The organism is Alicycliphilus denitrificans K601 (assembly GCF_000204645.1).
In the GTDB taxonomy this organism is placed as follows: domain Bacteria; phylum Pseudomonadota; class Gammaproteobacteria; order Burkholderiales; family Burkholderiaceae_C; genus Alicycliphilus; species Alicycliphilus denitrificans.
Genome location: NC_015422.1, coordinates 3,395,676 through 3,450,573, shown reverse-complemented (window position 1 = coordinate 3,450,573; position 54,898 = coordinate 3,395,676). Strand labels below are relative to the sequence as shown.

General features: G+C 66.6%; 56 protein-coding genes and 3 tRNA genes (2 of these 59 only partly in view). 33 read left to right on the top strand and 26 right to left on the bottom strand.

The genetic code is table 11. The features are described 5' to 3' along the window. Positions 1-2,373, bottom strand: partial view of a DEAD/DEAH box helicase gene (locus ALIDE2_RS16415; RefSeq protein WP_013722628.1) — the start only. 2,670 nt of this gene lie to the left of the window's left edge; only the first 2,373 of its 5,043 coding nucleotides appear in the window; it begins with the start codon at positions 2,371-2,373; its stop codon lies beyond the left edge, outside the window. Positions 2,374-2,824: 451 nt separating this feature from the next. On the opposite strand from ALIDE2_RS16415, the gene ALIDE2_RS16410 reads away from it, so the two are divergent. Together ALIDE2_RS16410 and ALIDE2_RS16405 are read left to right on the top strand one after the other, a co-directional pair. After that, on the top strand, positions 2,825-3,736 hold the full coding sequence (locus ALIDE2_RS16410) for an AbiJ-NTD4 domain-containing protein (RefSeq protein ID WP_013722627.1): 912 nt from the start codon (positions 2,825-2,827) through the stop codon (positions 3,734-3,736). A 14-nt stretch (positions 3,737-3,750) separates the two neighbouring features. Beyond that, positions 3,751-5,163, top strand: coding sequence for an AbiJ-related protein (locus tag ALIDE2_RS16405; protein ID WP_013722626.1), 1,413 nt, complete (start codon positions 3,751-3,753; stop codon positions 5,161-5,163). 72 nt (positions 5,164-5,235) lie between these two features. Here ALIDE2_RS16405 and ALIDE2_RS16400 read toward each other — a convergent pair whose 3' ends face one another. Then, complete coding sequence (locus ALIDE2_RS16400) at positions 5,236-5,910, bottom strand: hypothetical protein (RefSeq protein ID WP_013722625.1); 675 nt, start codon at positions 5,908-5,910, stop codon at positions 5,236-5,238. Positions 5,911-6,217: 307 nt separating this feature from the next. Further along, on the bottom strand, positions 6,218-6,550 hold the full coding sequence (locus tag ALIDE2_RS16395; RefSeq protein ID WP_013722624.1) for a hypothetical protein: 333 nt from the start codon (positions 6,548-6,550) through the stop codon (positions 6,218-6,220). Between the two features lie 514 nt (positions 6,551-7,064). Between ALIDE2_RS16395 and ALIDE2_RS16390 the strand changes: the two genes are divergently transcribed. The 7 genes from ALIDE2_RS16390 (at position 7,065) to ALIDE2_RS24595 (ending at position 14,349) form a co-directional block, all read left to right on the top strand. Next, entirely contained in the window at positions 7,065-7,676 is a 612-nt protein-coding gene (locus tag ALIDE2_RS16390; RefSeq protein WP_013722623.1) for a hypothetical protein, read from the top strand. Beyond that, positions 7,669-8,613 (top strand): nucleotidyl transferase AbiEii/AbiGii toxin family protein, encoded by a 945-nt coding sequence (locus ALIDE2_RS16385; protein WP_013722622.1) that lies wholly within the window; start codon positions 7,669-7,671, stop codon positions 8,611-8,613. The genes ALIDE2_RS16390 and ALIDE2_RS16385 overlap by 8 nt, the downstream gene beginning before the upstream one ends. Before the next feature lie 111 nt (positions 8,614-8,724). Further along, positions 8,725-9,588: a DUF5131 family protein gene (locus ALIDE2_RS16380; RefSeq protein WP_013722621.1), complete on the top strand. Its 864-nt coding sequence runs from the start codon at positions 8,725-8,727 to the stop codon at positions 9,586-9,588. Between the two features lie 36 nt (positions 9,589-9,624). After that, positions 9,625-10,908 (top strand): three-Cys-motif partner protein TcmP, encoded by a 1,284-nt coding sequence (locus ALIDE2_RS16375; protein WP_013722620.1) that lies wholly within the window; start codon positions 9,625-9,627, stop codon positions 10,906-10,908. Then, entirely contained in the window at positions 10,905-11,750 is an 846-nt protein-coding gene (locus tag ALIDE2_RS16370) for a three-Cys-motif partner protein TcmP (protein ID WP_013722619.1), read from the top strand. Before ALIDE2_RS16375 ends, ALIDE2_RS16370 begins: the two co-directional genes overlap by 4 nt. 129 nt (positions 11,751-11,879) lie before the next feature. Further along, entirely contained in the window at positions 11,880-13,502 is a 1,623-nt protein-coding gene (locus tag ALIDE2_RS16365) for an AAA family ATPase (RefSeq protein WP_013722618.1), read from the top strand. 1 nt (position 13,503) lies between these two features. Then, positions 13,504-14,349: an HNH endonuclease gene (locus ALIDE2_RS24595; protein ID WP_013722617.1), complete on the top strand. Its 846-nt coding sequence runs from the start codon at positions 13,504-13,506 to the stop codon at positions 14,347-14,349. Positions 14,350-14,392: 43 nt separating this feature from the next. Here ALIDE2_RS24595 and ALIDE2_RS16360 read toward each other — a convergent pair whose 3' ends face one another. Continuing rightward, entirely contained in the window at positions 14,393-14,713 is a 321-nt protein-coding gene (locus tag ALIDE2_RS16360) for a hypothetical protein (RefSeq protein WP_013722616.1), read from the bottom strand. Between the two features lie 72 nt (positions 14,714-14,785). Next, positions 14,786-15,190, bottom strand: a complete 405-nt coding sequence (locus ALIDE2_RS16355) for an HU family DNA-binding protein (protein WP_013722615.1) — start codon at positions 15,188-15,190, stop codon at positions 14,786-14,788. Positions 15,191-15,413: 223 nt separating this feature from the next. Between ALIDE2_RS16355 and ALIDE2_RS16350 the strand changes: the two genes are divergently transcribed. The 10 genes from ALIDE2_RS16350 to ALIDE2_RS16305 all read left to right on the top strand — a co-directional run bounded on the left by ALIDE2_RS16350 (position 15,414) and on the right by ALIDE2_RS16305 (position 22,995). Continuing rightward, complete coding sequence (locus ALIDE2_RS16350) at positions 15,414-15,914, top strand: hypothetical protein (RefSeq protein WP_013722614.1); 501 nt, start codon at positions 15,414-15,416, stop codon at positions 15,912-15,914. An 84-nt stretch (positions 15,915-15,998) separates the two neighbouring features. Beyond that, complete coding sequence (locus ALIDE2_RS16345) at positions 15,999-17,762, top strand: PRTRC system ParB family protein (protein ID WP_013722613.1); 1,764 nt, start codon at positions 15,999-16,001, stop codon at positions 17,760-17,762. Positions 17,763-17,871: 109 nt separating this feature from the next. Continuing rightward, on the top strand, positions 17,872-18,354 hold the full coding sequence (locus tag ALIDE2_RS16340) for a PRTRC system protein E (protein WP_013722612.1): 483 nt from the start codon (positions 17,872-17,874) through the stop codon (positions 18,352-18,354). Between the two features lie 96 nt (positions 18,355-18,450). Then, positions 18,451-18,894, top strand: coding sequence for a PRTRC system protein C (locus ALIDE2_RS16335; RefSeq protein WP_013722611.1), 444 nt, complete (start codon positions 18,451-18,453; stop codon positions 18,892-18,894). Positions 18,895-18,905: 11 nt separating this feature from the next. Further along, a complete protein-coding gene (locus ALIDE2_RS16330; protein WP_013722610.1) occupies positions 18,906-19,949 on the top strand; it encodes a PRTRC system protein F in 1,044 nt (347 codons plus the stop codon). Positions 19,950-19,977: 28 nt separating this feature from the next. Next, positions 19,978-20,718: a PRTRC system protein B gene (locus ALIDE2_RS16325; protein ID WP_013722609.1), complete on the top strand. Its 741-nt coding sequence runs from the start codon at positions 19,978-19,980 to the stop codon at positions 20,716-20,718. Continuing rightward, positions 20,718-21,431, top strand: a complete 714-nt coding sequence (locus tag ALIDE2_RS16320; RefSeq protein ID WP_013722608.1) for a PRTRC system protein A — start codon at positions 20,718-20,720, stop codon at positions 21,429-21,431. The genes ALIDE2_RS16325 and ALIDE2_RS16320 overlap by 1 nt, the downstream gene beginning before the upstream one ends. A 53-nt stretch (positions 21,432-21,484) precedes the next feature. Beyond that, the gene (locus tag ALIDE2_RS16315) at positions 21,485-22,330 is read left to right on the top strand and encodes a PRTRC system ThiF family protein (RefSeq protein WP_013722607.1); all 846 of its coding nucleotides are present in this window, start codon (positions 21,485-21,487) and stop codon (positions 22,328-22,330) included. Next, positions 22,327-22,545: a hypothetical protein gene (locus ALIDE2_RS16310; protein ID WP_013722606.1), complete on the top strand. Its 219-nt coding sequence runs from the start codon at positions 22,327-22,329 to the stop codon at positions 22,543-22,545. The genes ALIDE2_RS16315 and ALIDE2_RS16310 overlap by 4 nt, the downstream gene beginning before the upstream one ends. A 96-nt stretch (positions 22,546-22,641) precedes the next feature. Further along, positions 22,642-22,995: an H-NS histone family protein gene (locus ALIDE2_RS16305; RefSeq protein WP_013722605.1), complete on the top strand. Its 354-nt coding sequence runs from the start codon at positions 22,642-22,644 to the stop codon at positions 22,993-22,995. Positions 22,996-22,999: 4 nt separating this feature from the next. Here ALIDE2_RS16305 and ALIDE2_RS16300 read toward each other — a convergent pair whose 3' ends face one another. Then, positions 23,000-24,157 carry a phage integrase N-terminal domain-containing protein gene (locus tag ALIDE2_RS16300; protein WP_041701048.1) on the bottom strand — a complete coding sequence of 386 codons (1,158 nt, stop codon included), beginning with the start codon at positions 24,155-24,157 and terminating at the stop codon, positions 23,000-23,002. A 1,198-nt stretch (positions 24,158-25,355) separates the two neighbouring features. Here ALIDE2_RS16300 and ALIDE2_RS16295 point away from each other — a divergent pair. From ALIDE2_RS16295 to ALIDE2_RS16265, 8 genes are all read left to right on the top strand, one after another. Continuing rightward, positions 25,356-26,387, top strand: a complete 1,032-nt coding sequence (locus ALIDE2_RS16295) for a PRTRC system protein D (RefSeq protein WP_013722602.1) — start codon at positions 25,356-25,358, stop codon at positions 26,385-26,387. Next, a complete protein-coding gene (locus ALIDE2_RS16290) occupies positions 26,384-26,659 on the top strand; it encodes a hypothetical protein (protein WP_013722601.1) in 276 nt (91 codons plus the stop codon). Before ALIDE2_RS16295 ends, ALIDE2_RS16290 begins: the two co-directional genes overlap by 4 nt. A 7-nt stretch (positions 26,660-26,666) precedes the next feature. After that, a complete protein-coding gene (locus ALIDE2_RS25710; RefSeq protein ID WP_013722600.1) occupies positions 26,667-27,113 on the top strand; it encodes a CFI-box-CTERM domain-containing protein in 447 nt (148 codons plus the stop codon). After that, positions 27,110-27,655, top strand: coding sequence for a PD-(D/E)XK nuclease family protein (locus tag ALIDE2_RS24590; RefSeq protein WP_013722599.1), 546 nt, complete (start codon positions 27,110-27,112; stop codon positions 27,653-27,655). The genes ALIDE2_RS25710 and ALIDE2_RS24590 overlap by 4 nt, the downstream gene beginning before the upstream one ends. Positions 27,656-27,985: 330 nt before the next feature. Then, positions 27,986-29,365 (top strand): tyrosine-type recombinase/integrase, encoded by a 1,380-nt coding sequence (locus ALIDE2_RS16280; protein WP_013722598.1) that lies wholly within the window; start codon positions 27,986-27,988, stop codon positions 29,363-29,365. Positions 29,366-29,465: 100 nt separating this feature from the next. Further along, positions 29,466-29,541 (top strand) — tRNA-Ala (locus tag ALIDE2_RS16275). A gap of 23 nt (positions 29,542-29,564) precedes the next feature. After that, positions 29,565-29,640, top strand: a tRNA-Glu gene (locus ALIDE2_RS16270). Between the two features lie 47 nt (positions 29,641-29,687). Further along, positions 29,688-29,764, top strand: a tRNA-Asp gene (locus tag ALIDE2_RS16265). Between the two features lie 126 nt (positions 29,765-29,890). Here ALIDE2_RS16265 and ALIDE2_RS16260 read toward each other — a convergent pair. The 3 genes from ALIDE2_RS16260 to ALIDE2_RS16250 form a co-directional block, all read right to left on the bottom strand. Continuing rightward, on the bottom strand, positions 29,891-30,649 hold the full coding sequence (locus ALIDE2_RS16260) for a 3-hydroxyacyl-CoA dehydrogenase (protein ID WP_013518388.1): 759 nt from the start codon (positions 30,647-30,649) through the stop codon (positions 29,891-29,893). Positions 30,650-30,763: 114 nt separating this feature from the next. Next, positions 30,764-31,813, bottom strand: a complete 1,050-nt coding sequence (locus ALIDE2_RS16255) for a Fe(3+) ABC transporter substrate-binding protein (RefSeq protein WP_013518399.1) — start codon at positions 31,811-31,813, stop codon at positions 30,764-30,766. Positions 31,814-32,096: 283 nt separating this feature from the next. Beyond that, entirely contained in the window at positions 32,097-32,651 is a 555-nt protein-coding gene (locus ALIDE2_RS16250; RefSeq protein WP_013518400.1) for a phasin family protein, read from the bottom strand. A 257-nt stretch (positions 32,652-32,908) separates the two neighbouring features. On the opposite strand from ALIDE2_RS16250, the gene ALIDE2_RS16245 reads away from it, so the two are divergent. From ALIDE2_RS16245 to ALIDE2_RS16220, 6 genes are all read left to right on the top strand, one after another. After that, positions 32,909-33,382 carry an acyl-CoA thioesterase gene (locus tag ALIDE2_RS16245; RefSeq protein WP_013722597.1) on the top strand — a complete coding sequence of 158 codons (474 nt, stop codon included), beginning with the start codon at positions 32,909-32,911 and terminating at the stop codon, positions 33,380-33,382. Positions 33,383-33,531: 149 nt separating this feature from the next. Beyond that, positions 33,532-34,731 carry a nicotinate phosphoribosyltransferase gene (pncB, locus tag ALIDE2_RS16240; RefSeq protein ID WP_013518402.1) on the top strand — a complete coding sequence of 400 codons (1,200 nt, stop codon included), beginning with the start codon at positions 33,532-33,534 and terminating at the stop codon, positions 34,729-34,731. A gap of 47 nt (positions 34,732-34,778) precedes the next feature. Continuing rightward, a complete protein-coding gene (locus tag ALIDE2_RS16235; RefSeq protein ID WP_013722596.1) occupies positions 34,779-36,191 on the top strand; it encodes a sodium:proton antiporter in 1,413 nt (470 codons plus the stop codon). Positions 36,192-36,207: 16 nt separating this feature from the next. Beyond that, positions 36,208-37,188 carry a 2-hydroxyacid dehydrogenase gene (locus ALIDE2_RS16230; protein WP_013518404.1) on the top strand — a complete coding sequence of 327 codons (981 nt, stop codon included), beginning with the start codon at positions 36,208-36,210 and terminating at the stop codon, positions 37,186-37,188. A 73-nt stretch (positions 37,189-37,261) separates the two neighbouring features. After that, entirely contained in the window at positions 37,262-38,860 is a 1,599-nt protein-coding gene (locus tag ALIDE2_RS16225) for a DNA recombination protein RmuC (protein WP_013518405.1), read from the top strand. Further along, entirely contained in the window at positions 38,857-40,020 is a 1,164-nt protein-coding gene (locus ALIDE2_RS16220) for an MFS transporter (RefSeq protein ID WP_013518406.1), read from the top strand. Before ALIDE2_RS16225 ends, ALIDE2_RS16220 begins: the two co-directional genes overlap by 4 nt. Positions 40,021-40,034: 14 nt before the next feature. On the opposite strand, the gene ALIDE2_RS16215 is transcribed toward ALIDE2_RS16220, so the two are convergent. From ALIDE2_RS16215 to ALIDE2_RS16135, 17 genes are all read right to left on the bottom strand, one after another. Then, positions 40,035-40,898: an LOG family protein gene (locus ALIDE2_RS16215; protein ID WP_013518407.1), complete on the bottom strand. Its 864-nt coding sequence runs from the start codon at positions 40,896-40,898 to the stop codon at positions 40,035-40,037. Between the two features lie 129 nt (positions 40,899-41,027). Then, positions 41,028-41,423 (bottom strand): fluoride efflux transporter CrcB, encoded by a 396-nt coding sequence (gene crcB / locus ALIDE2_RS16210; protein WP_013518408.1) that lies wholly within the window; start codon positions 41,421-41,423, stop codon positions 41,028-41,030. Between the two features lie 23 nt (positions 41,424-41,446). Beyond that, a complete protein-coding gene (locus tag ALIDE2_RS16205) occupies positions 41,447-43,222 on the bottom strand; it encodes a M14 family metallopeptidase (RefSeq protein ID WP_013722595.1) in 1,776 nt (591 codons plus the stop codon). A 2-nt stretch (positions 43,223-43,224) separates the two neighbouring features. Further along, entirely contained in the window at positions 43,225-43,596 is a 372-nt protein-coding gene (locus tag ALIDE2_RS16200; RefSeq protein WP_013518410.1) for a monovalent cation/H(+) antiporter subunit G, read from the bottom strand. Then, positions 43,593-43,874: a K+/H+ antiporter subunit F gene (locus tag ALIDE2_RS16195; protein ID WP_013518411.1), complete on the bottom strand. Its 282-nt coding sequence runs from the start codon at positions 43,872-43,874 to the stop codon at positions 43,593-43,595. Before ALIDE2_RS16195 ends, ALIDE2_RS16200 begins: the two co-directional genes overlap by 4 nt. Further along, a complete protein-coding gene (locus ALIDE2_RS16190; RefSeq protein ID WP_013722594.1) occupies positions 43,871-44,362 on the bottom strand; it encodes a Na+/H+ antiporter subunit E in 492 nt (163 codons plus the stop codon). Before ALIDE2_RS16190 ends, ALIDE2_RS16195 begins: the two co-directional genes overlap by 4 nt. After that, a complete protein-coding gene (locus ALIDE2_RS16185; RefSeq protein ID WP_013518413.1) occupies positions 44,359-46,071 on the bottom strand; it encodes a monovalent cation/H+ antiporter subunit D in 1,713 nt (570 codons plus the stop codon). The genes ALIDE2_RS16190 and ALIDE2_RS16185 overlap by 4 nt, the downstream gene beginning before the upstream one ends. Before the next feature lie 61 nt (positions 46,072-46,132). Beyond that, on the bottom strand, positions 46,133-46,498 hold the full coding sequence (locus tag ALIDE2_RS16180; RefSeq protein WP_013518414.1) for a Na+/H+ antiporter subunit C: 366 nt from the start codon (positions 46,496-46,498) through the stop codon (positions 46,133-46,135). Continuing rightward, positions 46,499-49,459: a monovalent cation/H+ antiporter subunit A gene (locus ALIDE2_RS16175; protein WP_013722593.1), complete on the bottom strand. Its 2,961-nt coding sequence runs from the start codon at positions 49,457-49,459 to the stop codon at positions 46,499-46,501. A gap of 88 nt (positions 49,460-49,547) precedes the next feature. Next, on the bottom strand, positions 49,548-49,868 hold the full coding sequence (locus ALIDE2_RS16170) for a ComEA family DNA-binding protein (protein ID WP_013518416.1): 321 nt from the start codon (positions 49,866-49,868) through the stop codon (positions 49,548-49,550). Continuing rightward, the gene (lapB, locus tag ALIDE2_RS16165; protein WP_013722592.1) at positions 49,868-51,025 is read right to left on the bottom strand and encodes a lipopolysaccharide assembly protein LapB; all 1,158 of its coding nucleotides are present in this window, start codon (positions 51,023-51,025) and stop codon (positions 49,868-49,870) included. Before lapB ends, ALIDE2_RS16170 begins: the two co-directional genes overlap by 1 nt. Next, the gene (locus tag ALIDE2_RS16160; protein ID WP_013518417.1) at positions 51,015-51,326 is read right to left on the bottom strand and encodes a LapA family protein; all 312 of its coding nucleotides are present in this window, start codon (positions 51,324-51,326) and stop codon (positions 51,015-51,017) included. Before ALIDE2_RS16160 ends, lapB begins: the two co-directional genes overlap by 11 nt. Positions 51,327-51,531: 205 nt before the next feature. Beyond that, positions 51,532-52,317: a peptidylprolyl isomerase gene (locus tag ALIDE2_RS16155; protein ID WP_013518418.1), complete on the bottom strand. Its 786-nt coding sequence runs from the start codon at positions 52,315-52,317 to the stop codon at positions 51,532-51,534. A gap of 66 nt (positions 52,318-52,383) precedes the next feature. Beyond that, positions 52,384-52,662 (bottom strand): BolA family protein, encoded by a 279-nt coding sequence (locus ALIDE2_RS16150; protein WP_013518419.1) that lies wholly within the window; start codon positions 52,660-52,662, stop codon positions 52,384-52,386. Next, positions 52,659-53,216 carry a septation protein A gene (locus ALIDE2_RS16145; protein ID WP_013518420.1) on the bottom strand — a complete coding sequence of 186 codons (558 nt, stop codon included), beginning with the start codon at positions 53,214-53,216 and terminating at the stop codon, positions 52,659-52,661. Before ALIDE2_RS16145 ends, ALIDE2_RS16150 begins: the two co-directional genes overlap by 4 nt. Further along, positions 53,213-53,626 carry a peptide-methionine (R)-S-oxide reductase MsrB gene (msrB, locus tag ALIDE2_RS16140; RefSeq protein ID WP_013722591.1) on the bottom strand — a complete coding sequence of 138 codons (414 nt, stop codon included), beginning with the start codon at positions 53,624-53,626 and terminating at the stop codon, positions 53,213-53,215. The genes ALIDE2_RS16145 and msrB overlap by 4 nt, the downstream gene beginning before the upstream one ends. Continuing rightward, positions 53,623-54,898, bottom strand: the 3' portion of a protein-coding gene (locus tag ALIDE2_RS16135) for a protein adenylyltransferase SelO (protein WP_013722590.1). Its footprint extends 212 nt past the window's final position; only the last 1,276 of its 1,488 coding nucleotides appear in the window; its start codon lies off the right edge, out of view; it ends in the stop codon at positions 53,623-53,625. Before ALIDE2_RS16135 ends, msrB begins: the two co-directional genes overlap by 4 nt.

The following is a 54,898-nucleotide window of genomic DNA, read 5'->3' as shown; positions in this document are numbered from 1 at the left end:
GTCCGTGGCCGGATCGCGGTCGCGCACCATCGGTACCTGCACGTTCAGCGCGGCCTGCACCAGCTCGATGGCGTTCATCCGCGCTGTGCCCCATTCCTGGGTCACCTTGACGTTGTGTCGGGCGCTCCATTCGGGGTAGGTCACCGACCAGGCCCCGGCCTCGGCCGAGTACGACACCCGGCAGTCCTTGAGCTCCAGCACTTCGTGGATGAAGGCCTCGACGTCGCCCGCCGGTATCCAGACCGCGCCCAGGCGCGGCTCGATGGAAGCGGGCGGCAGGTCCTCGGGCTGCACGCGCTCCAGCGCTTCCACATTGCGGCGCAGGGCCGGGCCCGAGAGGGCAGCCTGCTTGAGCCTGGCCTTGACGTTGCCCGACAGGTAGTCGTCCGCGGTCTTCCAGGCGTCGTCGGCCGGATCCAGGAAGATCTGCCCGGCCTCGGAGAGCGTGGCCAGCACTTCGTCCTCGTGCGCCGACAGCAGCCGGGCCATGTAGCCGGGATCGACCCGGCCCCGCCACTGCACCGACGCCGCCAGCGCCTCGGTGGGCTCGGCGACAGCCGTCGGGGCCGACACCCGGCGCAGCGTGCGCTGGGTGAACAGAGCCGCCTTGCGGGCGGTGTCCGACTCTTCGTCGTAGTGCTCCAGCGACAGCAGCAGCGGGTAGTCCGGGTCGCGCCGGAATGCCAGCGCGTTGGCCCGGGTGCTCAGGCAGCCGTGGCGCGACACGTAGCGGTCGTAGGTGCCGTTGAGCATCGCCCGCAACTGCGCCAGCCCTTCGTCGCCGTCCTGCGCCAGCTGCGCGTCGAGCAGCGCCCGGGCATGGTCCCGGATCGCGCACATGCCTGCGATGCGGACGCGCTGGGTGGCATTCAGGCTGTCATGCAGGTCGACCAGCTCTGCGCCTTCGACCCGGTGCACGCGCCCGTGGTGGACCCGAAAACTCCCGGGCCGCGCGCCGGGCTCGGCCGGCACGGCGGCACGCACGGAGGCCAGCACCACCGGCTTGGCCGGGGTGTACACGCCGCTGGGCAGCAGCGCGATGCGCTCGGCCAGCGCCGACTCGAGGTCGCCCTCGAACGCCACGGTCGGCACTTCCTCGTAGCCGTTGCTCTCCTGCGTGACCTGGCCGATGCAGAACCCGGGGTTCCTGGCGTACCAGGCGTTGATCTGCAGGTACTTGTGCGGGCAGCGCGGGTGGCGCAGCCCGTCCGGGACCAGCACGCGTTCCATCCAGGCGCCGCTCACGGCTTCGCCGGGGTGGCGCTTGCCCAGGAACAGGATGTCGGTCTGCACATCGGTCGAGGCGAGACCGGCGAAGGCGCCCCGGGGCAGCCGGATCGCGCCCAGCAGCTTGGCCTGCGATGCCACGTACTCGCGCACGGCGTCGTCGCGGGCCTCCATCGTCCCGGTGCTGGTGATGAAGCACACCAGCCCGCCGGGGCGGACCAGGTCCAGCGCGCGGCCGAAGAAGTAGTTGTGGATCCGGAACCGTGCATAGGGCTTGGGGCCCGCGTCGGCGGCGGGGTAGTTGCCGAACGGCACGTTGCCGATCACCAGGTCGAACCAGTTCTCGGGCAGCGCTACCTTCTCGAACGGCGCAATGCGCACGTCGGCACCATGCGGCGCATACAGCGCCTGCAGCATCCGGCCGGAGAGTCGGTCGATCTCGATGGCCGTGACCGCGCTGCGCTCGGCGAGCGATCGGGGCATGGCGCCCAGGAAATGGCCGACACCGGCCGCGGGCTCGAGCACGCGCCCGCCGGTGAAGCCGAAGCGCTCCACGGCCTGCCACATGGCCTCGATCATATGAACCTCGGTGTAGTGGCTGTTGTTGACCGAGGCCCTGGCCGACGCGTAGTCGTCGGCGGGCAGCAGCGCCTGCAGCTCCTCGGCGCGGGCGCGCCAGGCCGGATCGTTGCCTTCCAGGTTGAAAGCAGCGGGCAGGCCGCCCCAGCCGGTGAAGCGCAGCAACTGGCAGCGCTCGGTGGCGTCCGGGGTACGAAACGCCAATTCGATGCTCTGCAGTGCGCGTGCTGCGGCGAGGTTGGCTTCGAACTTGGTGACGGCGCCGTTCAGATCGCTTAGGTGCTCACGGCGCAATGGTGGCCAGAGAGTTCGTGGCTCATCGCGCTTGGCACCGACGACGACGCGCCAGCTTGCACGCGAGGGCGAGCTGTGACGCTCGCTGCGCACTTCGGCGTCGGTTTCGGTCCCAGCAAGCACGCCGGCCGCGCTGGTGGCAGCGGTGGCTTGGGACGCGTCGGGCGCAAGGTATTCGGCAAACAGATCCCCCTCGGGGGACAGATCGGGAAGCGCGGGCTCGTCGGGGTCGAAGCCCGGCAGCCATAGGGAAGGCGCGGTGGTGCGTGCCATCGGTGGTTCTCCGAAGGAAGGCGGGGAACGCACCGACCCCATGGGGGAGGCGAGCTCCCCGGATGGGATGAACAAATGCACGGTGCCATGCGCCCGCAGTGCGGGCGCATGGCACAAAGTGCGTGATGAAGTGACAGCTCAGGGCTGCCGTGGCGTGGAGGCGGGTATCGACCGCGACGCCCGAGCGGACTCGGGAACGCCCGTGGGGCGTGCGTTGGCCGGAGCCAGGATGCGAGGATCAGTATGTGGCGCGGCGGGCTTGGGCCGCGAGTTCCTGGCGCGGCGCCTGCGCAAGCGGCAGCCCACCGGGAAGAAACCCCGTGGCGCCGTACTTCCCATCCCGGGAGTCAACCGTGAAATGTGGGGCGATACCATGCCAATGGCGTCGAAACTTGACATCGATATCCGCTGGAGAGGGCGGGGCGCAGACGCCGATGACCAAGGATGTTCTATGAGTGACTACTTCAGCGACCGCGAACTGGGTCCCAAAGCCAGGGCCGAGCAGGAGATGGGCCCTGTGACCTGGGCTGGTATCGCGGCGCTCGCGGCTTCATTGGCCAATAGCGGGGCCTTTGGGGCGAGCTATCCGGAGCGGTGCCCCGATGGGCAGGTCATCTGCGGCAACGAGATATCCGATCTGAAAAGTGCGATCGAAGCTGAACTCCACGGCTTGACATGGCCACTGCAGACCGACCGAATCGATGAGGAAAGCTTCATTCGCACCAGCGAGCCCTGGGCGCCTTCGACCTTGGTGGCGCTGGACTTCGTGGAGTTTGTGTGGCGCAAGGTGGCGCTGCCTGTCGTTGGCTGGCATCACGACTATCACCGACACCACCACCTCACGTTCGACATCGAGGCGGGGCGTGCGGCATTCCGTTCGGACGTGAACCGGATCCTGGCTCGCAATGGCATGGCCTATGAACTGGGAGAGGACGGTGCGATGCGGCGCTTGTTGCCGGCCGTGCTCGGGGAAGCCCTGGTGCGGACCTACTTCAGAACCGGGGATCGGACGCTGGACGTGATGCTGGAGGAGAGCCGGACGAAGTTCTCGGACCCGGACCCCTTGATTCGGCGTGAAGCGCTTGAGCGGCTGTTTGATGCCTGGGAGCGCATCAAGTCCCTGGCCGATGCCCACAAGGCCAAGTCGGCTCAGCTCATCCTGGACAGGAGCGCTTCCGAGCCCGCGTTTCGCGAGGTTCTTGAGAAGGAGGCGCGCGAGCTGACGCAGATCGGCAACGGCCATCTGTTGCGCCACCATGAGCGCAACCAGACACCGGTGATCGATGTCGACCATGTGGACTACCTGTACCACCGGTTGTTCGCGCTGGTCGAGTTGGTCATCCGCCGGAACTCGCCTCGCTAGGAGGCCGGTCGACGATGGCGCAACCACACCGACCACCGCCGCTCGAAACACTGCGCGACGCGATCGCCGAAGCCTTGTGGGGCGCCGTGAGCGCGCCCGCGCTACCCGCCGCCTGCGTTGCCCTGGGGCTGCGGGACGGCGATTCGGCCGAGGCGATGAACAGCAAGCGCAAATACGTGCGCAGCCGCATCACAACATTCAAAGGGCCAGAGCTGCTCGCGCTGGCGCAGCGCGTGGTGGAGGAGTTCGGAGCTGCGGACCTGGCGGACTACGTGAGTGAGCTGACGACGCATGCCGATCACCGCATCACGGATCTCACCCGTCGCGCCGTACTCGCGGAGCTGGTCTCAGCGGGAGAATTGTTCGGCAACCTGCCAGTCTGGGACGGCATCGCGGTGCTGAGTCCGGATCTCGAGAAGCCCGCGCAATACTCAACCAAGTTCGCGGCCACGCTGCGCGATGACATCCAGCGGCACTATGTAGAAGACAACGATCTGAACAATGCCGAACTGCTGGAGCTGTGCGGCGCATTGACATGCTCGCAGCAGCGCTTCTTCGACATGCTGGAAAAGGTTGTCGATCCGGTCTGCCGCCGCGGGCTGGAGGAGGAACGCCTCGTTCAAGCGTTGAACAAGCTGCTGGTCGCCGACGGCTTCGTGCTTGTCGTCGTCGGCGAGGTCTCGCGCCATCCCCAGTACGGTGTGCGCCGCGTGGCCAGTGGGGTGGCCGGCGCGCCGAAGAACCTGATCTTTGCTGCGATCAACTGCAAGCCTGACCTGTATTTTGCTGACGCGATCAACAACGACGTTGCCATCGCCAACGATTCCGACGCCTTGATCTACGACCGTGTGCTGTCCGATGGCGGCCTTCGCTGGGACGTTCTGGTCGACTGGTGGCGCGACCGAGAACGGCGCGAGGAGGTGGCGGACGCCAGGAAGAGCCTTTTCGTGAGGCTGCGCACCGCGGTTCACGCCGCCCAGTCGCCGGGCGAAGTGGCCATCTTTGAGGCCTACTACGCTCACTTCGCGCGAAGCATGGGCGACAAGCTGCCGGCCCTGATTCCTCAGGTCTACCTGCACTACGACCCCAGGGCGGCGTCGGAGCGTGGCGCCGGCCGCGTCCTCGCGAGGCAGCGCATGGACTTTCTGCTCCTTCTGGGGCATGGCGTCCGTGTTGTGGTCGAAGTGGATGGCAAGCACCATTTCGCCAATGGAGAGGTGGCGTCGCCGGCGCGGTATGCGGAGATGGCAGCGGAAGACCGCCGCCTGCGCCTGCAGGGCTACGAGGTCTATCGTTTCGGCGCCGCCGAGTTTGCGGATGTTGAGCGCGTTGATGGGCGTTACGCGGTGGGGCCACGCTCGAAGCAGCTCATCGTGGACTTCTTCGAAAAGCTGTTCGCCCGGCACCTGGATCGCGCGAGCGCATAGTCGCCGCTGGCGCGCACAGCGAAGCCCGAGATGGGAATCTCGGGGTCCGCCGTGCGACCTGCGGTTCAGGCTTCACTGGAAAACACGGGGCTCGACGATCTCGCCGCACATGAAGGCGAGGTAGCCGCCCGCCTTGCCGATATCCGCGAAGCAGGCCACGACGGTTCCGTCATGCAATACCTGCCAGGGCCTGTCGGTTTTGTCACGATCCTTGCGGATCGTCAGGTCGGGCGTGCGATAGACCGGGTGTCGGTAGAGGTCGCGGCCCGATTCCCAGTCGATCAGGCGCAGTAGGCAATTCGTCAAGATGGCCGTGCCACCGCCATCGGCGCCGGCCTCGATCAGCAACGGCACTTTCATCATGCCGCCAGAACGGCCGATCCGGCCGACCACATCGTGCTCGTCCAGCCAGCAGCGGCCGGTAGCGGTGTCGCCCTGCACCAGCCGCACCTTGCAGCCATCGCGGCGACAGATCTCCAGCGCCCGGGCCGCCTTGGGATCGGTGCCCGGGTCGAAGTAGGTCTGCAGTGTCAGCTGTGAACGGCCCCATGCGGCGATGGCGGCCTGGTACTTGGCGTAGCCGTCCAGCGAGCCGTGGTCGCTGGTCGCGAAGGCCAGGTCAGGCCGTTGCAGCCGGGCGGCGATTTGGTCGGCATGGCTGCGCGCGTTGTCGAAGCCCAGGCAGGTGTAGCCATCGCCGCAGGGGATGACGTACAGCCGTTGCTCGGCATTCAGGGTCACGTTCATGGCGGGTTCCTTGAGGGTTGGGGCAGAACCCGCCCCCCAGCGGAGCGAGCCCCGCCGGGTTGGATTGGAAAAGCAGATGCCGTGGCATCCACCCGATGCTTCGGGCGACCAGCCGTTGCGGCTGGGGCCGCACCGTGGTGACGAACAGGCGTCGCAGCGCCGTCACTGCGCCAATGGTCAGGGATGCGCAGGCGCCGACCTCGGCCATGCCCGGTCGCACGCCAGGATGCTGACGAAAATCAGGCAACCGCTGGTGAGGAAGGACAGTTGGCGGCCTGTCGGCGGTCTCGGGGCGCGCGTTGGGTATTCAGCCTGCGTGCAGGACGACCGAAGGCCGGTCGAAGTGGTGTTCGACAACCCGGTTGCCGACGTTGAAGCACTGATCCAGGAAGATGCCTTCGATCAGGCTGGCGGGTGGCTCGATGCCCAGGGTCGCCAGTTTGTCGGCCACGGTGTTGATGTCGCTCCAATCCAGGCCAGGGTCGCCCAGACTGTCGTAGACGAACGCTTCCTCCTGATGGGGATCCGCATCGTTGTCGTGGATCACGTGCAAGTACAGCTCACGCAGAGGCCGGTCGTAGCCGGCCACCACGGTGAGCTTGCGGCCCTGGCGGAGCAGGTGCAGGAGATGGCGGCTCATGCCGGCCGCTCCAGTGACGTCGTCACTGCGACGGGGGCGGGGCGTCTCGGACGGCGGGTGCGGCTGAAGTCCATGCCGCACTGGCGGCAGCGGAACCAGGTACGCAATCCCAGCGTGCCGAGCAGCGAACCTTCACCTGAGCAGAGGGGACATGCGGGGGCATGGCGATGAGACATAAGGGTGATCTCCAGAAAAAGCGGGAACACCCTCCCCACGGGAGCAGTGTTCCCAGGGGGATATGAAGCGAAAGGGCGGCTGTCCTTTCTCAGGCAGGTGACGACTGCGACGCCCGGCTGGGCCGGGAGGGCTTGCGCAATGCAAGCAGGGGAATTTCCAGTATGGCTGCGGTGCCCAAGATCGGCGGCGCTGGCGATGCGAAGCCAGCCGGTAAGCGTCCGGATCGATGGGCGAATCACGGTGGCATCGGTGTCCGAGCCGCGCTTGGGCTGCCCCCCGTTGGCTGCGGAGTGCGGAAAAGCGGTAAAATGCATGAAATTTCAATGAAAAACTAGCCATGCCTGCCGTTGCCCAATCTCCTGTTGTCTCCTTGCGAGGCGGGGCTGCCCACCTCGCTGGCGAGTTGCAAGCCGGGCGCGTTTACCGGAGGGAGGATCTTGCAGGCTTGTCCACGGCAGTGGATCGGCATCTGCGTGAACTGGTGGCCACTGGAAAGCTGAGGAAGCTTGCCCAAGGCCTGTACCACGCACCCAAGCAGTCCAGTTTCGGTCCACTGCCGCCGGCCGATGAGCAAGTGGTGGGCGGGTTCCTGCGCGACAAAGATTTCCTGGTGTTCTCTCCCTCGGCTTACAACGCCGTGGGTCTGGGTACGACCCAGCTCTACAACCGCACGCTGGTCTACAACCACAAACGCCACGGCCTCTTCAAGCTCGGCAATCGGCAGTTCGACTTCAGGATGAAGCCGCGCTTTCCCAGGAAGCTGACGCCGGAGTTCCTGTATGTGGATCTGCTGAACAACCTGGACGAACTGGCGGAGGACCGTGATGCGGTCTTGCGGCAGGCGCGTGGCAAGCTGCCTTCATTCGATCCCACCCGTCTGCAGCGCGCAGCCGACAGCTTTGGCAGCGTGGCCACGCGAAAGCGTCTGCGGGAGTGGGTGGGTGGCTGAATTCCTGCACGAACGAGCGGACTTCGATCAGTTGCTGTCGGTGGTCGCAGACTCGCACGGCCTCGATCCCGTGCTGGTCGAGAAGGACTACTGGATCATGCATTGCCTGTGGGGCCTTCAGGCGCAGGGCTTTCAGTTCGAGTTGAAGGGAGGTACGTCCTTGTCGAAGGGGTTCGGTGTCATCCACCGCTTCTCCGAAGACATCGACATCCGCATTGAACCTCCCGCTGGCATGGACGTGAAGACGGGGCGCAACCAGGACAAGCCGGCGCATGTCGAATCGCGGCGCGCGTATTACGACGCCCTGGCCGAACAGATCCAAATTCCGGGTATCGACAGTGTGGAGCGCGACATGCAGTTCGACGACGACAAGATGCGCAGCGCAGGCATCCGCTTGATCTACGTACCGCGTGTCCCGGCGCTTACTGGCGTCAAGGACGGCATCCTGCTGGAACTCGGATTCGATGACACCGCCCCGAACCGGCCCGTCACGATCTCGTCGTGGGCGCTGGATGTAGCCATGGAGCGCGGGGTCGCGGCGGGGGACAACCGCGCGGTGGCCGTGCCGTGCTATGCGCCCACGCACACCTTCGTCGAGAAGTTGCAGACGATCTCTACCAAGTACCGCCGACTCGATGAAGCCCAGGCGTTCCCCGCCAACTTCCTGAGGCATTACTACGACGTGTACTGCCTACTGGAGTTGGATGAGGTCCAGGCCTTCATGAGGACGCCGGCCTACCAGGAGCGCAAGGCGCAGCGGTTCCGAACCGGCGATGACCAGGCCATTGCCCGCAATCCTGCTTTTTTGCTGGCCGACGCCGATCAGCGTCAGCGCTTTGCGCAGGAATATCGCAAGACAGCCGCGCTGTACTACCAGGGGCAGCCTGACTTCGAGGTGCTGCTGGACAGGATCCATCAACACATTGACGTCATGTGAGAGGGCGAGGGCTTGATGCGGCAATTTCCGAATTCGGTGCCTTCCCATGTCTGCATGTCGATACTGTACAAAAAATCAGTGCATTGTTACAATGCACCAAGAGAGTGAACAATGGGAAAAGACACCCGCATCGAGTGGACGCACCACACCTTCAATCCATGGTGGGGTTGCGTGCGCGTGTCCGATGCGTGTGACCATTGCTATGCCGAAACCTGGGCGAAGCGCCTCGGGGAAGACGTTTGGGGCGCGAAGTCGGAGCGGCGTTTTTTTGGCGATGCGCATTGGAAGGAGCCCCTGAAGTGGGACCGGGAGGCCCGGGAGAGCAAGACCAGGCGGCGCGTGTTTTGTGCGTCCATGGCGGACGTGTTCGAGAACCGCAAGGATTTGGTGCCGCATCGGCTTCGCCTTCTGGACCTCATCGCGGCAACGCCCCATCTTGATTGGCTGCTTCTGACCAAGCGAATCCATCTGGTGCGCAAGCAACTGCCAAAGGGCTATGAACTGCCATCCAACGTTTGGCTGGGTGCGACCGTCGAAAACCAGGATGCCGCAGGCAAACGGCTGAAGTACCTTCTGGAGTTCGAGACGCCGGCAGTCCGGTTCCTGTCCTGTGAGCCTCTGCTCGGGCCCCTGGATTTGCGCCAGTGGTTGAAGGCACGGGAGGGCGGCACGCGTGTGGATTGGGTTATCGCTGGCGGCGAGTCAGGGCCAGGGTCGCGTCCCATGGATCCGCAATGGCCTGAAGATCTTCGCAAACAATGCAATGCAGCCGGCGTCGCGTTCCATTTCAAGCAATGGGGTCACTGGGCGCCTATAGAGCAAGCTGCTGACGCCGTGACGGGCCGGACTCCGATCCACATCGTCAGGCGTGATGGTTCAGAGATCAAACTCGCCGCTGTCGGAAAAGGCAAGGCTGGCCGGTCTCTGGGCGGCCGGCATTGGGATCAGTTTCCGAGCACGGGAAACACGGTGTAGCGTCGAATCGACTTCAGTACCGCAGAAAGGCTTCGCTTGGCAAAGAGTCACTACGATTGGAGGAACGGACCGGCAGAGATCGATCCGCATAGTGTGACGAAGCATGAGGTGCTGGTTGGCTACCTGATTCGGTACTTCGAGCAGCGAACGCTCAATGCCCGCGGGCGGGAGCGGCTGCGCATCACGCTGGTGGACGGATTTTGCGGGGGCGGTCTTTATACGCTCAAAGGGCTGGGTACGGAAATCCTCGGTTCTCCGCTGCGCATGCTGGATGCGGTCCGGGAGGCCAGTCTCCGCGTCAACGCCCAGAGAACGAAACCCATCGATCTGGATGTGCGGTACATCTTCATCGACAAGGATGCTCAGGCGTTGTCGCACCTGAAGCAGGTCTTGCATGACAGGGGATACGGTGCGCAAGTCGGCCAATCCATTCACGTCATTCATGACGACTTTGCCTCGGCATCTCCAGCCGTGTTTCGGTTGATTGAGGCGCACACCCCCCGAGCACACACGGCGCTTTTCTTTCTGGATCAGTATGGGTACAGCGATGTGCCGGCGCCGCTGATTCAAAAGATATTTGCTGAATCACCGAAGAGCGAGGTGGTTCTGACGTTCCATGTCGCGGCCTTTGCCACCTACACCAACGATGAGTTCACGGACAAGGTCTCCAGCAAGCTGGCCGTCGACATTCGCTCGGCGCTGGGGGGAAGGACGATTGAGCAGATCAAGGAAGAGGACTCGGCGGATTGGCGGCGCTTCATCCAAGCAGCCCTGTACCAAGCCTTGGTGAAAGATTGTGGAGCTGAGTACTTCACGCCATTCTTCATTCGTGGCGAAGGGAGTGGTCAAGGCGAGTACTGGCTTGTCCATCTTTCGCGGCATCCGCGTGCGCAGGATGTGATGAAACAGGTGCACTGGGAGCACCAGAACCATTCCATCCACTACGGTGGTGCGGGCCTTGACATGCTTGCGACCCACATGATGGGGTTCCGCCAGGAGTTCGAAGGGGGATTCGTGTTCGACGATGTGGCGCAGAGCCTGTCTGCCGATGTGTTGCCCCAGCACCTTGCGGAGAATATTTTTGGGCGAGGACAGCCGGTGCAGATCGGCGAGCTTTATGCCTCGACCTGCAATACGTCCCCGGGCACCTCGCTCATGTACAAGGACGCGCTTGAGCGATTGTCCGGTGAGAAAGACATCGTCATTCGATCGGAGGATGGAGCGGTTCGGCGGCTTGCGCGATACATGCGGGATACAGATTGGATCGAACGAAACCGGCAGGGCGCGCTATTCCGCACTCCGCAAAGGGGTGGGCAGTGAGTTTTTCCCTCGCGCACAACGATGATCCTTTGCCCCATCTGCCGGTGGAATTCGGGCGGGCCGGCGAGGGTGTTGGCAGGTGGGTTCCAGAGATGAAGCACACCTTCTTGGCGAAGTATGTGGAAGGCACGCGGAGAGCGCGCGAGAAGTTCAAGCAGCGCGTCTATGTCGATCTGTTCTGTGGGCCTGGACGCATTCAGGTCAAGGGCGAAACGATGACCCGTCCTGGTGGCGCACAGGTCGCATGGCAGCACTCGCTGCGCGACAAGGTGGCCTTCACATCATGTTTCGTTGGTGACCTGGACGCGTCACGAGCATCGGCCTGCGCGGAGCGGTTGCAGGCAATGGGTGCGCCGGCCACAGCTTTGCCGGGGGCAGCCGAGTCCACGGTGGATCAAGTGTTTCGAATGATTCCGAAGGGCGCCCTGTGCCTTGCGTACCTCGATCCCTACAACCTCCAGTACCTGTCGTTCAGCGTGATCGAGAAACTGGCACGGCTGAAGTTTGTTGATTTTGCGGTTCATTTCAGCACCATGGATCTGCGGCGAAACGTGCTGATGGAATACAACCCGGATCGGGCGCGCTTCGATGCGGCAGCACCTGGATGGCGGGATCATATCGACCCGATTGCATTTGTACGTGGTGATGCCGACGAGGCGTTCTTTGACTATTGGTGCGGTCTGGTGCGCGGCCTTGGATTTTCGATCAGCCGACGCATGCCGCTGGTGCGCGATGAGGGAAATCGGCCGCTGTACCACTTGGTGTTCTTCAGTCGTCATGAGCTACCCAACAGGATCTGGGGCGATGTGGCCCAAGGTCCGAACCGTGAATTCGACTTCTAGGGAAGCTCTGAATGGATCACTTTGACCTTGTCCCTGAAAACCGCATCCCATGCTGAGGTGTTTCAATCGAAGCGAGGAGGCAAAGATGCCGTCGTGATGGCTGTTCTTGGAAAAATATAGGGAGAAGGAATGCTGTCATTCAGGGTCGTCGATTCGGCCTCTGCCCCAAGCAACGGCAATGAGGTTCTCCTCGGCCGCGACAAATGGAACGACTGGTTCACCTGGGTGACGCAGTTTCATGTGATCGTAGTCACAGAAGACCGTCGGCGGATCGATATTGGCAACGTAAAGATCGCCAGGGCGGGGATGACCCCTGAGTCTGCCATCAGCTCGGCATTGCTCGATCCCGTGTTTTCCAGGCTCGAAGCCCCGTGGTTCTCGATGGGTCAGACCGAGAACTACTACGAACAGCTCAACGAACTTGGCGAGCAGTTGCGGGACGAGTACCTCCTTGCAATGCGTGACATGGCACGGAACCCGTCACTGCTCGAGGAATATGCCGCCGAGGAAGTTTTGCGGCGATCACTGCTGCGCGATATCGATATCGACCGAGTGCGCAATCGCTTCCACCGGCTCGCGCTCGGCAATGTCGTGCTAACCGCGTTCGCGTTTCGCTACACGTTTCCCCAGGATCCGTACATCTCTGACGCTCCGCCGCGACTCGATTTCCAGGTCACGCCCGAATCCAGTCCACCGACCAACGTCCACGTCGTCATCGGACGGAACGGCGTTGGCAAGACGCGCTGCTTCGACTATTTGTCGCGGGCCTTTCTTGGCCTGCAGTCGCGCGACGGAGGTGCGGTAGGCGAGTTGGGGCCGCTGAATCCTCTCGGGTTCAACGGTCCGTTTGGGTACGTCAATCCGTCCCCGAAGAAGGGCCATGACTTTGCCGGACTGGTGACGGTCTCGTTCAGCCCATTCGACGAGTACGGCCCGCTGGTACGCGCGAATGCTCAACTGGACGTGAGGTACGAGTACATCGGCCTGATCCGACAGTCCGCTGCGGAGGTTCAACCGAGTGGCGTCGATGACGATGGACAGTCGGAGCTGAGCATCAAGGGGCGTTCCGAGCTTTCTCGGGATTTTTTGAAAGGCATAGTCGCCTGTCGCGGCGCCGCGCGTCGGCGTCGCTGGCTGAAAGCGGTCGAACTGCTGGAGGCCGATCCCTTGTTTCTTGACGCGAATGCCAGGAGCGTCATCGATGACACCGCGGAGGGCTGGGAAGATCGCACGCGCAAGTGGTTTCGGCGGCTGAGCTCGGGCCATAGTGTCGTCCTGCTGACGATTACGCTGCTCGTCGAACTTGTCGAGGAAAAGTCGCTGGTGCTCATCGACGAGCCCGAAGGGCATCTTCATCCGCCGCTGCTGTCCGCCTTCGTGCGTGCGCTGAGCGAGCTACTGGTTAACCGCAATGGCGTGGCGATCATCGCGACGCACTCGCCGGTCGTCTTGCAGGAGGTGCCCCGTTCTTGCGCATGGGTGCTCAACCGCTCGGGCCACTCCGCGCGCGCCGACCGGCCCGAGCTTGAGACTTTTGGCGAGAACGTCGGAACCCTCACCCGCGAGGTGTTCGGGCTGGAGGTTGTCCAGACTGGCTTTCACCGCTTGATCAGCGACGCAGTGCAACAAGGCGGATACGAGCAAGCCATAGCGCGATTCGGCGGCCGACTCGGCGGTGAGGCGCGATCGTTGGCTCGCGCACTCAGCATGGTGCCTCCGTCACCACCCGACGCGGCAGGCGAGGGGGCCTAACATGCGAAGTTTGCCTCTTCCAACCGACACGCAGGCGAGTGTGTTCGCGCTGTGCCTGGGTGCCACGAATGATCCTGGCCTCCAGGCCCGCCTGACGGCAATTGCCGCCAGCCTCGCTGCTTCTGGGGTGACCTACCATGCGAACGCTACGGCGGCCTCGCTCCACCACGTCGAGCGTCGGCCCTCGGTTGGCGGTGTCACCAAGGCGGAGCTGACCGGACTTTACGAGGAGCATCTGAGCAAGACGAGCGGCGCGGCCCGCGCGGTCTATGACCGCATACGCAGCGCGGCGCCGAACAACCGTTGTCCGCTGTGCGGTGTAGGCAGTGTCGCCCATTGCGACCACCATCTGCCCAAGTCACGCTATCCCGATTTATCCATTCTGCCGTTCAACCTGGTGCCTGCATGTCATTTCTGCAATGACAAGAAGCGTGCGAAGTATCCTGCCATGGCTGGACAGCAGACCTTCCATCCTTATTTCGATCAGCATCTTCTGAAAGATCCCTGGGTACGAGCAACGCTCGACCCCGGGCCGCCGCCGGTACTGGTGTTCGATGCATGCCCCCCAACTGCGTGGCCCGCTGTGGATCAAGATCGCGTTCGGCGGCATTTCGACGTGTGTGGGCTGGCGACTACGTTCACAACCAACGCCAATGACGAATTACCGATCCTTCGCGACAGGTTGGTTCTGCAGGGAAGTCGCGGTGGCGTGCCTGCGATCCAGCAGTTTCTCGATGATGAGCGCGACGTGCATTTGGCCAGGCCCAACAGCTGGCAGTACGCAACCTATCGCGCGTTGGCTGCTAATGCTTGGTTTGTGAGCGGGGGCTATCTCACGATCCCGTGAGCGGACTCGGCTCCTCCTTGCCGCGCGATGATGCGGATGACTTTCAGTTCAGATGCTGATGCACCAGCCGCTGGAACTCCGGGCGCAGCGCCCGCCCGTGATCAACCGACAGAGCCTCGCGTCGGCCGCTGGGCCAGGCCAGTTCGCCGTGGTGGCCATCGAGCGTCAGTACCGCGTGGTCGAAGATCCGTTTGGACGGGTTGCCGCCACCGCCCACGATCTGCAGGGACATCACCGTGGCGCTCTCGATCCACAGCCAGCGGGTGCCGCTTCCCTCAGACAGGTCGGGGTGTGCCAGTTCAATCTCGGCCAGACTGCCGTGAGCGGCATTGAGCAACTGCAGCACGGTGTAGTGGATGGGCATGGCATGGCCGTTGGGAAGCGGGCACCGGCCGGACTACCGGCCTGCACCCGTTGCGGTGTCAGGGCAAAGAGGTTACAGAGCAGCGTCCTTGAGCTTCTTCAGCGCGCGGGCCTTGATGCGCACGGTGGCCGGCTTTGCCGCGAAAACCTGCTCCTCTTTGGTGAACGGGTTGATGCCCTTGCGCTTGGGCTTGGCCGGCACCTTCTGCACGTCGATCTTGAGCAGGCCGGGCAGGACGAAAGCGCCAGCACCCTTCTTGTGAACCGAGCCGAGGACGGCGGATTCGAGCGCGGCCAGCACGGCCTTCACCGCCTTGGGCTCGACGCTCGATTGTTCGGCAAGGTGGGCGACCAGGGCCGACTTCGTGAGCGTTTCCTTGACGGGCTTGACGGTGGCAGCGGGTGCCTTGGCGGCGGGCGCTGGCTTGATGGATTTCGCTGCAGGTGCCGGCTTGGTGGTTTTCTTCGCAGTTGCCATGGTTCTCGGTCTCGTTCGTTGTGGTTGAAGAAAGGATTGCGCCACGGTATTTGGGTGCGTCGCGCAGTGGTCCATTTTATCGGTTGGGCATTGCGCGCCACCTGATCGACGGGCATTGGTTGACCGTCTGGCCATGAGGGGCGTTGAAGCCGGCTGGCTTCACAGGACGATGACTCCATTCCCTGTGCGGCCCAGCCGCGAGCCATTCAGAAGGAGCCAGCGGATGACGATCAAACTCAATGCCATGGCGGCGGCGCTGGCCGTGCGTGATGCCTGCAAGCGCCACGTCGAGAAAGACCGCCCCATCGACAACCTCTACATCGATGCCATCGTCGAGCGGGCGCTGCGCGAAGCGGCCAGCAGCTTGCCATGTGCGGATGACGTGTTCGAAGGCATGGCCATTGCGATCCAAGCGCAAAGCCATTGCACGGCCACTGAGGCATTCGAGCAGGTGCTGCGGCTTCTGGATCCCTCCGCGCCATTGCACTACTCGCGTTGGCGGCACGGCGGCTGGTACGTGGGTGGCGTTCGCTATCCGAGCGGTGCCTGTGGTTGCGTCAGCAACAACTATCCCGACCGAAAGTGGCGCATCGTTTGCGACGACCGCAGGCAGGCGTTGAATGCGCCCGGCGATGTGACCTTCGGCTCACGCGAAGCGGCGGCGCGGGCCGAGCAATTGCTGGCGCTGCACGCCTGGGAAGCCTTCGTCCGGGCTTCTGCCTGATGGGGAGAGCGCCGCAGCCCCTTGAAGGAGGGGCGAGCAGCGAGAGCATGACTGCATCCCCACCCGATGCAGACAGGAGACACCGTGACCGACCCCACCCAGCCGAGCCAGCCCACCTTGCCGATCCGCAAGATCGTCCAGGGCAAGAACCCCCGCGAATACTTCGACCCCGCCGAGATGGCCGAACTGGAGGAGGGCATCCGCGCCGTCGGTGTGCTCGAGCCCATCGTCGTGCGCCCCGTTCCGGGCACCGACCTCTACGAAATCATCGCCGGTGAACGCCGCTGGCGCGCCGCGAAGAACGTCTTCGGCGACGGCTACGACATGCCGGTGGTCATCAAGGACGCGAACGACGAGACGGCCGAGGCCATGTCGGTGATCGAGAACTACCACCGCGCCGCGATGTCGCCCGCAGAGGAAGCCCACGCCGCACAGCGCCAGCTCCTGCGCCAGCGCGGCGACAAGGAGGAAGCCGCCCGCCTCATGGGCTGGTCGCTCGATGTGCTGGAGCGGCGGCTGGCGCTGCTGGCCTGCACGCCCGCCGTGCTCAAGGCGCTCACCACCCGCACCATCCAGCTCGGCCACGCCGAACTGCTCGCGGGCATTCCCCCGGACAAGCAGGACAGTGTGCTCAACGGCATCGTGGCGCAGAAAGTGCCGGTGGCCGTGCTCAAGGCGCAACTGGGCCGTTATGCGCGGCGGCTGGCCGACGCGATCTTCGACACCGCGCAATGCGGCGGCTGTCCGCACAACTCGGCGCGGCAGTCGGGCCTGTTCGCGGAATCCCTGGGCGAGGGCTACTGCCAGCACCCGAGCCACTTCGAGGAACTGACCCAGCAGGCCATCGAATCCCGAGCCAATGCGCTGCGCGACGAATACCCGGTCATCCGCATCGTCAAAACCGGCGATGGCTTTGCGCCGGTGCCCGTGACCGCCGAGGGCGACCTGGGCGTTGGCGCGCCGCAGTACACGTCCTGCCAGGGATGCCAGTCCTTCGGCTGCGCGGTATCCGCGATGCCGGGCAGCTATGGCGAGGTCACGCGCTCGCTGTGCTTCGACGCCGCCTGCAACAGCCAGAAGGTCGCCCTGTGGCGCAAGGCGCAGCGCGATGCCCAGGCGGCGCTGGACGAAGCGCAGGGCAAGGGCGCGGTGAAGGCGGGCGCAGCCAAGCCCACCGGCAAGAAGCCCAAGCCCGCCGCGCCCACGAACCAGACGCCGCAGCGTGTCGTCAGCTACCGTGTCATGGAGTGGCGCAAATGGCTGGCCAAGGCCTTGATGGCGCAGCCGCAGTGCAGCCAGCGGGTGCTGATCGCGCTGGCGCTGGCCGGTCGCGGGGCCGATCTGCGGGAGGCGCAGTTCCGCAACGCCTTCGACCGGCTCGCGGGTCAAGCCGCAGGCGCGGGGTTCGGCGTGCGTGGCGGATTGCAACGGGCCGCTGCCGCGCCCGAGGCCCAACTGGAGCGGCTGCTGCAAGCCGCCACCGCTTCGGCGGCGTTCGGCGTCACTGTGACCGACCTCGAACTGCTGTTGAACTATGCCCAGGTGGATGAAGGGCGGTATTTCCAGTGGAACAAGGAGTTCCTCGACCTGTTCACGATGAGCGAACTGGAGAGCCTTGCCGCAGAAGTCGGGCTCAAGAAGGCGATGGGCTCGGGCTTCAAGGCGGCACGCGCTGGCAAGAAGCCCGACTTCATCACGGCGCTGCTCAAGGTGCCGGGCTTCGCCTACCAAGGTGCGGTGCCCGCCGTGATGCGCTACCCGCGCCAGCCGATCCTGGCCGATGGAGCGGATGAGGCCGAGAGCGCTGAGGCCACACCGGAATTGCAGCCCGAGCCTGCGCTGGCCTGACGCGCCAACCGGCCCCTTGACACCCACTGGACACCAGGGAGCCGGGTTCTAGCATGGTCTGGACGGCCCCGCATGGGGCCATGTCCCCCATTCCACCAAGGAGCTTCAAATGACGATGTTCGAAGAACTGTTCGCGCTGGCTTGCAGCGCCACGCTGACGATGACCGTGAGCGCCGACGAGAAATCCGGCCGCCTGACGGTCAACGTGATCCCCAAGCCCCGGCAGGACGCGGGCGAGCCTGGGCTGACGCAGCCCCTGAGCCTCACGGCCACGCCGCAGGAGTTTGACGCGGGTTTCATCGAAGCCCTGCGCGGCTACCGCGAGGTGCGCCAGAGCCTTGCGCAGCAGGCCGAGGCCACGAAGGAAGTGATCGAGGCCGCGAAGGCGGCATCGGTCAAGAAGGCCAGCGATGCCACCGTAAAGGCGGGTGCCTCCAAGTCCGTACCGGCCAAGCCCGTGACAGCCCCGGCGGTATCCGCCTCGGACAGTGCGGCGGATGACGAGGAGGAAGGCGATGCCTCGCAGGCCCCTGCGGCGGGCGCGGTGCCAGCCACGGCCACTGGCAGCGACTCCTTCGACCTGTTCGGGTGAGTCGGCGGGCACCCTTGATGCGGGCAACGACGGCGAGAGACTGAACACATGGCAACCACGGCGGTTGCCGCGTTCATCCCCCAAGGAGTCCAACCCATGGCCATAGAAGTCACCCCCATCGTCCGCACCTTCACCTACAACGGCATCCTGCTGCCGGACGTGCCCGGCCTCTCGCCCCGCGAAGTGCGCGACCTCTACAGCGCCCAATACCCCGAACTGGTCAGCGCTGAGGCCGAGGCCAGTCCGGTCGCCAACGGGCGGCAGGACTTCACGTTCCGCAAGGCCGTGGGCACCAAGGGCGCGGGCGCGTCCGGGCAACCCGGCCCTCGACTTGCGGCGCTGCTGGCCTGCGTTCAGCCCCGACAGATTGGCGCGGCCAGCGCGACGGCCAAGCTGTCCCGCGCCGTATCGCAGCGCGCCGTGGTGAATCGCTCGGCGGCCTGGAGCCGCTTTGCCCGCCAGACCCTGGAGCAGCACCGGCACGAAGGCGCAGCCCCGCGCGCCAGCGTCACCAGCGAAATGCTCACCCCGCTGCCGTGAGGGCCACGGTCATGCCTGCCGCTCCCATGCTGGCGCTGCCCAGCTTGCAACCCGGCATTCCGCTGGCGGTTGCGTCCACATCCCAGGCCAGTGCGAACGCGGCGCTGTGCCGCTTCCTGATCGCATCGGGCGCGGTACGGGAAGACGACCTACCGGATGGCGAGGCCGACCCACTGAAAGCCTGCCAGCGCGCCATCGACGCCTGGATCAAGCGCCAGATCGGCCCGCTGCACTGCCTGGAGCCGCGCTTCGCCATCAACGTGCTCGACGAGCACATGCGCAGCGGTCCGCCAGCCCCCTATGCCCAGTTGGACGTGTACTGGTGCGAATACCGCGAGGCCGAGTGGCCGGTGGGCCGCAGCCTAGAGGCGTTGAACAAAGCCATGCCGCACCTGGGGGCCACGGTGCTGCAGGTGCTGCGCCAGCAGGGCCGCTACGTGTACCCCCTGTTCACACCGGATATTGCCGATGACGTGGCGTCCTATGTGTACTGGCAGGGGGAAATGGATGAGGAGGCGGCGCTGGACATGATGTGCGAGGACAGCAGCAGCGGTGACAGCGCCGACCGCGAAGCCATGCGCGAGGAAATGGTCACGCGCAGGATGCTGGACGATGCCTTTCCCGAGTGGGCGCGCTGCTGGCTGGTGCGGCCCGACAAAAGCGAGGGCGGGCACAAGCGCACCCCGGCATGGCACCCATGCAGCCTGCGCCGCGCCGCCAGGACGCTGACCGACCCCCACCAGCGCCAGATTGCCGCCGATGCGCTGGCGCTGTCGCGCCTGAAGCTCACCGACGATTTCCATCCCGACACCGAGGGCGAGTACATCGGCTTCGGCGCGGTGCTGTCCTGGGATGAGGGCGACGTCACCACCCGCATCTACGACGACCTGCTCAATCTGGCGCACCAGTCCGACTACTGCGACCGCATGGGCGAGGTGCTCATCCCGCTGGACGACCCCGGCGCGTTGCAAGCGTGGTTCCTGCGCATGGGCCAGCGCTTCGAGGCCATCGCGCTGATCGACCGCTTGATCCATGCCCTGTGCCACGGACACTGACTCTATATATAGATAGGAGGTGGTTCCCATGAACGAGGCGGAGTTTTCCATTCAGACGCCCACGGACAACGTGCTGGAGCTGGATCAGGCGGTGCTGCTGTATCACGGGCGCTCGGGCAGCGCACTGGCGACAGTGCATGAGGTCACGACCGTGGATGGCGCACCTGTGATCGGTGCGGGCCGGGCGATGACCGCCCAGGCGGCGCGGGAGTTGGCCGGGGCCTTGCTCCAGCGCGCGGCCCACGGCGGATTCCTTCCCGAGACGGTGCTGTATCTCCACGGCGACCTGCTGGTGTGGTGGGTGCCACCGGCACGCAGGCATGTGGCGTTCAGGGTGGGTGCGGAGCAGGCCGAAGCGTTTGGCGGGCGCGAGCGCGGCGAGACGGTGCCGCAGCCGGGACTGATTTTCGCCGCCGCCAACAATGACTGGAGGGTATGGGCCGTGAAGGGCCATCACCGTCCGACGCCGCAGACGCCGCTGTTCCAGGCCCCGTACTTCAACGTCGATGGCCAGGGCCACATCTGCCAGGGCAATGTGCCGGTGCCCAATGGAACGACCGTGGAAAAGATCAGCGCCTGGAACGACGCCTTCCTGCGTTCCTACTTCACGCACCCCAACGTGGCGGGCAAGCTGCTGCGCTACCGGGGCGGGGCCTACGCCTTCTGGCGCGACATGCTCGATGGAGCCTTCACGCGCTTCCCCGAGCGGGTGCTGGTCGATGCCAAGACCACGCTGGGCCAACTGCTGGGCGAACCAGAGGCCACATGATGAGCACGATGGACCCGAGAGACCAAGCCCTGCTCGCCGCATGCCCGGTGATCGCCGCGCCGCGCTTCGGCGCGCTGCCGGACATGGGCAACGGCCAGCGCATCATCGTGGCGCGCAACGGATGGTTCGTGCAGACCCGGCTCGACTGGCTCGACAGCATCGTGGCCCTGGGCCACGGCTCACCGTCCATGCGCTTGCCCTACGGTGAAGTCGCGGAGCACCTGTGCTTCAGCTTTGGCGTGCTGCCTATCCGTTTGATCGAAGCGTTCGTGGCGGCGGGCCGGGAGCATCTGCCCAATGAAGCCGCCGGGGTGCTGATCTATTCGCGCCGCACCGGGCAGCTTCGGCTGGCGATGTGCGAGCCCGAGCAGACCTCGCCTGTCCATATCCACTATCGGCGTCCCGCCATGGCCGACGACGAGACGGTCGCGGTGGACCTGCACACGCATGGCCGGGCACCGGCCTTCTGGTCGGGCGCGGACGACCGCGACGACCAGGGCATCAAGGTGGCGGGGGTCTTCGGCCTGCTCGACCGGCCACGGCCCTCGGCCTGTTTCCGGCTGGTGATCAATGGCCTGTACCAGCCGCTCGACCGGCATCCGTGGCGAGAGTCGCAAGGCGAATGGCCGGAGCAGGGCGCTGCGGCACAGCGCAGCGAAGGCTGGATGCGGCGCGTGCTGTGGCGCTGGCGCGAGCGTCACCTGCCGGGTTGAAGGCCACTCATTCAGCGAGAGACTGGGTGCAGGACATTCGATTGGAGGCACTGGTGGAACACCTGATTCATCCGAAGCTGCTGGAGCGCCGCGTGGCGGTGCATCTGGTGGGTGTGGGCGGTAATGGCGCGCAGATGGCCGCCTGCCTTGCCCGGCTGGACATTGCGATGCGCGCCCTGGGTCATCCGCTGGGCCTGCACGTCAAGGCATTCGACGCGGATCGCGTCAGCGAGGCCAATGTGGGGCGGCAACTCTACAGCGCCGCCGACATCGGCAGGCACAAGGCGCTGGTGACCATCCATCGCCTGAACCAGTTCTATGGGCTGGATTGGGAGGCCCATCCCATGCGTTACGAAGAATTCGTACTCGGTCAACGGTACGCGGCCAGCGCCGATCTGCTGGTCAGTTGCGTGGACAGCCGCTCGGCGCGGCAGACGCTGCACCAACTCGCTTGGCGTGACGCCCACCACTACGGCTACTGGCTCGACCTGGGCAACACCGAGTCCACCGCGCAGGTGGTCTTGGGCGAACCACAGAGCAGCGCGGCATCGCGGCAGGGGCAAGGCCCGCGCCTGCCCTGCGTGACGGAGCTTTTCCCCGAACTGCTCGACGCGGCAGCGCCGGAAGACAACCAGCCATCCTGCTCGGTCCGCATGTCGCTAGCCTCCCAGGGGCTGTTCGTCAACGACGTGGCGGTGCGCTACGCCGCGCAACTGCTCTATGAGTTGTTCTCCAAAGGGCGGCTGTCCGCGCACGGTGTCGTCATCAATCTGGAATCCAAACGCAGCGGCCCCATCGAGGTTGATCGACGCACCTGGGCGCGCTTCGGTTTCAGCCACGAGGATGCCGAGCGCCAGGAGCCGGAACTGGAATCCGTCGCCGAGGAGTGCGCGGCATGACCATGAAGCGATGGAATGTGCGCGTGGTGCGCAATGGGCATGCCGTCCATCTCGGGCAGGTGGCCGAGTCTTCCGAGACGCTGGCGCGGTGCGCCGCGCTGTCTCGATATGGGTTGTCCGAGGACGAGGCAGAAGAAACGCAGCAAGACCCCGTTGATCCACGCGGCCCTGCGATCTACCCGGACGAGGCGTTCGACGTGTCGCCCGCGACTTGATTCCGAGGGCCTGCTATAGACTTGGCTCGTGGTCAGGGTGTTTGACTCGCCTCGCACGATCACGCACCCCAACGAACTCCAATCACAAAGGCTGCCATGGCTCGCAAATCTCCCCACCGCACGACCCAGGAACTCGACGCCGAGATCGCCAGATTGCAGAAGGAGCGGGATCAACTCCGCGAAGACGAGAAGGCAGGCGTAGTGGGCCGCATGAAGGAAGCCATTGCCTACTATGGCATCACCGCCGTCGACCTGGGACTGGATGCCGCCAAGCGCACGGCCCGGACCGACGTGGCGAAGGCCAAGGACTCGAAGACCCAGCGCGCCGTAGGCCGCATCAAGTACAAGGACGACGCGGGCCACACATGGTCGGGCTACGGCCCCAAGCCCAAGTGGTTCACCGAGGCCCTGGCCAGCGGCAAGACCGAAGCCGACCTGCGCGTCACCTGAAGCGTCAGGCGGGCGGGTTAGCCTCCGGCCCATCGGCGGATTGCCGACGGCCTGCGCTTTGCCTCGGCGATGCCGGGCCCAAATAGGCTCCAGCGGCCCTTTGCCTGGCATGGCCAGCTCTCTCTGATACGGCCAGTCGCGCAGCCCGATCCGCATTCGCGTCCACACCGCTGCCGCCGCGCACGGGCGATGGCGCACCTGAAAGCGATTCATACAGATTGTTCAGATTGCCATGCCGCAGGCCGTGGGCTGTGACACCCGCCTGCCGCTTGGTGATGCCGAACTTCTCCAGGGCGTAGTCGAGCCGGCGCAGATTGCGCTTGAGTTTCAGGGCTGGATCGCCCATGTGCGCATCACGGCTTGTGGCCAGTGAACGCGCCAGCGCCACCGCCGAGCGCTGACCGTCTGTCTCCAGCGGCACCCAGCGCACGCGCCCGCCCTTGCCCTTGATCCATACATACTCATCCGCCTTGCGGCTTTCGAGGGGCAGGCCGGTCTGCTCGAATGGCATGACGTGCTCAAAGGGCCGGAACATCACCGACTCCTTGCGCCGCAGCGCCAGCGCGTCCATCAACCGTATCGACGCCGCGATCCGCGCATCGAACTGCGCGACCTGGGCGAAGACTGTTTCCACATCGACACCATGCGCGCCCCAGCTCTTGTCGCGCAGCGCGTGTTCGTGGCGCTCGTATTCCTCCAGGCTCAGGCCATAGCGAGCCGGTGGCCGCACCAAGCCCGGCTTTCCCAGCCATGATGCCAGCCCCCGCAGAAAGCTCAGATAGGTCTGGATCGTGGCCGGCGCCAGCCGCTCGCGTTGCCAGACCTGCACCATCGCGTGCAGGTGCTTCTGTCCCAGGTTGCGTGGGTCGGGCATGGTGTGAAAGCCCGCCTTGCGCTGGAGATCGAGGAAGAAGCGCCGCAGAAAGCGCGCCCGTTCTGCACGGGTCTTGTGCGAGACGGTCTTCTCGCGTGCCGTGTGCCGCGTGTTGAACAGTTCGATCAGGGTGTCCAGCACGCGCAGCGGATCGGCATGGCCGGGGCGCAGGCGGTCAAGGATTTCCTGGGGCGACTTGCCCGCCCAGGCGTGGGGGCGCGGTCGATCCATGCCAGGGATCCGCCCTGGGCTGACCGGATCGGCCTGTCGGGTTGAGGGTGTCGTCATCGTGCTTTCCAGGTGAAGGAAGTGGCGCGCCGCCCGAACGGTGTGCCCTCAGGAATCCGGGAAGTCCAACCCCAGCGACGGATTCCGTCATCCGCTGGAGCGGGCGGTCAGGCAAGCACGGCGGCACGCGGGACCACACCGCGTGCCGCCGACCCAAGGGTTGCGCCAGCCATGCGCTTGCACGGGCCAGCTCGGTCGGTCTTAAAAATGAAAACATGTGATCCGGCTCCGTCCGCGCATTTCTGCGACCACGGAGGGTTGTGACGCGCTGTCGCCTCGGGGGCAGGCAGCCGCGTCGGCGACGAGATCGGGTCTCGCGCGCACTGGTGGATCAATCCTGGAGTTCGCAGCGCCATCCGACCGCATGGGTCCACCCCTGACCGAAAGTCCAGGGCGGTGTCGGGCGTTTGAGCGAAGACCAGCGGGGAGCCCATGAGGGCAAACACAGCCGCTGGCGGCGTGAAACACGCATGCTCGGGTGATGGCGGGATCGGGAACCGGCATCGGGTGCCGGGCCGGGAGATCGACGGCCTCGACGCGCTTCCATGAGCGCCCAGCCGCAAGGGCTGGCAAAGGTCGAGGCACATGCTCTACGAAATAAACCTCGGAGCGGTCGCCTCGGGGGCGACGGCCACCCCGGCTCTGGGCCGGGGCTGCAAGGGCAGGTAACGACTGCGACGCCTGTTGCTCCGCGATGGAGCGGGCCAAGGATGGCCCTCGGGAGCCACTAGTGGATGACGAAAGGGGCTTGATGGTCAATGCCGGCGTGGCAATGCGACGGCATGGGAAAGCGCCTTGCCGGTGGCGCTTGTGGGCACGCGACGGCGTGATAGGGGCCATTTAGTGTCCCGCACGAACGCAGAGCAAGGCTGCATGCGGGCTTGACAGGAGAAAGTCCTGCCTCTGGTCCCGGACGGGAGTCCCAAGCCCTTGGCGGGCATCTGCACGAAGGGCGCTTGATGGGCGCGCAACGGGGGTTGACGACTGGCAGTGCGGTGAGACCGTGGTGACACACACGCAGTTCGCAGCGGCTTGAGTCCGGGTCTGGCGTCATTGCAATGCCACTGTGCTTTCACACCAGTAATAGGCGGCGGCACCTGATCCCGAAACCTGGGCCATTTCGTGCGAATTGCGGGTGGCGTGGCCGCACCGCCTTGCCGATGCTGGCCGTCATGTTTCCTCACCTTGGAGCACCATCATGGAATTGATCGTCAGGGCGGTGGATGTCGGATCGGGCAACACCAAGTTCGTCACCGGCGTCGCGGAGGCCGGAATCCGTTGCGCCAGCTTCCCCTCCATCGCTTATCCATCCAGCGGCGAGACGCCGCAGTGGCCGACCAGCGAACGGCGCAAGACCGTCTGCATCCCAGTCGGACCGCTGTTCTACGAGGTCGGGCCCGACGTCGGCCTGGCCGCGGACACCTTCCGCGCCAAGCAGTTGCACGACGAGTACACCGAGTCGCCCGAGTACATGGCGCTGCTGCGCGGCGCGCTCAGCATGATGAAGCTGTCCCACATCGACCTGCTGATCGTCGGGCTGCCGGTGGCGCTGTTCACCCTGAAGAAGGCCGCGCTCGAGAAGGCCATGGTCGGCAGCCACCAGGTCGGTGGCGGCAAAACTGTGACGGTAGCCAAGGCGATGGCGGTCGCCCAACCGCAGGGCGCGCTGGTCCACTACGCGGCCGAACACCAGAAGATCGAGACCATCGGCACCGAGCAGAGCCTGGTCATCGACCCCGGCTCGCGCACCTTCGACTGGCTGGTCACCCGCGGCATGCGCCTGGTGCAGAAGCAATCGCACTCGATCAACCGCGGCATGTCCGACGTGCTGCGCCTGCTGGCGGCCGAGATCTCCAAGGACATCGGCACCCCGTACCGTGACTTCGACGCCATCGACCTCGCGCTGCGCACCGGCAAGGCGCCGGTGATCTTCCAGAAGCCCTACGACATGAAAAAGCACTTGCCGTTGGCCGAGAGCGTGGCCCAGCAGGCGGTGTCCACGATGCGCCAGTGGATCGAAACCCCAGAGAGCCTGCAGAACATCATCCTGGTGGGCGGTGGCGCCTTCCTGTTCAAGAAGGCTGTGAAGGCGGCGTTTCCGAAGCACCGGATCCACGAGGTCAAGGAACCCATGTTCGCCAACGTGCGAGGTTTCCAGATCGCGGGCCAGAACTATGCCGCCAGCACCATGGCCTCAGGCCGGGATCGTGCGGCAGGGGAGGCTGTATGAACCCATGTTCTCAGAATGAGCCGAGGCCGATCCGGCTGGTGTTCGAACTGGCGCGTGCTGACAACCCGCGCCTGTACGACGAGCTGGTGCGCTTTCCGCAAGGGGCCAAGCGCGTGAACCGGCTGCGTGTGCTGGCCTATGACGGACTGCTGGCGCAGTACGGTGTGTTTGCCGTGGATGACGCCAGGCAGGTGCCTCCGCCCGTGGCCAGCGAAGCGTCGAAGTCCGCGACCGTGAGCAACGACGTGTTCGGGCCCAGCCTGCAAGAGTGAGGTCGCTATGTCAACACGAAGATACGCGCGGCGTGATGAGGTGAGCCCCACGGAGCTTGCGGAAATGGGCTTCTGCGAGAAGAGGGTGCAGCTTGCACATCTATATGGTGACCAGGCGACGCCCGAGCAGCGACAAGCCATGGCCCGAGGGCAGGTGGCCCACCAGCGGTACTTGGAGGAGGGCCTGGTAGCGACGGCGGATCGCCGGTGCTTTGTCGCCACCTTCGTGTTCGGCCCGGATGCACGGGAGACGCAGGTGCTTCGCGCATATCGCGATGCGGTTCTCTTGCGACGGCGCTGGGGGAGGATTCTAGTTGTCGCGTACTACTGGGTGGCCCCAGTGGGTTGCCGAATCATGGCGCGATCACCTGTGATCGTGGCTGGGGTGCGCCGCATGCTGTGCATCGTGGTTGCACGGTGTGAAAGGTCGCTGAGCGACAGGAGGTCGTCATGACTTTGTATGCCGTGTATGTCCTTGCCGGTCTGGTATTCGCGCTGTGGCTGGCGCGGCAATGGACGCGCCGCCACGCATCTTGCGAGCGAGCCTCACGGCCGCGAGAGCTGGCCAATGCCGAGCTGGTCTATATGGAGAAGCTTTTTCGCATCCGGGCTCCGATCCGACTCGTCGCGAAGGCCGATCGCGTCTACCGGCTGCCGGGCGGATCGTTGGTACTCGTGGAATTGAAGACACGGTCAACCAATCGGGCCTATCCCAGTGACATCATTCAGCTTTCGGCGCAGAAAGTCGCTATTGAGCATCAGACAGGCGAGGTGGTTGAGCCATTCGCTTTTGTCACTGCTCTGCACCCCACCTCGCCTCGACGCTGGCGGTTCCATCGGGTGCGTTTGCTGGATGAGGGGCAAGTGATTGCCCTGGCGCAGCGCCGTAGCGACATCTTGGCTCGGCAAGCTGATCCCACCTATGCCTCCTCGGCTCGAGCATGTGCGGGCTGTGCATTTCGGACCAGATGTGACCGTTTTGAATCGCAAGCCTGAAGATCAGATGCCCCATCTCGCTGGCTCTCTTTCAGGCAACGCATCGACAGTGCGTTAAAGGCAGCGGGCTCTTGGCTCATGGCGTCTCATTCTTTCGCCAACGCCGTAAGGGCTTGCAGTTATGGCCAATTGTGGCTGGCGCTCCCCAGCCTCCACATGCACCCTCTGTGCCAGTACCTACTTGCATCCGGGCGTTGAGGTGCCAATCGGCTAGACGCAGAAGTGGCTGATCGCCGCCGCTGTGCGTGGACTTGAAGCCGAACATTTGGCTGTTCTCATGAAGGTGCGAGTACGGGCTTTTATCCGCACCGAACATCAAGGAGAACGAATATGGTTGGCGTTGAGAAACTCACGGCGCTGAAGGTAACGCGTCTGTCCAAGCCCGGAAGATATTCCGACGGCAACGGACTCTACCTGCAGATCACGAAGGCTCTCGTGAAAAGCTGGATCTTTCGATATGCACGGGGCACGGGTGAGCACTTCATGGGAATCGGCCCCGTGCACACGGTCAACCTCGCAGAGGCCCGGGAGCAGGCTCGGAAGGCTAGGCTTCTGCTCAGGGATGGTATTGACCCACTGATGCACCGGGCCGAGGCCCTGGCCAAAGCCAAGGCGGTCCAGGCTAGCAACAGGATCTTCAGAGATTGCATGGACGAGTACATCAAGAGCCACAAGGAGTCATGGCGCAACGAGAAGCATCAAAAGCAATGGGAGGCGACTCTCGTCGAGTATGCTTGCCCCGTCTTTGGGAAGATGCACGTTCGCTTGATCAACACGCCGTTGGTTCTGCAGGTGCTCGAGCCAATCTGGAAGACCAAGACGGAAACTGCGAGCCGGGTGCGGGAGCGGATTGAACGGGTCCTGGCATGGGCAACGACGCAAGGATTTCGTGAGGGTGAGAATCCGGCGCGTTGGCGCGGGCACCTCCAGGAATTGCTTCCTAAGCCCTCGAAGCTCAAGAAGGTCAGGCACCATCCGTCGCTGCCCTATGGGCATGTAGGAGCGTTCGTTCGGCTGCTCGCTCGCGAGAAGGGGATTGCAGCACGGGCATTGCAGTTCACCATCCTCACCGCTTGCCGTACTGGCGAGGTGATCTTTGCGAAGTGGAACGAGATCGACCTTGATGCAACGGTGTGGATCATCCCGAAAGAGCGAATGAAGGCGCACAAGGAACATCGGGTGCCGCTCGTTCGTGATGCACTCACGATCCTTGAGCGGTTGAAGGGGCTGGATCCGGTATGGGTCTTCCCAGGTGCGAAGCAAAATCGACCCATGTCCAATATGGCGATGGCGAACGTTCTGGAACGGATGCAGCGCTCAGACATCACGGTGCATGGATTTCGTTCCACGTTCCGTACCTGGGCAGCGGAAAGAACTCTCTACCCGAAAGAGATGCCCGAAATGGCCCTGGCTCACAAGGTGGGGACTGAGGTCGAGGAGGCGTATCGACGTACGGATCTTTTCGAGCGTCGGCGTGCGTTGATGCGAGACTGGGCTGAATGGTGCAGTGTCGTGCAGCCGACGCAAGGGCAAGTGCAATGCGGCGACGCAGAGCAGCAGACTCCTCCGCCCGGCACGCCGACCTCCGTCGTGACCCCCGAGTTTCCAGGGGTGAGTAGGGCGGCGGAAAACTCTCCGCCCAATCGTTCAACCTCCGGAGCGATCCCCGTCCATGACGGAGATTCCATGAGCCATGATGAGCCGGAATGACGCAATGTTTTTTTGTAAGCCGTTTTCTCTGCTAGAATCTTGGTCTGTTGTGAGACGAGATGAACGCCTACCAAGGCAGACGTCCACTCCGCCATATCTTGGGGGTATAGCTCAGCTGGGAGAGCGCTTGCATGGCATGCAAGAGGTCAGCGGTTCGATCCCGCTTACCTCCACCAGGATTGTCGAATTTCTAGGTTTTGACCCTATCGTCTAGAGGCCTAGGACATCACCCTTTCACGGTGAGTACCGGGGTTCGAATCCCCGTAGGGTCGCCAAGTTTTGTGGCACTTGGTTCCGCAAGGAACGAAAGTCACACCGACGCGGAGTGGTAGTTCAGTCGGTTAGAATACCGGCCTGTCACGCCGGGGGTCGCGGGTTCGAGTCCCGTCCACTCCGCCAAGCCATTGAAAGCGGGCTGCATCGCAAGGTGCAGCCCGTTTCGTTTTGCTCTGCCGAGGCGCATGCTCCCAAAAACCGCCGCGCGAAGGCGGCGGGGGCTCGAAGGCCGGGGCACGCGGCCCGGAGTCACTTCGGCGCGAGGCGGATGGCGCCGTCCAGGCGGATCACCTCGCCGTTGAGCATGTCGTTCTCGAAGATGTGGCGCACGAGCCTGGCGTAGTCCTGTGGAGTGCCCAGGCGGCTGGGGAAGGGCACGCCGGCGGCGAGTGCGTCCTGCACCTCCTGGGGCATGCCGAACAGCATGGGCGTGCCGAAGATGCCGGGGGCGATGGTCATGTTGCGGATACCGCTGCGGGCCAGGTCGCGGGCGATGGGCAGCGTCATGCCGACCACGCCGCCCTTGGAGGCGGAGTAGGCGGCCTGGCCGATCTGGCCGTCGTAGGCCGCTACGCTGGCTGTGGAGATCAGCACGCCGCGCTCGCCCGTGGGCTCGGGCTCGTTCCTGCTCATGGCCTCCGCAGCCAGCCGGATCATGTTGAAGGTGCCGACCAGGTTCACCGTGATGGTCTTGGTGAACGTGGCCAGCGCATGCGCGCCGTTCTTGCCCACCGTTTTCTCCGCGGGGGCGATGCCCGCGCAGTTCACCAGGCCCATGAGCTTGCCCAGGGACACGGCCTTGGCCACCACGGCCTGGCCGTCGGCCTCGCTGCTCACGTCGCAGCGCACGAAGGCGCCTTTGACTTCGCGCGCCACGGCCTCGCCCTTGTCGGCCTGCATGTCGGCGATCACCACCTGCCCGCCGGCGTCCGCCAGCATGCGCGCCGTGCCTTCGCCCAGGCCCGAGGCGCCGCCCGTGACGATGAATACCTTGCCCTTGATGTCCATGGAGTCTCCAAGAATGACGTTGACGTAAACGTCAATTATGAACGAGTGCGGGCAGTGGTGCAAAAGCAAGAAAGCCCGGCGGGGCCGGGCTCGTCGCGGGTGGTCGCGTGGAGATCAGCGGAAGCCGACGCGGTCCAGCATCTGCTGCACCTTGACCGTATTGGCACCCACGGCGCTGATGGGGATGGTCTCGCTCTTGAACGGCTTGCCGTCGGTCATGGCCTTGAGGGCGGGGTTGCCGGGGTCCACGCCCTTGGCTGCGGGCCACTCGTTGTTGCCGTTGGCGAAATAGTTTTGCGCCTCGGGGCTCGCCAGGTATTCCAGGAACTTGATCGCGTTCGCCTGGTGCTTGGTGTGGCGCGCCACGGCACCGCCGGCGATGTTCATGTGCGTGCCCCAGGACTGCTGGTTGGGGAACACCACCGTGACCTTCTCGACGACGGCCTTGTCCTCGGGCTTTTCCGAGCGCATCAGGCGGGCCAGGTAGTAGCTATTGGTCACTGCGATGTCGCACTCGCCCGCGGCCACGGCCTTGATCTGGTCGGTGTCGCCGCCCTTGGGCGCGCGCGCGAGGTTGTTCACCACGCCCTTGAGCCAGGCCTCGGCCTTCTGCTCGCCCATGTGCTCGGTGACGGCGCCGAAGAGGCTCAGGTTGTAGGGATGCGAGCCCGAGCGTATGCACAGCTTGCCCTTGTTCTTGGGGGCGCCCAGTTCCTCGTAGGTGTCCACGTCGTCCTTGTTCACCTTGGCCTTGTTGTAGACGATGACGCGGGCGCGGGTGGACAGGCCGAACCAGGCGATGCCGCCATCGGCGGCGGGCGTGGCGCGCAGGTTGGCGGGGATGGCGTCCTCCAGCACCTTGGAGCGCACGGGCAGGAACAGCCCGTCGGCCTCGCCGCGGTACAGGCGCGCGGCATCCACCAGCAGGATCACGTCGGCGGGCGAGGCCGTGCCTTCGGCCTTCAGGCGGGCCATGATGCCGGCATCGTCGGAGTCCACGCGGTTGACCTTGATCCCCGTGGCCTTGGTGAACCCGCTGTACAGGGCTTCGTCCGTGGCGTAGTGGCGCGCCGAATACAGGTTGACCACCTGCTCCTGGGCGCAGGCGGCGCCTGCCGTCGCCAGGACGCAGATGGCCAGCAGGGATTTCATGGGCTTGTGCATGGGGACCGGTCTTTCTCGGGAATGGGATGCGCGGATCATAAGGCAAACGAGAATCGTTCCTAAATAGGTCGGAGCGCCGCAGGGGAATCCTGTACTCCCGCGAAGAGGCAAAAAAAAAGCCCAGTCAGGGACTGGGCTTGAAGGGATCCATGAAACGCGAGGCTTCGAAAGGATCCAAGGAGACAACTGGTAGGCCTTGCTATCTATCTTTGACGGCAGGACCGATATGCGAATTATAGGTGAAAACCCTGGGCTGCGCATCTACCGATGCGCAGCCGGGCCATCAGCGCTTGCGTGCGGCGACTTCGACCGTCTTGGCGGCGTTGGCGGCGGAGTTCGCCACGGCGTTGAAGTTTGCTTCGGCCACGTCACTGGCTTGCTTCACGGCCTTTTGTACGGATTCGAAGGCGTTGTTGGCGGCAGAGACGGCGCTCTTGAACACGGCCACGGTGGTTTCGGAACCGGCGGGGGCGTTCTTGGCGGCGGTGTCCACCAGATTGCTGAAGTTGCGCTGCGCTTCGGCGGCCTGGGATTCGAAGGCCTTGCCGAATTCGGCGCCGGTGCCCGAGGCGATTTCATACACGTGGCGGCTGTAGGCGGCAGCCTTCTCGGCCAGGGGCTGGAACAGGCCAGCTTGCAGGGCCAGCAGTTCCTGCGCGTCCTTGACGGACAGCACGGCTTGAGCGTGGGTGGCGGCTTCGGTCAGGGCGGCGCGCGAGGCGGCAACGTTCAGTTGAACGAGCTTTTCCACGCCTTCGAAGGCCTTGTTGGTCAGGCCGAACAGGGTTTCGATGTTGGCTTTGTGGGAAGCGAGGATTTGTTCAGGGGTCAGCGACATGTCGTATCTCCAAAATGAAAGCCCTTGCGGGGCGGGTTAAGAGAACTGCTCTGACTGACCTCTATGTCATGTTGCAGTGCAGCATGGGATGAATTTTAGGGATCCTGTCCCGAGATGCAAGTGTTTTTGTTGCAATGCAGCATTTTTAGGGTCGATTCCCCAATGTTCCGTTTGTTACGGAGACGTGGTGCGGGTGTCTGGCGTCCGGCCTCCTGCGGAAGAGGCCTTTCTTGTCCCGCTGGCACAATCGTCGGCCTATGAATGCGCCCTCTGTTCCGCCGTCCACCGCCCTCGTGCCGCCGCGCCCGCGGCCGCAGCCCCGCGATGCCTATCGGGCCTTCCGCAGCATAGGCACGCGCTGGATGGACAACGACATCTACGGCCACGTGAACAACGTCGTGTACTACAGCTGGTTCGACACGGCCGTGAACGCCTACCTGATAGAGCAGGGCGCCCTGGACATCCACCAGGGCGACACCATCGGGCTGGTCATCGAGACGCAGTGCAACTACTTCGCGCCGCTGGCCTTTCCGCAGACCATCGATGCCGGCATACGCGTGGCCCGGCTGGGCGAGAGCAGCGTGCGCTACGAGGTGGGCCTGTTCGCGCAGAGTGAGGCGGTGAGCGCGGCCTGCGGCCATTTCGTGCACGTGTACGTGGGCCGCGACGACCGCCGGCCGCGGCCGTTGCCCCAGCGGCTGCGACAGGTGCTGCAGCCGCTGTGTATTTGAGGCCCGGCGCCGCCGTGGGGTTGTCCGCGCAAGGGCGGCGGGTGGCGCCTGGTTGATGCCAGAATCGTGGGCCAGAGATCCCATGTCCTCCCTCCCGGGCGCTGGTCCGCGGCCCACGGCCGGCGGGTCGCGGAACCGCGCGCATATCCATGATCATCACCAGTCTGCTCGACACCGACCTGTACAAGTTCACCATGATGCAGGTGGTGCTGCACCAGTTCCCGGGCGCGCAGGTCGAGTACCGCTTCAAGTGCCGCAACCCGGGCGTGGAGCTCGCGCCCTTCGCGAGCGAGATCCGCGACGAGATCCGCGCGCTGTGCACTCTGCAGTTCCAGGATGCCGAGCTGGCCTACCTGCGCTCGATGCGTTTCATCAAGAGCGATTTCGTCGATTTCCTGGGCCTGTTTAGGCTCAACGAGAAATACATCCGCGTGAGTGCGCTGCCTACGGGGGAGATCGACATCACGATCACAGGCCCCTGGCTGCACACCATATTGTTCGAGATCCCGGTGCTGGCCATCGTCAACGAGGTGTACTTCCGCAACACGCAGAAGGTGCCCGACTTCCCCGAGGGCCGCAGGCGGCTCGATGCCAAGATCGCGCAGCTGCAGGCCAGCGGGCTGGAGCGGCTGAAGATCGCCGACTACGGCACGCGCCGGCGCTTCTCCCGCGCCTGGCACGAGGAGGTTTTGCGCGTGCTGTGCGCGCGCCTGGGGACCGATGGCCGCGGCGACGGCGACGCCGGGCGGTTCGCGGGCACGAGCAACGTGCTGTATGCGATGAAGCTGGGGGTGACGCCGCTGGGCACCATGGCCCATGAATACCTGCAGGCCTGCCAGTCGCTGGGCCCGCGGCTGCGCGACACCCAGGTGTTCGGCTTCGAGATGTGGGCCAAGGAATACCGCGGCGACCTAGGCATTGCGCTGTCGGACGTCTACGGCATGAATGCCTTTCTGCGCGACTTCGACCTGTATTTCTGCAAGCTGTTCGACGGCGCGCGCCATGACAGCGGCGACCCATTTGCCTGGGGCGAGCGCCTTCTGCAGCACTATCGCGACAACCGCGTCGATCCGCTGACCAAGACGCTGATCTTCAGCGACGCGCTCACCGTGCCGCGCATCATCGAGCTGTTCCAGCGCTTCCACGGGCGCTGCCAGCTGGCCTTCGGCATAGGCACGAACCTGACCAACGACCTGGGCTGCGAGCCGCTGCAGATCGTCGTCAAGATGACGCGCTGCAACGGCCAGCCCGTGGCCAAGCTCTCGGACGCGCCCGGCAAGAATATGTGCGACGACGAAAAATACCTGGCCTACCTGCGCCAGGTGTTCGACATCCCCACCCCCGCATGAGGGGGCGGATTCCCGGAACAAAGCAAAGGACCCAAGGAGGGAGATTCATGAAGGTTTTCCGTATGCTGGCGCTGGCCATGGCATGCATGGCTTCGCCGCTGGCCATGGCGGCGGACATCGACGGCAGCCGGCTGTCGGTGCTGTGGGGCGTGCCCTTTGCCGGCATCCTGCTGTCGATCGCGCTGCTGCCGCTGCTGGCGCCGATGTTCTGGCACCACCATTTCGGCAAGGTGGCCGCGGCCTGGGCGCTGGCCTTTCTGGTTCCGTTCGCCTTCGTGTACGGGCCGGGCGCGGCGGCGGCGGGCTTCGTGCATGCGCTGGTGGCCGAGTACATCCCGTTCGTGATCCTGCTCACGGCGCTGTTCACGGTGGCGGGCGGCATCTACATACGCGGCAACCTGCACGGCAGCCCGGCGCTCAATACGGGACTGCTGGCCGTGGGCGCGGTACTGGCGAGCTTCATGGGCACGACGGGCGCGTCCATGCTGCTCATCCGCCCCTTGATACGCGCCAACGACAACCGCAAGCACGTGGCGCACGTCGTGGTGTTCTTCATCTTCATCGTCTCCAATGCCGGCGGCTCGCTCACGCCGCTGGGCGATCCGCCGCTGTTCCTGGGCTTTCTCAAGGGCGTGGACTTCTCCTGGACCGTGCGGCACATCTTCCCGGATACGCTGTTCCTCGTCGGCGTGCTGCTGGCGCTGTTCTATGCGTTCGACAGCTGGTACTACCGGCAGGCGGGCGAGGTCGGCCGCAGCGACCCCACGCCCGATTCGCCGCCCCAGGCGCTGGGCTTCGACGGCAAGGTCAACTTCGTGCTGCTGCTGGCCGTGGTGGCGCTGGTGCTGCTGAGCGGCGTTTGGAAGTCCTCCGTGGAATGGGTGATCGCCGGTACCCCCGTGGGCCTGCCGGGCCTGGTGCGCGACCTGGGGCTGATCGTGGTCACGCTCGTGTCGCTGGCCCTCACGCCGCGCCAGGTGCATGCGGACAACCAGTTCGGCTGGGGCCCCATGCAGGAGGTGGCCAAGCTGTTCGCGGGCATCTTCCTGACCATCATCCCCGTGATCGCCATGCTCAAGGCGGGTGTCGATGGCCCGTTCGGCGCGATCGTCTCGGCCGTCACGCGCGCGGATGGCTCGCCCGACCCGGCCATGTACTTCTGGGCCACGGGCGTGCTGTCGTCCTTCCTGGACAACGCGCCCACCTACCTGGTGTTCTTCAACACGGCCGGGGGCGACCCGGCCACGCTCATGACCACGCACGCGGCCACGCTTGCGGCCATCTCGGCGGGCGCCGTGTTCATGGGCGCCAACACCTACATCGGCAACGCGCCCAACCTCATGGTCAAGGCCATCGCCGAGGACCGCGGCGTGAAGATGCCGAGCTTCTTCGGCTACATGCTGTGGTCCGGCGCCATCCTGGTGCCGCTGTTCGTCGCCATGACCTTCATCTTCTTCTGAACAAAGGACAAGCCCCATGCCCGAGCCCCGCATCCTGGTCACGCGCCGCATCTTTCCAGAGGTGATCGAACGCCTTTCGCGGCATTTCGAGGTCGAGTCCAACCCGGACGACGTCCTGTGGACGCAGGCCGAGCTGGCCCAGCGCATGGCTGACAAGGACGGTGCCTTCACCACCGGCAGCCACCGCATCGACAAGGCGCTGCTCGCGGTCAGCCCGCGCCTGAAGATCGTGGCCAACATGGCCGTGGGCTACAACAACTTCGACGTGGAGGCGATGACCGCCGCCGGCGTGCAGGCCACCAACACGCCCGACGTGCTGACCGAGACCACGGCCGACTTCGGCTTCGCGCTGCTCATGGCCACGGCGCGGCGCATCACCGAGAGCGAGCATTACCTGCGCGCAGGCCAATGGACGCGCTGGAGCTACGACATGTTCGCGGGCGGCGAGGTGCACGGCAGCACCCTGGGCATCCTGGGCATGGGCCGCATCGGCCAGGGCATCGCCAGGCGCGGCGCGCACGGCTTCGGCATGGACGTCATCTACCACAACCGCTCGCGCCTCTCGCCCGAGCTGGAGGCCGAGTGCAAGGCGCGCTACGTGGGCAAGGACGAGCTGCTCGCGCAGGCCGACCACCTCGTGCTGGTGCTGCCGTACACGCCCGAGTCGCACCACGCCATCGGCGCGGCCGAGATCGCGCGCATGAAGACCACGGCCACGCTCATCAACATCGCGCGCGGCGGCATCGTCGATGACGCGGCGCTGGCCGAGGCGCTCAAGGACAGGCGCATCGCCGCCGCGGGCCTGGACGTGTTCGAGGGCGAGCCCAGCGTGCACCCCGGCCTGCTGGAGGTGCCCAACGTGGTGCTCACGCCGCACATCGCCAGCGCCACCGTGGCCACGCGGCTGGCCATGGCCAACCTCGCGGCCGACAACCTGATCGCTTTCTTCGAGAAGGGCGCGCCGCTCACGCCCGTGAACCGCATCGCGTCCAGGTGAAATACAAGCCAAAAAGGCCTGTGGCGCTTTTCTGGAAAGCGCTGGCAGCTATCGAATCAATAGTAGAACAATCTTGAGCACCGAACTCCTGGCCGTGCTGGCCGCCATTCTGTCGATCGTCCTGGCCCTGGGGCTGGGCCTGCTGTGGGGCGCGGCGCGCGCGCGGCGCGAGGCCGAGGCCGGGCGCGAGCAGGCCCTGGCGGCGGCGCGCGCCGAGGCCCAGGCCGAGGCGCTCGCGCGCATCGCCGCGGCGCAGGAGCGCGTGCGCGGGCTGGAGAGCGAGCGCGCCGGCCTGCAGGCCGAGCTGCAGCAGCTCAAGGCCCAGGCATCGGCCTGGCGCGAGGCGCTGGACACGGCGCGCGACGAGCGCGCCCAGATGGCCGAGCGCGCCGCGCGCGTGCCCGCGCTGGAGGCGCAGCTGCAGGAGCAGGGCCAGCTCGCCCAGGCGCTGCGCCAGCAGCTGGCCGCGCTGCAGGCGCAGGCCGCGGCCCAGGCCGCGCAGGCCGATGCCGAGCGCCGCGCGGCGCAGGAAAAACTGGCGCTGCTCACCGAGGCGCGCGAGGCGCTCACGCACCAGTTCAAGAGCCTGGCCAACGACATCCTCGAAGAGAAGGGCAGGCGCTTTGCCGAGCAGAACCAGCAGAGCCTGGGCCAGCTGCTCGACCCGCTGCGCACGCGCCTGGCCGAGTTCCAGGGCAAGGTCGAGCAGTTCTACGACGCGGAAGGGCGGCAGCGCTCGGCCCTCGCGCAGCAGGTGCACCAGCTCATGGGCCTGAACCAGACGCTGAGCGAGGATGCGAAGAACCTCACGCAGGCGCTCAAGGGATCGACGAAGGCGCAGGGCAACTGGGGCGAGCTGATCCTGGAGCGCGTGCTCGAATCGGCCGGGCTGCGCAGGGGCTTCGAGTACGACGTGCAGGAGAACCACCTGCGCGACGACGGCTCGCGCGCCCAGCCCGACGTGGTCATCCACCTGCCCGAGGACCGGCACCTCGTGGTGGACGCCAAGGTTTCGCTGCTCGCCTACGAGGAGTGGGCGACCGGCGACGACGAAACGCTGCGCGCCGCCGCGCAGCGCCGCCACCTCGACTCGGTGCGCCAGCACATCAAGGGCCTGGCCGAGCGCAACTACCAGCAGCTCTACGGCCTGCAGTCGCTCGACTTCGTGCTGATGTTCGTGCCCATCGAGCCCGCGTTCATGCTGGCCGTGAGCGGCGATGGCCAGCTCTACGGCGACGCGTGGAACAGGAACGTGCTGCTCGTGAGCCCCTCCACGCTGCTGTTCGTGGTGCGCACCGTGGCCCACCTGTGGCGCCAGGAGGCGCAGACCCGCAACGCGCAGGAGATCGCCAGGCGCGGCGCCGAGCTGTACGACCACCTCACGGCCTTCGTCGAGGAGCTGGAGAAGGTGGGCAAGGGCCTCGCGCAGGCGTCCGACGCGTACCACCGCGCCTTCAACAAGCTCAGCAAGAGCCGCGGCAACGTGATCCGCCGCGCCGAGATGCTCAAGGAACTGGGCATCAAGCCCGCCAAGGCGCTGCCGCCCGCGCTGGTGGAGGCGGCCCGGGAAGGCGATTCCGAGGAAAATACCGCTGCAACGCTTGCCCAGCCTGCGCTAGGCGCTTCTGAAGATGTAGCAGAAGAAGGGCCGAGCGGAAAGGGCGCCGCGTGAACTGGGCCCTGGCGCGCCTGATCGCCGGACAGATCTGCATCCACGCCTGCATGGCCGGCATGCGCATGGCCGCGCCGCTGCTGGCGCTGCGCCAGGGCTACAGCGCCGCGGCCGTGGGCGTGCTGCTGGCGCTGTTCGCGCTCACCCAGGTGTTCCTGGCGCTGCCGGCGGGGCGCTATGCCGACCGCCACGGCCTCAAGCGCCCGGTGCGCCATGCGGTGGTGGCGGCCGTGCTGGGGGCGGGTGGCGCGTTCGCCTGGCCCGTGTTCCCCATGCTGTGCGTGGCGGCCCTGCTCACGGGCGGGGCCACGGGCGCGGCCACGATCGCGCTGCAGCGCCACGTGGGCCGCGCCGCGCACGACGCCACGCAGCTCAAGCAGGTGTTCAGCTGGCTGGCCATAGGGCCGGCGGTGTCGAACTTCCTGGGGCCGTTCTGCGCCGGCCTGCTCATCGACCATGCGGGCGCGCAGGCCGGCGGCACCGGCGGCTTTCGCGCGGCGTTCGCGCTCATGGCCGTGCTGCCGCTGGCCACCTGGTTCTGGGTGCGCACCGCGCAGGAGCTGCCCAGCGTGATCGCCGCGGCCGGCGGGCCGCGCCAGCGCGCCTGGGACCTGATGGCCGACGTGGGCTTTCGCCGCCTGCTCATCGTCAACTGGCTGCTGTCGTCCTGCTGGGACGTGCACACCTTCGTCGTGCCGCTGCTGGGCTACGAGCGCGGGCTGTCGGCCTCGGTCATCGGCTCCATCCTGGGCGCGTTCGCCATTGCGGCGGCGCTGATCCGCGTGCTCATGCCGCTGGTGGCCGAGCGCCTGCGCGAGGCCACCGTGGTGACCTGGGCCATGGGGATGACCGCGGTGCTGTTCGCCGTCTACCCGCTGCTGCCCACGGCCCTGGCGCTGGGGACGTGCTCGGTGCTGCTGGGGTTCGCGCTCGGCTCGGTGCAGCCCATGGTCATGAGCCTGCTGCACCAGATCACGCCGGCCCACCGCCATGGCGAGGCGCTGGGGCTGCGGCTCATGGCCATCAACGGCTCCAGCGTGCTCATGCCGCTGCTGTTCGGCTCGGCCAGCGCGCTGATCGGCGTGAGCGGCCTGTTCTGGATGGTGGGCGCCACGGTGGGCCTGGGCTCGCGCGTGGCCTGGCGGCTGGGGGACCGTTAGGCCGTAAATACGTTCTAGAGTTCGTAGAAGGCGCGGATGATGCCCCAGGCCTCGGCCGGGTCATCCGTGTAGTGGAACAGCTTGAGGTCCTCGGGCGAGACCGTGCCCTGCTCCACCAGGGCTTCGAAGTTGATGAGCCGTTTCCAGAACGCGGTGCCGAACAGCACGATGGGCGCGGGCTTGGCCTTGCCGGTCTGCACCAGGGTCAGCACCTCGAACAGCTCGTCGAGCGTGCCGAAGCCGCCGGGGAACAGCACCAGGGCCTTGGCGCGCATCATGAAGTGCATCTTGCGCAGCGCGAAGTAGTGGAACTTGAACGACAGCGCGGGGGTGATGTAGCGGTTGCCGCTCTGCTCGTGCGGCAGCGTGATGTTCAGGCCGATGGTGGGCGCGCCGGCCTCGTAGGCGCCGCGGTTGGCAGCCTCCATGATGCCGGGGCCGCCGCCCGTGCAGACGTACAGGCGCTCGGCGGGCGGGCGGCTCAGGCTGTAGTCGGCCACGTGGCGCGCGAACTGGCGCGCCAGGTCGTAGTACTGCGCGTTCTTCACGGCGCGCTCGGCGCGCGCGATGCGTTCGCCGTCGCCGCTGGCCTGCGCCTCGGCAAGCTGCTGGGCCGCGGCTTCGGGCGACACGAAGCGCGCGCTGCCGTACACCACCACGGTGTGCTCGATGCCCTGCGCGGCCTGCTCCAGGTCGGGCTTGAGCAGCTCCAGCTGAAAGCGTATGCCGCGCGTTTCGCGGCGCAGCATGAATTCGGGGTCGGCGAAGGCCAGGCGGTACGAGTCGGGGTGCAGCGGGTTGCCCGCCACGGCGTAGTTGTGCAGCTCGGCCCAGGCGTTGGCCAGGCGGCTGTCTTGGAGGTCGGTGTTGGCTTGCATGGTTGTCGGTGTCGGAGAAAAGGACCTGGCCATGGCCGCTATGGAAGGCGTTGGCGGCGGCACGGGTGGATGGCGGAAATTTTAGTCGGATTGGCCTAAAGCGCTTGTGCATCAAGCGCTGGCAGCTACTCAAATGATAGTTCTCAGGTGGGGCAGAAGCAGGGGCAGGCTGCGCAGCCCGGCCCAGGTCAGGCACAGCGAGCCCGCCACGTGCACGGCGCACACGCCCAGGGCCAGCGCCAGGCGCTGTTCCAGCAGCAGGGTGACGACCTCGGCCGAGAAGGTGGAGAAGGTGGTCAGGCCCCCCAGGAATCCGGTGATGAGCAGCATGCGCCACGCCGGGTCGAGCTGCGGCAGGGCCTGGAACAGCGCCAGGCACAGGCCGATGAGATAGCCGCCGACGAGGTTGGCCGCCAGCGTGCCCCAGGGCAGCAGCGAGCCCTGGGTGTTGAGCCACAGGCCAAGCCGCCAGCGCGCCAGCGCGCCGACGCCGGCGCCTGCGAAGATGGCGAGAGCGTGCAACATCGGCGGCATTGTAGGCAGGCGGATCAGCGCGGGGCGATGCCCTGCCACGCCTGCGCGGCCGCCAGCGCGGTGTGCATCTGCACGGTGTGCGCGAAGCGGAAGGCGTCGCCGCACACGGTCTCGTCCGGAAACTCGGTGACCAGCGTCACCGGCGCGTCGTGCGCGGTCTGCGTCTGCATGCAGGCGATCCCGTGCAGCACCTCGAAGGGCAGCGGGCCCGCGTGGCGCTCGTAGAGCGCGCGCTGGCGGGCATTGAACTCGGCCAGGCCCGGCACCTGCGCGAGCTGTGCGCACACGGCCTCGAGCAGCGCGCGGGCCGGCTGCTGCCAGCCGGCGTGGTGGCGCAGGATGAGGAAGAAGCCCTTGGGACACATCCACTGCTCGAAGCCGCGCGGCACGTAGCCCGACAGCGGCCGTGTCCACTCATGGGCGGGGTAGCCGTGCAGGTTCACGTGCAGTTGCGCGCCGGACAGGGCCAGCGCGGCCTGGCGCGCCTCGCGTTCGAGCAGCGGCGCGGTCTCGCGGTACTCCACGTCGTCGCCCAGCGCCGTGTAGCGCGCCGCGTGGTGCATGTGGCCGGCGTGCCAGGCGCACAGCTCGGCGTGCAGGGCGTAGCCGTCGGGGTTCTCCAGCGCGATGAGCGCGAAGTGCGCGCCGTCCTGCTGGCGCAGCGCCTCGGCGGCGCGCAGCGCGCCGACCACGCCCGAGGTCTCGTTGGCGTGCTGTCCGCCGCTGATGAACACGGGGCACTGCGTGCCGGGGTGGTAGAGCCCCCACACGGTGCGGCCCTGGCGCGTGGGCGCGCTGAAGCGCCGGCCCGGCCAGGACTGCAGGATCTGCGCGATGTGCTCGGGCGCGGGCGCCCTGTCGAGCGACTCCAGCGGCTGGCCGGCCGCGGCGCGCAGCCCCTTCCGGGCCGCGAGCGCATCCTGGGCCGCGGCGTCGAAGGGCTGCAGGCTGACGCGCACGCGCGGCGCGGCGGAGCCTGTGCGGACGTCGGGCACGATCTGGCCGGGCTGCAGCCGCCGGTCGCCCAGGGGGCGGCCGCTGTGCTGCTGGAAAAACTCCAGCAGCGAGAAGTACAGGTCCTCGTGCAGCGCCTCGGCGGTGCTGATGGTCTCGTCGGCCCAGGCGATGGGCTGCTCGAACCCGGGCAGGTCGATGCGCAGCAGCAGGCGCTCGAAATACGGTTCGCCGGGCGGCCAGGGGTGCTCGCGCACGGCCTGCACGGCATGGTGGAAGGCGCGCTCGAAATCCGTGCACACGGCGATGTCGAGCAGGTCGGCCGCGCCCGCCTGCGTGCCCGCGCGCAGCCAGCCGCAGGGCGAGAGCGCGGCCGCGCCCGTGGTGTCGGCGTGGGCGCGGTTGGGCGCCCGGACGCGCTGTTCCAGGCACTGGCCGTCGCGCAGGTGCAGCTGCACGTCGTACCAGGGATTGGCGTCGCCGCGTGGTTCCAGGCGCAGCGCGTCTTCGCCCAACAGGGCCGCCAGCGGGTAGGCCTCCAGGCGGAAGCGCTGCCGCGGGCCCGTCGCGGGAACGGGGTAGCGCACGTGGGCCGCCGCCAGCTGCTCAAGGTTCACGTGGTCGATGAAATGCTGTACCAGGGGCTTGTAGGCGCTGTGAAAGCGCGCATGCACGCCCACGGCCGCCAGCTGCTGCTCGGCCGCAAGGCGCTCGGCCCGGCCCTCAAACAGCCAGCCCTCGACGTGGCGGCCGTGCCAGCGCGGCTGCGAGAAACGCCGCACCCAGGCGTGCAGCGTGCGCTCCAGCGGCAGGTCGAGCACAGTGGAGGCGGTCATGATCAGAAATCGCGCACGTGGTCGTCGGTCGTTCGGCTCAGGTTGGGCGGCACGTTCTCGCCCGTGCGCCGCGCGCGGAACAGCGCGGCGCGCATCAGGAAGATGTTGGTGACGGGCACGGTGACGGCCACGAACAGGGCGATGAGCAGCGCATGCAGCGCCAGCCCGTCGCCCACCGCCGAGAAATACACCAGCGTGGCGTGCATGATGCACCAGCAGCCCAGGGTGGCGATGATGGCGGGAGCGTGCACGCGCTCGAAGTAGGTCTTCAGGCGCAGCAGCCCGAGCGAGCCGAGGAAGGCGATGGCCGCGCCGGCGAGCACCAGCACCGAGACGGCGATGTCGAGCCACAGGGGCAGGGCCTGCGGGGTCATTCGATCACCTCGCCGCGCAGCAGGAACTTGGCCATGGCCGTGGAGCTGGCGAAGCCCAGCAGCGCGATGAGCATGGCGGCCTCGAAGTAGTTGGCGCTGCCGTAGTAGATGCCCAGCGCCAGCATGAGCAGCATGCCGTTGAGGTACATGCAGTCCAGCGCCAGCACCCGGTCCTGCGCGGCCGGGCCCCTGAGCAGGCGCGCCAGGCACAGCACCATGGCCGCCACCAGCAGGAACAGGGCGATGGGCAGGGCCCAGGACAGTATGGGGCTGGTCATTCGAAGATCTCCATCAAGGGGCGCTCGTAGCATGTCTTGACGTGGTGGACGATGGCCTGGGGGTCGTCCACCTCCAGCACGTGCAGCATCAGCATGGAGCGGTCCAGCGACAGCTCGGCCCAGGCCGTGCCGGGGGTGATGCACACGATCATGGCCAGCACGGCCAGGCCGTTGGGGTCGCGCAGCTCCAGCGGAATCTTCACGAAGTCGGGCGGGTGGCGGCGCGTGCCCGGCAGCAGCAGGAAGCGCAGCACGGCGATGTTGGAGCGCGTCGTGTCCACCATCACCCTGAAGCACAGCCGCACCACTGCGCCGAAGCTGCGCACGCGCACCTTCTGCGGGCGCAGCTCGTGGAACATCAGGGGCAGGCCCAGCGCCAGGACCAGCGCCAGCAGCACGTGGCCGGCGCTCATCGACCGGTTGAGCAGCAGCCACATCACGAACAGGCCGAGCGAGACCTGCGGCGCAGGCAACAGCCTTTTCATCATTGCACCGCCCCTCCCGCCTGCACCGCCGCCGCGGGTGCGGGGCGGGGCGGGGCCGACATCACGGCGCGCACGTAGGTGCCCGGCGCGTGCAGGGCGTTGGCCGTGGCCGTGGTGAAGCGCATCACGCCCTCGGCCTGCAGCGTCAGGGTCACGCAGGCGCCCAGCAGCACGGCGATGGGCAGGCCTTCGAGCACACGCAGCTGCGGCATGGAGCGCTCGGGGCTGGCCCAGAAGTGGCGTATGCCCGAGCGCGTGAGGGCCATGAGCGCGAACAGGCCCGTGCCTATCATGAGCGCCAGCAGGGTCCAGCCCACGGGGCCGGGCCGCGTGCCGGCCGACGAGCCCAGGCCCAGCGGGTTGAGCAGGGCCGTGAGCATGGCGAACTTGCCGATGAAGCCCGACAGCGGCGGCAGCCCGGCGATCACCAGGGTGCACATCAGGTAGGCCAGGCCCATGAAGGCGGCGGAGGCCGGGATGACGCGGCCGACCAGCACCTGCTCGTCGTCGTCCAGGTTCAGGCCCGCGGTGGGCACCAGCTCGGGCGAGAGGAACGGGGCGTCGTCGTCGCTCTCGTAGGGGGCCAGCGTGGTGCCGTCGTTGCGCCAGCGGTCTATCAGGTCGGCCAGCAGGAACAGCGCGCCCACCGCCAGCGTGGAGCTGGGCAGGTAGTACAGCAGGCCGGCCGTGAGGGCGTTCTGCCCGAAGCCCGCGGCCGCCAGCAGCGTGCCCGAGGACAGCACGGCCGCGTGGCCTGCCAGGTGGGTCAGGCGCTGCGAGCCCATCATGCCGATGGCGCCGAAGGCCATGGTGGCCATGCCGCCGACGATCAGCCACAGGCTGCCGAACAGGGCCGAGGCGCCGGCTTCCGTGCCGAACATCAGCGTCCACAGGCGCAGCAGCGTGTAGACCCCCACCTTGGTCATGAGCGCGAACAGCGCGCCCACTGGCGCCGTGGCCGCGCTGTAGGCGGGCACCAGCCAGAAGTTCAGGGGCCACATGGCGGCCTTGATGAGGAATGCCGTTGCCAGGATGGCCGCGGCCGCGTGCAGCAGGCCCCGGTCCTCGGCCGAGACATGCGCCATGCCCTGCGCCAGGTCCGCCATGTTCAGCGTGCCCGTGATGCCGTAGAACATCGAGGCGCCGATGAGGAACAGCGACGAGGCCGCCAGGTTGATGGCGATGTAGTGCAGGCCCGACTGCACCCGCGCGCGCCCCGAGCCGTGCAGCAGCAGGCCGTAGGACGCGGCCAGCAGGATCTCGAAGAACACGAACAGGTTGAACAGGTCGGCCGTGAGGAAGGCGCCCGATAGGCCCATGAGCTGGAACTGGAACAGCGTGTGGTAATGCACGCCGGCGCGCTGCCAGCGCGCGCCGGCGAACAGCACCGAGCACAGCGCGACGATGTTGGTGAGCAGCAGCATCAGCGCCGACAGGCGGTCGAGCACCAGCACGATACCGAAGGGCGCCGGCCAATTGCCGGGCAGGTACACGCCCATGCTGGCCGGCGCGCTGGCCTGGTGCGTCCACTGCAGCAGCGCGCTGGCGACCAGCAGGCCCGCCAGCGTGGACAGGACGCTCAGGCCGAACTTCAGGCGCTGCTGCTCCTCGCGCAGCAGCAGCAGGAACGCGGCCGTGAACATGGGCAGCGCTATGGGCGCCAGCATCAGGTGCGGCATGGCCGCGGCGGTGAGCTCGGAGAGATGGCTCATTGGACAACCTCCGTGCTGCGCACTGCGGTGCGAGCCCCCTTCGCAACGGCCGGGCGGGGGCTCATGGCATCTCCTGCTGTTCGCGCGCGTGGGTGCCGTCCACGTGGTCGGTGCCCGATATGCCGCGCGAGGCCAGCAGCACCACGAGGAACAGTGCCGTCATGGCGAAGCCGATCACGATGGCCGTGAGCACCAGGGCCTGGGGCAGGGGGTCGGCGTAGTGCTGCAGGTCCGGCGGCACGCCGGGCACGAGCACGGGCTCCTTGTCCACCGCCAGGCCCAGGCGCCCCATGCTGAAGATGAACAGGTTGACCGCGTAGGACAGCAGCGACAGGCCCATGATGACCTGGAAGGTGCGCGGGCGCAGCAGCAGCCAGACGCCCGAGCCCGTGAGCACGCCGATGGAGATGGCCAGTACGATTTCCATTCAGCGTTGCTCCTGCATGCCGTCGTCGCCGTAGGACACCACGGCCGCCATGGCAAGCTGCTGCTCCTCCAGCAGGCGGGCGTGATGGCGGTGGCTGCGCACCGACTGGTGCGCGATGGCCGTGAGGATGAGCAGCGTCGCGCCCACGACCAGCGAGAACACGCCCATGTCGAAGAACATGGCGCTGGCGACGTGGATCTCGCCGATCAGCGGCAGGCTCACGTGGGCCGTATGGCTGGTGAGGAACGGATAGCCCAGGATCAGCGCGCCCAGGCCCGTGCCCAGCGCCAGCAGCAGGCCCCAGGCGATCCAGCGCCGCGGCAGCAGGGGCAGGTGCGCCTCCACCCAGGTGGTGCCCGAGATCATGTACTGCAGCACCAGCCCGACCGAGAACACCAGCCCGGCGACGAACCCCCCGCCCGGCTCGTTGTGGCCGCGCATGAACAGGTAGAACGCCACCAGCGCCGTGAACGGCAGCAGCAGGCGCACCAGCACGGCGGGCACCATCAGGTAGCCGATGGCGGTGTCGCTGGCGTGGCGCGGGTTCAGCAGGTCGGTCTGCAGGTCGGCGGGCAGGAAGCGCTGCTGCTCCGGCAGGTCCATGGCCTCGCCCGCGGGGCGGAAGCGCCTGAGCAGCGCATACACGGTGATGGCGACGACGCCCAGCACCACGATCTCGCCGAAGGTGTCGAAGCCCCGGAAGTCCACCAGCATGACGTTGACCACGTTGGTGCCGCCGCCCTCGCTGAGCGCGCGCTCCAGGAAGAAGGTGGAGGTGCTCTGCGCGAACGGCCGGCTCATCATGGCCAGCGCCAGCCAGCCCATGCCGGCGCCGGCGATAACGGAGAGGAACAGGTCGCGCAGGCGGCGCGCGCGCGTCAGCGCGGTGCTGGCCTGCAGCGCGGGCAGGCTTTCGTCGCGCTTGGGCAGCCAGCGCAGGCCCAGCAGGATGAGGATGGTGGTCACCACCTCCACCGACAGCTGCGTGAGCGCCAGGTCGGGCGCCGAGAACCACAGGAAGGTGATGGCGGTGCACAGGCCCGCGCCGCCCATGAGCGTGAGCGCCGCCAGCCGGTGGTACTTGGCCTGCCAGGCCGCGCTCACGGCGCACACCATGCCCAGGGCCCAGAGCAGCACGAAGGTGGGCGATAGCGGCAGGGTGCCGCGCTCGCCCAGGTGCATGCCCCGCGTCCACAGCGGCATGGCGGCGCCCGCGAGCGCGACCAGCACCAGCCACAGCATTTGCCACTGCAGGCGCCGGGTGGACAGCAGGCGCCTGCCGCCGCGCCCCAGCAACGTGAGCCGGGTGAGCGCGGCTTCGAAGATGTAGCGCCCGCTGATGCGGTGCATCAGGGGCGGGGCGCTGATGCGGCCGCGGTCGCGCTCCCGGCGCAGCAGCAGGTACAGGGCCGCGCCGCCCACCAGGGCCACGAAGCTCATGACCAGCGGCGCGTTGATGCCGTGCCACACGGCCAGGCTGAATGCCGGCAGGCTGCCGCCCACCACCGGCAGCGCGGCGGCGTCGAGGTAGCGGCCCACCGACCAGGCTGGAAGAATGCCGACAACCAGGCACGCGCAGACCAGCAGCTCGACCGGCACGCGCATCCAGTGCGGCGGCTCGTGCGGCTGGTGCGGCAGGTCGGTGGCCGGCGGGCCCCAGAACACGTCGACGATGAAGCGCAGCGAATAGGCCACGCTGAACATGCCGGCCACGGTGGCCGTGGCCGGCAGCAGCGTGGCGACGAGGGGCGCGGCGTCGATGAACACGGTCTCGGCGAAGAACATTTCCTTGGACAGGAAGCCGTTGAGCAGCGGTACGCCCGCCATGGCCGCGCTGGCCACGGTGGCCAGCGTGGCGGTGATGGGCATCATGCGGCGCAGGCCCGACAGGCGCCGTATGTCGCGCGTGCCGCTCTCGTGGTCGATGATGCCCGCGGCCATGAACAGCGACGCCTTGAAGGTGGCGTGGTTCATGATGTGGAACACGGCGGCCACGGCGGCCAGCGGGCTGTTGAGGCCCAGCAGCAGCGTGATCAGCCCCAAGTGCGAGATCGTGGAGTAGGCCAGCAGGCCCTTCAGGTCGTCCTGGAACATCGCGGCATAGCCGCCGATCAGCAGCGTGGCCAGGCCCGTGCCGCCCACCAGCCAGAACCAGGGCTCGGTGCCGCCCATCACCGGCCAGAAGCGCGCGAGCAGGAACACCCCGGCCTTGACCATGGTGGCCGAGTGCAGGTAGCTGGACACTGGCGTGGGCGCCGCCATGGCGTTGGGCAGCCAGAACTGGAAGGGGAACTGCGCGCTCTTGGTGAAGGCGCCCAGCAGCACCAGCGCCAGCGCGGTGAGGTACAGCGGGTGGTCGCGCACCAGCTCGGCCGCGCCGAGCACGCGGTCCATGTCGTAGCTGCCGACGATGTGGCCCACGACCAGCATGCCCGCGAGCAGGCACAAGCCGCCCGTGCCGGTCACCGTGAGCGCCATGCGCGCGCCGCGGCGCGCGTCCTCGCGATGGTGCCAGTAGCCGATGAGCAGGAAGGAGAACAGGCTGGTCAGTTCCCAGAAGAACACCAGCTGGATGATGTTGCCCGACAACACCACGCCGGCCATGGCGCCCATGAAGGCCAGGAAGAACGAGAAGAAGCGCGGCACGGGATCGGCCGGCGACATGTAGTAGCGCGCGTAGAGCACCACCAGCGAGCCGATGCCGAACACCAGCATGGAGAACATCCAGGCGAACCCGTCCATGCGGATGACCAGGTTCATGCCCAGCGAGGGCAGCCAGGCGACCTCCTGATGCAGCACCCCCCCGTTGGCGACGTCGGGAAAGCACAGCGCCACCTGGGCGGTGCAGGCCAGCGCGACGAGGCCCGCCAGCGTGGACTCGGTGTTGCGCGCGTTGGCGGGCAGCGCGGCCGCCAGCAGGCTTGCGATGAAGGGGAGTGCGACGAGCAGAATCAAGGGCATCTGCGCCGGATTCTAGGGGTAAGCCGCTTGCAGTCCGCTATGAAAACCAGAGTGCATGCCGGGCATTGGATCAGCCTCTGGTGCGAAATCAATGGGAAGGAGCCGTGCCTGCCGCCCCTGGCCGGGCGTCTTGCGGCGCATAGCTGGCGCCATCCACGGTGAGCCCGTTTTCCGACAGCCGGGCCGCCGCCGCCGGACCTATGCCCTTGACGCGGGAGATCAGGTCGCGCCAGTCTTGGAAGCGCCCCTTGGCGCGCTCGGCGAGGATGCGCGAGGACAGCGCCGGGCCTATGCCCTTGATGCCGTCCAGGTCCGCCTCCCGGGCGCGGTTGACGTCCACCGCGGCCAGCGCCGTGCCCGCGTGCAGCAGGGCGGCCAGGCAGAGGGCCGGCAGGAACCTGTTCGCCATCAGAGTTCCTCGACGCGGCGTGCCGGATAGCTGTCCCAGGTCTGGCAGCCGGGGCATTGCCAGAAATGCTGGCGCGCCTCGAAGCCGCAGGCCGCGCAGCGGTAGCGCGTGAGCGGCTTGGCCGCCTGCTCCAGCGCGCGCTGGATCTGGGGGTGGAACTGCTCGTGGCCCAAGGTCTCGTCGGCCAGCCACTTGGTTGCGGCCACCAGGGACGGCTCCTTGTCGAGGTGGCGCACGTACCACTCGCGCCCCGCGCCGGGGGCACCGTCCGTCGCTGTCTGCAGCGACACGATGGCCTCCAGCAGGTCCAGCGACGGCATGTCCTGATAGTGCTGCTGCAGCAGGGCGCCGGCCTGCTGCGCGCGCCCGCTGGCGAGAGCGGTCTCCACCAGCAGCGGCGCGGCCAGCGCCAGGGCCGCGGGCGCGCTGTCGGCCAGGGCCTGCAGCGTTGCCAGGGCGGCATCCGGCCGGCCCATGCGCTGCTGCAGGCGCGCCATCTCGATGCGCGCGCGCGGGGCCTGCGGCGCGGTGGCCACGGCCTGCTCCAGCAGGGCCTGGGCCGCCTGCAGCTCGCCGCGCGCGGCCAGGGGCAGCGCCTGCTCGCACAGGTAATGGGCCTGGCGCGTGCTGAAGTCGCCCTGCTGGGCGGCCTGCATGCGCTGGGCGATGTCCGATGCCTGCGCCCAGTCGCGCGAGCGCTCGTAGATGGCCAGCAGGGCCATGCGGGCCTGGGCCTCGAAGGGCGTGCCCTCCAGGCGGCGCAGCGCGTCCTCGGCGCGGTCGAGCAGGCCGGCCTTGAGGAAGTCGAGCGCCAGCGCGTGCTGGGCGCGCTCGCGGTCGGTGCGCGAGAGGTCACCGCGCGAGAGCAGGTGCTCGTGCACGCGCACGGCGCGGTTGTATTCGCCGCGGCGGCGGAACAGGTTGCCCAGAGCGAAGTGCAGTTCCGTGGTGTCGGGGTCGTTCTGCACGGCCTCGATGAAGGCGTCGATCGCCTGGTCCTGCTGTTCGTTGAGCAGGTAGTTCAGGCCCTTGAAGTAGGCCTTGGGCGCGCGCCGGTTTTCCTCGCGCATCTGGCGCAGGTCCAGGCGCGAGGCCAGCCAGCCCAGTCCGAAGGCCAGGGGCAGGCCGAGCAGCAGCCAGGTGGGATCAAATTCCATCGATGGGCGTCTGGGGCATGGTGGGCTCGGCCGGGGGCTGCGCCGGCGCGGCGGGGGAGGGCTCTTGCGCGGCGGCCTGGGCGCGGCGCGCGGCGCTGCGGTGGCGCCACCAGCGCGGCACCATGCCCAGCACGCCGACGACCACGCCCAGCGTGAAGGCCGAGAGCACGATCAGCACGGCCGGCGCCGTCCAGCGGGTGCCGAAGAAGAAGTGCACCGTGGCGTCCTGCTGGTTGTTCAGCGCGAAGGCGAACAGAGTGAAAAAAATGGCTGCCTTGAGCAGCCACAGGAGGTATTTCATGTGTCTCCCCGGTGATGGGCGAGATTCTACGGGCTGAGCCCCCCTGTGGGCGCCCGGCGCCGGATATCAGGGAAAAATGGCCGCAGCACCCGCCAGGCAAGCGCTGGCAGCTATGGTTTGATGAGTGCCGCGGACCGCTGCGGCCCTGAATGAAAAAACGCGGCCGGGGGCCGCGTTCTGCCGTGCGGGGCGCGTGGCCCGGCGGTCACTCCACCTTGGCCTTGGCGCGCAGGTCTTCCTGGAACTTGGCGAGCTTCTGCTGCTGCAGCTGCTGGGCGATCTGGGGCTTGACCTCGTCGAGCTTGGGCAGCTGGGCGTCGCGCACGTCGTCCAGGCGGATGACGTGCCAGCCGAACTGGCTCTTCACGGGGGTCTGGGTCATCTTGCCCTTTTCGAGCTTGACCAGGGCCTCGGTGAACTCGGGCACGTAGCTGCCGGGGTTGGCCCAGTCCAGGTCGCCGCCGCGGGCGCCGGACCCGGGGTCCTTGGACTGCTTCTTGGCGATGTCCTCGAACTTCGCGCCCTTCTTGATCGAGGCGATGATGGACTTGGCCTCGTCCTCCTTGGCGACCAGGATGTGGCTGGCCTTGTATTCCTTGCCGGCGTTGGCGGCCACGAACTTGTCGTACTCGGCCTGGATCTCGGCGTCGGTCACGGGGTTGTTCTTCTGGAAGTCGACGAACAGCTCGCGGATCAGGATGGTCTGGCGCGCCAGCTCCATCTGGGTCTTGTAGTCGGCCGTGCCTTCCAGGCCGCGCTTTTGCGCCTCCTGCATGAAGATCTCGCGGGCGACCACTTCTTCCTTGATCTGGTTCTCCATCTCGGGGGTGACGGGACGGCCGGCGCGCTCCACCTGCTGCTTCAGGGCCTCGGCGCGCTCCTTGGGGACGGCCTTGCCATTGACGATGGCGATGTTTTGCGCGGCGACGGGCAAGGCCATCGTGCCCAGCATGGCGGCGGCCACGAGGCCGGACAAAAGCTGTTTCTTCATTGGGAATCCACGGATAGAAATGGGTTTGCGGGCAACTGGCACGCAAGCCGTTGGAGTCTGGCGGTGTCAGAGAGTTTCAATGGCGATGGCGTGCGCGCCATGGTCGATGAAAATCTGTAGCGCATCATACACAAGCCGGTGCTGCGCCACCTTGCGCTTTCCGGCGAACAGGGGGGACGCGATGCGTACGCGAAAGTGTGTGCCGAAGCCCGTGCCATTGGCGCCCGCATGCCCTTCGTGCTGCCAGCTTTCGTCCAGCACTTCGAGCCGGGTGGGGGCCAGCGTAGCGCGCAGGCGCTCGGCCATGGCTTCGGCGGTGACGGAGACGGGAGTCGTTGCGGTCATGGTTGCGAGTCCTCGGGTGCGGCGTCGCCTTCCTTCATGTGGCGACTCAGGAACAGGGCCTGGGCGATGACGAAGGCGAACATCAGCCCCAGGCCGCCAAAAAGCTTGAAGTTCACCCAGGTGTCGGTGTCGAAGCGGTAGGCCACCCAGAGGTTGAGCAGGCCCATGGCGGCGAAGAAGGTGGTCCAGGCCCAGTTGAGCTGGCGCCATACGGGGGCGGGCAGCTCGATCTGCTTGCCCATGAGCGACTGGATGAAGTTCTTGCGGAACACCAGTTGGCCGACGAGCAGCGTGCCGCCCATGAGCCAGTACAGCACGGTGGGCTTCCACTTGATGAAGGTCTCGCTGTGCGCCAGCAGCGTGGCGCCGCCGAACACCACGATCACCCCCAGGCTGAGCCACTGCATGGGCTCGACCTTGCCGTGCCTGACGTGGATATAGGCGATCTGCGCCACGGTGGCGGCGATGGCCACGCCCGTGGCCACGTAGATGCCCCAGACCTTGAACGCGGCGAAGAACAGGATGATGGGGAAGAAGTCGATGAGCAGTTTCATGGCGCCGGGGGGTCGAAGTCGAGCGAGGCGGAATTCATGCAGTAGCGCAGGCCCGTGGGGCCCGGGCCGTCGGGAAACACATGGCCCAGGTGGGCACCGCATTGTGCACACACGGTCTCGGTGCGCAGCATGCCGTGGCTGTGGTCCTCGATCTCGCGGATGGCGCCGGGCACGGCGCGCCAGAAGCTGGGCCAGCCGCAGCCCGCGTCGAACTTGGTCTCCGAATCGAACAGCTTGGCACCGCAGCAGATGCAGCGGTAGCTGCCGTCGGCCCAGTGCCCTTCGTACTTGCCGGTGAAGGGGCGCTCGGTGGCGGCGTGGCGCGTGACCTCGAAGGCGCCGGGCTCGGCGCCCTTCTCGCGCAGCAGGGCTTGCCATTCGGCGTCGGTTTTCTGGATGGGGTAGGTCATGAGGAGCAGCTGATGGAGATGGTGGACGCCCACTCGGGCGGAAAGCCGGCATGGGCCTCGTGCCCCGGATGCTCGTCGAATGGCCGCGCCAGCAGCTTCTGCAGGGTTTGGAGTTCGGAAAAGTCGCCGAGTTTCGCGGCGCGTATGGCCTGCTCGCCCAGGTGGTTGCGCAGCACGAAGCCCGGATTGGTATTGAGCATCAAATCGGCCACTAGCGCTTGATCCTCAAGCGCCAGCAGCTCCTCATAGGATAGCAACCAGGCGTCGAAGGCGGCGCGGTCGGCGAACAGGTCGCGCACGGGTTCGAAGTCGCCCGCGGCCACGGCGTGCGACAGGCGGCGCCAGAAGATGGTGTAGTCCACGCGGCCCGCGGCCAGCAGGCGCAGCAGGGCGTCGACCAGCGCGCCGTCGCCCTCGCGCGGCTGCTGCAGCCCGAGCTTGGCGCGCATGCGCCGCAGGAATTCGGCGGCGAACACGCCCTCGTAGGTCGAGAGCGCGGCCCGGGCCGTCTCCACCTCGCCGATCAGCGGCAGCATCGCCTGCGCCAGGCACAGCAGGTTCCACCAGGCCACGCCGGGCTGGCGGTCGAAGGCGTAGCGGCCCTGCGCGTCGCTGTGGTTGCAGATGTGGCCGGGGTCGAAGGCGTCGAGGAACTGGAACGGCCCGTAGTCGATGGTCAGCCCCAGGATGCTCATGTTGTCGGTGTTCATCACGCCGTGGCAGAAGCCCACGGCCTGCCACCGGGCCATCAGGGCAGCGGTGCGCTCGCTCACGGCGCGCAGCAGCGCGGCGCAGGGGTTGGCGCCGTCGCGGCATTCGGGGTAGTAGCGGTCGATCACGTAGTCGGCCAGCCGGCGCAGCTCGGCCTGCTGGCCGCGCGCGGCGAAGTGCTCGAAGTGGCCGAAGCGGATGAAGCTGGGCGCCACGCGCGTGACCACGGCGGCCGTCTCGATCTCCTCGCGCGCCACGGGCGCGGGCGAGCCGGTGACGCACAGCGCGCGCGTGGTCGGGATGCCCAGCGCGTGCATGGCCTCGCTGCAGAGGAACTCGCGGATGGACGAGCGCAGCACGGCGCGCCCGTCGCCCATCCGCGAATAGGGTGTGCGCCCGCAGCCCTTGAGCTGCAGTTCCTGGCCGCCATGGGCCGGGGTTTCCACCTCGCCGAGGAGGATGGCGCGGCCGTCGCCCAGCTGCCCGGCCCACACGCCGAACTGGTGGCCGCTGTAGACGCTGGCCAGTGGCCGGCTGCCCGGCGGCAGGGCGTTTCCGGTG

Excerpts from the sequence above, each read along its gene's own strand:
- ALIDE2_RS16410 (WP_013722627.1), top strand. The coding sequence starts at position 2,825 with ATGAGTGACTACTTCAGCGACCGCGAACTGGGTCCCAAAGCCAGGGCC.
- ALIDE2_RS16185 (WP_013518413.1), bottom strand. The coding sequence starts at position 46,071 with ATGAGCCATCTCTCCGAGCTCACCGCCGCGGCCATGCCGCACCTGATG.
- ALIDE2_RS16255 (WP_013518399.1), bottom strand. The coding sequence starts at position 31,813 with ATGCACAAGCCCATGAAATCCCTGCTGGCCATCTGCGTCCTGGCGACG.
- ALIDE2_RS16295 (WP_013722602.1), top strand. The coding sequence starts at position 25,356 with ATGGAATTGATCGTCAGGGCGGTGGATGTCGGATCGGGCAACACCAAG.
- ALIDE2_RS16360 (WP_013722616.1), bottom strand. The coding sequence starts at position 14,713 with ATGCCCATCCACTACACCGTGCTGCAGTTGCTCAATGCCGCTCACGGC.
- ALIDE2_RS16195 (WP_013518411.1), bottom strand. The coding sequence starts at position 43,874 with ATGACCAGCCCCATACTGTCCTGGGCCCTGCCCATCGCCCTGTTCCTG.
- ALIDE2_RS16145 (WP_013518420.1), bottom strand. The coding sequence starts at position 53,216 with ATGAAACTGCTCATCGACTTCTTCCCCATCATCCTGTTCTTCGCCGCG.
- ALIDE2_RS16155 (WP_013518418.1), bottom strand. The coding sequence starts at position 52,317 with ATGAAGAAACAGCTTTTGTCCGGCCTCGTGGCCGCCGCCATGCTGGGC.
- ALIDE2_RS16235 (WP_013722596.1), top strand. The coding sequence starts at position 34,779 with ATGAAGGTTTTCCGTATGCTGGCGCTGGCCATGGCATGCATGGCTTCG.
- ALIDE2_RS16400 (WP_013722625.1), bottom strand. The coding sequence starts at position 5,910 with ATGAACGTGACCCTGAATGCCGAGCAACGGCTGTACGTCATCCCCTGC.
- lapB (WP_013722592.1), bottom strand. The coding sequence starts at position 51,025 with ATGGAATTTGATCCCACCTGGCTGCTGCTCGGCCTGCCCCTGGCCTTC.
- ALIDE2_RS24595 (WP_013722617.1), top strand. The coding sequence starts at position 13,504 with ATGCGAAGTTTGCCTCTTCCAACCGACACGCAGGCGAGTGTGTTCGCG.
- ALIDE2_RS16280 (WP_013722598.1), top strand. The coding sequence starts at position 27,986 with ATGGTTGGCGTTGAGAAACTCACGGCGCTGAAGGTAACGCGTCTGTCC.
- ALIDE2_RS16325 (WP_013722609.1), top strand. The coding sequence starts at position 19,978 with ATGAACGAGGCGGAGTTTTCCATTCAGACGCCCACGGACAACGTGCTG.
- ALIDE2_RS16390 (WP_013722623.1), top strand. The coding sequence starts at position 7,065 with ATGCCTGCCGTTGCCCAATCTCCTGTTGTCTCCTTGCGAGGCGGGGCT.
- ALIDE2_RS16230 (WP_013518404.1), top strand. The coding sequence starts at position 36,208 with ATGCCCGAGCCCCGCATCCTGGTCACGCGCCGCATCTTTCCAGAGGTG.
- msrB (WP_013722591.1), bottom strand. The coding sequence starts at position 53,626 with ATGACCTACCCCATCCAGAAAACCGACGCCGAATGGCAAGCCCTGCTG.
- ALIDE2_RS16330 (WP_013722610.1), top strand. The coding sequence starts at position 18,906 with ATGCCTGCCGCTCCCATGCTGGCGCTGCCCAGCTTGCAACCCGGCATT.
- ALIDE2_RS16150 (WP_013518419.1), bottom strand. The coding sequence starts at position 52,662 with ATGACCGCAACGACTCCCGTCTCCGTCACCGCCGAAGCCATGGCCGAG.
- ALIDE2_RS16190 (WP_013722594.1), bottom strand. The coding sequence starts at position 44,362 with ATGATGAAAAGGCTGTTGCCTGCGCCGCAGGTCTCGCTCGGCCTGTTC.
- ALIDE2_RS16340 (WP_013722612.1), top strand. The coding sequence starts at position 17,872 with ATGACGATGTTCGAAGAACTGTTCGCGCTGGCTTGCAGCGCCACGCTG.
- ALIDE2_RS16305 (WP_013722605.1), top strand. The coding sequence starts at position 22,642 with ATGGCTCGCAAATCTCCCCACCGCACGACCCAGGAACTCGACGCCGAG.
- ALIDE2_RS16200 (WP_013518410.1), bottom strand. The coding sequence starts at position 43,596 with ATGACCCCGCAGGCCCTGCCCCTGTGGCTCGACATCGCCGTCTCGGTG.
- ALIDE2_RS16310 (WP_013722606.1), top strand. The coding sequence starts at position 22,327 with ATGACCATGAAGCGATGGAATGTGCGCGTGGTGCGCAATGGGCATGCC.
- ALIDE2_RS16365 (WP_013722618.1), top strand. The coding sequence starts at position 11,880 with ATGCTGTCATTCAGGGTCGTCGATTCGGCCTCTGCCCCAAGCAACGGC.
- ALIDE2_RS16260 (WP_013518388.1), bottom strand. The coding sequence starts at position 30,649 with ATGGACATCAAGGGCAAGGTATTCATCGTCACGGGCGGCGCCTCGGGC.
- ALIDE2_RS16300 (WP_041701048.1), bottom strand. The coding sequence starts at position 24,157 with ATGACGACACCCTCAACCCGACAGGCCGATCCGGTCAGCCCAGGGCGG.
- ALIDE2_RS16320 (WP_013722608.1), top strand. The coding sequence starts at position 20,718 with ATGAGCACGATGGACCCGAGAGACCAAGCCCTGCTCGCCGCATGCCCG.
- ALIDE2_RS16215 (WP_013518407.1), bottom strand. The coding sequence starts at position 40,898 with ATGCAAGCCAACACCGACCTCCAAGACAGCCGCCTGGCCAACGCCTGG.
- ALIDE2_RS16350 (WP_013722614.1), top strand. The coding sequence starts at position 15,414 with ATGACGATCAAACTCAATGCCATGGCGGCGGCGCTGGCCGTGCGTGAT.
- ALIDE2_RS16170 (WP_013518416.1), bottom strand. The coding sequence starts at position 49,868 with ATGGCGAACAGGTTCCTGCCGGCCCTCTGCCTGGCCGCCCTGCTGCAC.
- ALIDE2_RS16290 (WP_013722601.1), top strand. The coding sequence starts at position 26,384 with ATGAACCCATGTTCTCAGAATGAGCCGAGGCCGATCCGGCTGGTGTTC.
- ALIDE2_RS16160 (WP_013518417.1), bottom strand. The coding sequence starts at position 51,326 with ATGAAATACCTCCTGTGGCTGCTCAAGGCAGCCATTTTTTTCACTCTG.
- ALIDE2_RS16405 (WP_013722626.1), top strand. The coding sequence starts at position 3,751 with ATGGCGCAACCACACCGACCACCGCCGCTCGAAACACTGCGCGACGCG.
- ALIDE2_RS16395 (WP_013722624.1), bottom strand. The coding sequence starts at position 6,550 with ATGAGCCGCCATCTCCTGCACCTGCTCCGCCAGGGCCGCAAGCTCACC.
- ALIDE2_RS16380 (WP_013722621.1), top strand. The coding sequence starts at position 8,725 with ATGGGAAAAGACACCCGCATCGAGTGGACGCACCACACCTTCAATCCA.
- ALIDE2_RS16335 (WP_013722611.1), top strand. The coding sequence starts at position 18,451 with ATGGCCATAGAAGTCACCCCCATCGTCCGCACCTTCACCTACAACGGC.
- ALIDE2_RS16180 (WP_013518414.1), bottom strand. The coding sequence starts at position 46,498 with ATGGAAATCGTACTGGCCATCTCCATCGGCGTGCTCACGGGCTCGGGC.
- ALIDE2_RS16250 (WP_013518400.1), bottom strand. The coding sequence starts at position 32,651 with ATGTCGCTGACCCCTGAACAAATCCTCGCTTCCCACAAAGCCAACATC.
- ALIDE2_RS16205 (WP_013722595.1), bottom strand. The coding sequence starts at position 43,222 with ATGACCGCCTCCACTGTGCTCGACCTGCCGCTGGAGCGCACGCTGCAC.
- pncB (WP_013518402.1), top strand. The coding sequence starts at position 33,532 with ATGATCATCACCAGTCTGCTCGACACCGACCTGTACAAGTTCACCATG.
- ALIDE2_RS25710 (WP_013722600.1), top strand. The coding sequence starts at position 26,667 with ATGTCAACACGAAGATACGCGCGGCGTGATGAGGTGAGCCCCACGGAG.
- ALIDE2_RS16245 (WP_013722597.1), top strand. The coding sequence starts at position 32,909 with ATGAATGCGCCCTCTGTTCCGCCGTCCACCGCCCTCGTGCCGCCGCGC.
- crcB (WP_013518408.1), bottom strand. The coding sequence starts at position 41,423 with ATGTTGCACGCTCTCGCCATCTTCGCAGGCGCCGGCGTCGGCGCGCTG.
- ALIDE2_RS24590 (WP_013722599.1), top strand. The coding sequence starts at position 27,110 with ATGACTTTGTATGCCGTGTATGTCCTTGCCGGTCTGGTATTCGCGCTG.
- ALIDE2_RS16175 (WP_013722593.1), bottom strand. The coding sequence starts at position 49,459 with ATGCCCTTGATTCTGCTCGTCGCACTCCCCTTCATCGCAAGCCTGCTG.
- ALIDE2_RS16355 (WP_013722615.1), bottom strand. The coding sequence starts at position 15,190 with ATGGCAACTGCGAAGAAAACCACCAAGCCGGCACCTGCAGCGAAATCC.